The sequence below is a fragment of the Wenzhouxiangella sp. XN24 genome (assembly GCF_011064545.1).
Taxonomy (GTDB): domain Bacteria; phylum Pseudomonadota; class Gammaproteobacteria; order Steroidobacterales; family XN24; genus XN24.
In genome coordinates, this window is sequence record NZ_JAAMFG010000034.1 from 570,500 (window position 1) to 627,989 (window position 57,490).

54 protein-coding genes (1 of these 54 only partly in view) are annotated in these 57,490 nt (G+C 68.0%); 8 read left to right on the forward strand and 46 right to left on the reverse strand.

The features are described 5' to 3' along the window. The 3 genes from prfB to G6032_RS10385 form a co-directional block, all read right to left on the reverse strand. Positions 1–429, reverse strand: a protein-coding gene (gene prfB / locus G6032_RS10375; protein ID WP_165282044.1) for a peptide chain release factor 2 whose coding sequence is annotated in 2 segments (ribosomal slippage) — positions 1–356 and positions 358–429 — 1,095 coding nt in all; it reaches 667 nt to the left of the window's first position. Because the reading frame shifts where the segments join, the coding sequence is not laid out codon by codon here. A 90-nt stretch (positions 430–519) separates the two neighbouring features. Beyond that, the gene (gene recJ / locus G6032_RS10380) at positions 520–2,175 is read right to left on the reverse strand and encodes a single-stranded-DNA-specific exonuclease RecJ (protein ID WP_346763796.1); all 1,656 of its coding nucleotides are present in this window, start codon (positions 2,173–2,175) and stop codon (positions 520–522) included. A gap of 41 nt (positions 2,176–2,216) precedes the next feature. Continuing rightward, a complete protein-coding gene (locus tag G6032_RS10385; protein WP_165282045.1) occupies positions 2,217–3,326 on the reverse strand; it encodes a hypothetical protein in 1,110 nt (369 codons plus the stop codon). 50 nt (positions 3,327–3,376) lie between these two features. Here G6032_RS10385 and G6032_RS10390 point away from each other — a divergent pair, with 50 nt between their 5' ends. Beyond that, positions 3,377–3,748, forward strand: coding sequence for an MTH938/NDUFAF3 family protein (locus tag G6032_RS10390; protein WP_165282046.1), 372 nt, complete (start codon positions 3,377–3,379; stop codon positions 3,746–3,748). Positions 3,749–3,813: 65 nt separating this feature from the next. Here the strand turns inward: G6032_RS10390 and rpoS are convergent, their stop codons facing one another. From rpoS to surE, 5 genes are read right to left on the reverse strand one after another with little or no spacing between them, the layout of a single operon-like run. Then, positions 3,814–4,830 (reverse strand): RNA polymerase sigma factor RpoS, encoded by a 1,017-nt coding sequence (gene rpoS, locus G6032_RS10395; RefSeq protein ID WP_165282047.1) that lies wholly within the window; start codon positions 4,828–4,830, stop codon positions 3,814–3,816. A 49-nt stretch (positions 4,831–4,879) separates the two neighbouring features. Continuing rightward, positions 4,880–5,575 carry a peptidoglycan DD-metalloendopeptidase family protein gene (locus G6032_RS10400; protein ID WP_346763797.1) on the reverse strand — a complete coding sequence of 232 codons (696 nt, stop codon included), beginning with the start codon at positions 5,573–5,575 and terminating at the stop codon, positions 4,880–4,882. A gap of 17 nt (positions 5,576–5,592) precedes the next feature. Then, positions 5,593–6,171: a YqaA family protein gene (locus tag G6032_RS10405; RefSeq protein WP_165282048.1), complete on the reverse strand. Its 579-nt coding sequence runs from the start codon at positions 6,169–6,171 to the stop codon at positions 5,593–5,595. After that, on the reverse strand, positions 6,171–6,803 hold the full coding sequence (locus G6032_RS10410; protein ID WP_165282194.1) for a protein-L-isoaspartate(D-aspartate) O-methyltransferase: 633 nt from the start codon (positions 6,801–6,803) through the stop codon (positions 6,171–6,173). Before G6032_RS10410 ends, G6032_RS10405 begins: the two co-directional genes overlap by 1 nt. 29 nt (positions 6,804–6,832) lie before the next feature. Next, positions 6,833–7,585, reverse strand: a complete 753-nt coding sequence (gene surE, locus G6032_RS10415; RefSeq protein ID WP_165282049.1) for a 5'/3'-nucleotidase SurE — start codon at positions 7,583–7,585, stop codon at positions 6,833–6,835. A gap of 64 nt (positions 7,586–7,649) precedes the next feature. Between surE and G6032_RS10420 the strand changes: the two genes are divergently transcribed. Beyond that, positions 7,650–8,171: a Smr/MutS family protein gene (locus G6032_RS10420; RefSeq protein ID WP_165282050.1), complete on the forward strand. Its 522-nt coding sequence runs from the start codon at positions 7,650–7,652 to the stop codon at positions 8,169–8,171. Between the two features lie 8 nt (positions 8,172–8,179). Here G6032_RS10420 and G6032_RS10425 read toward each other — a convergent pair whose 3' ends face one another. The 26 genes from G6032_RS10425 to rpsB all read right to left on the reverse strand — a co-directional run bounded on the left by G6032_RS10425 (position 8,180) and on the right by rpsB (position 35,580). Further along, a complete protein-coding gene (locus tag G6032_RS10425) occupies positions 8,180–8,635 on the reverse strand; it encodes a PaaI family thioesterase (protein WP_165282051.1) in 456 nt (151 codons plus the stop codon). Positions 8,636–8,672: 37 nt separating this feature from the next. Beyond that, complete coding sequence (gene truD, locus G6032_RS10430; protein ID WP_240902113.1) at positions 8,673–9,707, reverse strand: tRNA pseudouridine(13) synthase TruD; 1,035 nt, start codon at positions 9,705–9,707, stop codon at positions 8,673–8,675. After that, complete coding sequence (gene ispF / locus G6032_RS10435) at positions 9,704–10,180, reverse strand: 2-C-methyl-D-erythritol 2,4-cyclodiphosphate synthase (protein ID WP_165282052.1); 477 nt, start codon at positions 10,178–10,180, stop codon at positions 9,704–9,706. The genes truD and ispF overlap by 4 nt, the downstream gene beginning before the upstream one ends. Further along, positions 10,171–10,878 (reverse strand): 2-C-methyl-D-erythritol 4-phosphate cytidylyltransferase, encoded by a 708-nt coding sequence (gene ispD, locus G6032_RS10440; protein ID WP_165282053.1) that lies wholly within the window; start codon positions 10,876–10,878, stop codon positions 10,171–10,173. The genes ispF and ispD overlap by 10 nt, the downstream gene beginning before the upstream one ends. Next, complete coding sequence (gene ftsB / locus G6032_RS10445) at positions 10,875–11,168, reverse strand: cell division protein FtsB (protein ID WP_165282054.1); 294 nt, start codon at positions 11,166–11,168, stop codon at positions 10,875–10,877. Before ftsB ends, ispD begins: the two co-directional genes overlap by 4 nt. Positions 11,169–11,187: 19 nt before the next feature. Next, on the reverse strand, positions 11,188–12,474 hold the full coding sequence (gene eno / locus G6032_RS10450) for a phosphopyruvate hydratase (RefSeq protein WP_165282055.1): 1,287 nt from the start codon (positions 12,472–12,474) through the stop codon (positions 11,188–11,190). 61 nt (positions 12,475–12,535) lie between these two features. Continuing rightward, positions 12,536–13,372 carry a 3-deoxy-8-phosphooctulonate synthase gene (kdsA, locus tag G6032_RS10455; RefSeq protein ID WP_165282056.1) on the reverse strand — a complete coding sequence of 279 codons (837 nt, stop codon included), beginning with the start codon at positions 13,370–13,372 and terminating at the stop codon, positions 12,536–12,538. Next, positions 13,369–15,018 (reverse strand): CTP synthase, encoded by a 1,650-nt coding sequence (locus G6032_RS10460; protein WP_165282057.1) that lies wholly within the window; start codon positions 15,016–15,018, stop codon positions 13,369–13,371. Before G6032_RS10460 ends, kdsA begins: the two co-directional genes overlap by 4 nt. A gap of 65 nt (positions 15,019–15,083) precedes the next feature. Beyond that, positions 15,084–16,475, reverse strand: coding sequence for a tRNA lysidine(34) synthetase TilS (tilS, locus tag G6032_RS10465; RefSeq protein WP_165282058.1), 1,392 nt, complete (start codon positions 16,473–16,475; stop codon positions 15,084–15,086). A gap of 57 nt (positions 16,476–16,532) precedes the next feature. After that, positions 16,533–17,057, reverse strand: coding sequence for a hypothetical protein (locus tag G6032_RS10470; protein WP_165282059.1), 525 nt, complete (start codon positions 17,055–17,057; stop codon positions 16,533–16,535). 107 nt (positions 17,058–17,164) lie between these two features. Then, positions 17,165–18,124: an acetyl-CoA carboxylase carboxyltransferase subunit alpha gene (locus G6032_RS10475; protein ID WP_165282060.1), complete on the reverse strand. Its 960-nt coding sequence runs from the start codon at positions 18,122–18,124 to the stop codon at positions 17,165–17,167. 34 nt (positions 18,125–18,158) lie between these two features. Further along, the gene (gene dnaE / locus G6032_RS10480) at positions 18,159–21,677 is read right to left on the reverse strand and encodes a DNA polymerase III subunit alpha (RefSeq protein ID WP_165282061.1); all 3,519 of its coding nucleotides are present in this window, start codon (positions 21,675–21,677) and stop codon (positions 18,159–18,161) included. After that, positions 21,674–22,897, reverse strand: a complete 1,224-nt coding sequence (gene lpxB, locus G6032_RS10485) for a lipid-A-disaccharide synthase (RefSeq protein WP_206211913.1) — start codon at positions 22,895–22,897, stop codon at positions 21,674–21,676. Before lpxB ends, dnaE begins: the two co-directional genes overlap by 4 nt. A gap of 11 nt (positions 22,898–22,908) precedes the next feature. After that, positions 22,909–23,679 carry an acyl-ACP--UDP-N-acetylglucosamine O-acyltransferase gene (gene lpxA / locus G6032_RS10490; RefSeq protein ID WP_165282062.1) on the reverse strand — a complete coding sequence of 257 codons (771 nt, stop codon included), beginning with the start codon at positions 23,677–23,679 and terminating at the stop codon, positions 22,909–22,911. After that, entirely contained in the window at positions 23,676–24,134 is a 459-nt protein-coding gene (fabZ, locus tag G6032_RS10495; protein WP_165282063.1) for a 3-hydroxyacyl-ACP dehydratase FabZ, read from the reverse strand. Before fabZ ends, lpxA begins: the two co-directional genes overlap by 4 nt. Next, positions 24,127–25,209: a UDP-3-O-(3-hydroxymyristoyl)glucosamine N-acyltransferase gene (lpxD, locus tag G6032_RS10500; protein ID WP_165282064.1), complete on the reverse strand. Its 1,083-nt coding sequence runs from the start codon at positions 25,207–25,209 to the stop codon at positions 24,127–24,129. The genes fabZ and lpxD overlap by 8 nt, the downstream gene beginning before the upstream one ends. A gap of 16 nt (positions 25,210–25,225) precedes the next feature. Next, a complete protein-coding gene (locus tag G6032_RS10505) occupies positions 25,226–25,747 on the reverse strand; it encodes an OmpH family outer membrane protein (protein ID WP_165282065.1) in 522 nt (173 codons plus the stop codon). Positions 25,748–25,792: 45 nt separating this feature from the next. Further along, positions 25,793–28,177 carry an outer membrane protein assembly factor BamA gene (bamA, locus tag G6032_RS10510; RefSeq protein WP_165282066.1) on the reverse strand — a complete coding sequence of 795 codons (2,385 nt, stop codon included), beginning with the start codon at positions 28,175–28,177 and terminating at the stop codon, positions 25,793–25,795. A 7-nt stretch (positions 28,178–28,184) separates the two neighbouring features. Next, complete coding sequence (gene rseP, locus G6032_RS10515) at positions 28,185–29,552, reverse strand: RIP metalloprotease RseP (protein ID WP_206211914.1); 1,368 nt, start codon at positions 29,550–29,552, stop codon at positions 28,185–28,187. A 51-nt stretch (positions 29,553–29,603) separates the two neighbouring features. Next, positions 29,604–30,782 (reverse strand): 1-deoxy-D-xylulose-5-phosphate reductoisomerase, encoded by a 1,179-nt coding sequence (ispC, locus tag G6032_RS10520; RefSeq protein WP_165282067.1) that lies wholly within the window; start codon positions 30,780–30,782, stop codon positions 29,604–29,606. After that, entirely contained in the window at positions 30,779–31,579 is an 801-nt protein-coding gene (locus G6032_RS10525; RefSeq protein WP_165282068.1) for a phosphatidate cytidylyltransferase, read from the reverse strand. Before G6032_RS10525 ends, ispC begins: the two co-directional genes overlap by 4 nt. After that, positions 31,573–32,319 (reverse strand): polyprenyl diphosphate synthase, encoded by a 747-nt coding sequence (gene uppS / locus G6032_RS10530; protein WP_346763798.1) that lies wholly within the window; start codon positions 32,317–32,319, stop codon positions 31,573–31,575. Before uppS ends, G6032_RS10525 begins: the two co-directional genes overlap by 7 nt. Before the next feature lie 25 nt (positions 32,320–32,344). After that, positions 32,345–32,902 carry a ribosome recycling factor gene (gene frr / locus G6032_RS10535; RefSeq protein WP_165282069.1) on the reverse strand — a complete coding sequence of 186 codons (558 nt, stop codon included), beginning with the start codon at positions 32,900–32,902 and terminating at the stop codon, positions 32,345–32,347. Positions 32,903–32,914: 12 nt separating this feature from the next. Further along, positions 32,915–33,655 carry a UMP kinase gene (gene pyrH / locus G6032_RS10540; RefSeq protein ID WP_165282070.1) on the reverse strand — a complete coding sequence of 247 codons (741 nt, stop codon included), beginning with the start codon at positions 33,653–33,655 and terminating at the stop codon, positions 32,915–32,917. A 137-nt stretch (positions 33,656–33,792) separates the two neighbouring features. Next, entirely contained in the window at positions 33,793–34,668 is an 876-nt protein-coding gene (gene tsf / locus G6032_RS10545; protein WP_165282071.1) for a translation elongation factor Ts, read from the reverse strand. A 15-nt stretch (positions 34,669–34,683) separates the two neighbouring features. Then, positions 34,684–35,580, reverse strand: coding sequence for a 30S ribosomal protein S2 (gene rpsB / locus G6032_RS10550; protein WP_165282072.1), 897 nt, complete (start codon positions 35,578–35,580; stop codon positions 34,684–34,686). A gap of 276 nt (positions 35,581–35,856) precedes the next feature. Between rpsB and map the strand changes: the two genes are divergently transcribed. The 5 genes from map to G6032_RS10575 are packed head-to-tail and all read left to right on the forward strand — an operon-like array spanning position 35,857 to position 42,303. Then, positions 35,857–36,627, forward strand: coding sequence for a type I methionyl aminopeptidase (gene map, locus G6032_RS10555; RefSeq protein ID WP_165282073.1), 771 nt, complete (start codon positions 35,857–35,859; stop codon positions 36,625–36,627). Further along, complete coding sequence (gene glnD, locus G6032_RS10560) at positions 36,624–39,305, forward strand: [protein-PII] uridylyltransferase (protein WP_165282074.1); 2,682 nt, start codon at positions 36,624–36,626, stop codon at positions 39,303–39,305. Before map ends, glnD begins: the two co-directional genes overlap by 4 nt. Positions 39,306–39,336: 31 nt before the next feature. Beyond that, positions 39,337–40,545: a succinyldiaminopimelate transaminase gene (gene dapC / locus G6032_RS10565; RefSeq protein WP_165282075.1), complete on the forward strand. Its 1,209-nt coding sequence runs from the start codon at positions 39,337–39,339 to the stop codon at positions 40,543–40,545. Between the two features lie 18 nt (positions 40,546–40,563). Next, positions 40,564–41,388, forward strand: coding sequence for a 2,3,4,5-tetrahydropyridine-2,6-dicarboxylate N-succinyltransferase (dapD, locus tag G6032_RS10570; protein ID WP_165282076.1), 825 nt, complete (start codon positions 40,564–40,566; stop codon positions 41,386–41,388). 45 nt (positions 41,389–41,433) lie between these two features. Then, the gene (locus G6032_RS10575) at positions 41,434–42,303 is read left to right on the forward strand and encodes an alpha/beta hydrolase (RefSeq protein WP_165282077.1); all 870 of its coding nucleotides are present in this window, start codon (positions 41,434–41,436) and stop codon (positions 42,301–42,303) included. Positions 42,304–42,358: 55 nt separating this feature from the next. On the opposite strand, the gene phoU is transcribed toward G6032_RS10575, so the two are convergent. The 8 genes from phoU to G6032_RS10615 all read right to left on the reverse strand — a co-directional run bounded on the left by phoU (position 42,359) and on the right by G6032_RS10615 (position 53,204). Beyond that, on the reverse strand, positions 42,359–43,099 hold the full coding sequence (gene phoU / locus G6032_RS10580; protein WP_165282078.1) for a phosphate signaling complex protein PhoU: 741 nt from the start codon (positions 43,097–43,099) through the stop codon (positions 42,359–42,361). 37 nt (positions 43,100–43,136) lie between these two features. Then, a complete protein-coding gene (locus G6032_RS10585; protein WP_165282079.1) occupies positions 43,137–43,973 on the reverse strand; it encodes an ATP-binding cassette domain-containing protein in 837 nt (278 codons plus the stop codon). Beyond that, on the reverse strand, positions 43,970–44,842 hold the full coding sequence (locus G6032_RS10590) for an ABC transporter permease subunit (RefSeq protein ID WP_165282080.1): 873 nt from the start codon (positions 44,840–44,842) through the stop codon (positions 43,970–43,972). The genes G6032_RS10585 and G6032_RS10590 overlap by 4 nt, the downstream gene beginning before the upstream one ends. After that, the gene (locus G6032_RS10595; RefSeq protein WP_165282081.1) at positions 44,817–46,913 is read right to left on the reverse strand and encodes a substrate-binding domain-containing protein; all 2,097 of its coding nucleotides are present in this window, start codon (positions 46,911–46,913) and stop codon (positions 44,817–44,819) included. Before G6032_RS10595 ends, G6032_RS10590 begins: the two co-directional genes overlap by 26 nt. After that, a complete protein-coding gene (gene pstB / locus G6032_RS10600; protein WP_165282082.1) occupies positions 46,885–47,721 on the reverse strand; it encodes a phosphate ABC transporter ATP-binding protein PstB in 837 nt (278 codons plus the stop codon). Before pstB ends, G6032_RS10595 begins: the two co-directional genes overlap by 29 nt. A 21-nt stretch (positions 47,722–47,742) precedes the next feature. Continuing rightward, positions 47,743–49,488, reverse strand: coding sequence for a phosphate ABC transporter permease PstA (gene pstA, locus G6032_RS10605; RefSeq protein WP_165282083.1), 1,746 nt, complete (start codon positions 49,486–49,488; stop codon positions 47,743–47,745). A gap of 17 nt (positions 49,489–49,505) precedes the next feature. Further along, complete coding sequence (locus G6032_RS10610; RefSeq protein WP_206211915.1) at positions 49,506–52,124, reverse strand: ABC transporter permease subunit; 2,619 nt, start codon at positions 52,122–52,124, stop codon at positions 49,506–49,508. Between the two features lie 108 nt (positions 52,125–52,232). Further along, complete coding sequence (locus G6032_RS10615; RefSeq protein WP_165282084.1) at positions 52,233–53,204, reverse strand: PstS family phosphate ABC transporter substrate-binding protein; 972 nt, start codon at positions 53,202–53,204, stop codon at positions 52,233–52,235. A 290-nt stretch (positions 53,205–53,494) separates the two neighbouring features. On the opposite strand from G6032_RS10615, the gene dapE reads away from it, so the two are divergent. Continuing rightward, positions 53,495–54,619 (forward strand): succinyl-diaminopimelate desuccinylase, encoded by a 1,125-nt coding sequence (gene dapE / locus G6032_RS10620; protein WP_165282085.1) that lies wholly within the window; start codon positions 53,495–53,497, stop codon positions 54,617–54,619. Between the two features lie 352 nt (positions 54,620–54,971). On the opposite strand, the gene G6032_RS10625 is transcribed toward dapE, so the two are convergent. The 4 genes from G6032_RS10625 to G6032_RS10640 all read right to left on the reverse strand — a co-directional run bounded on the left by G6032_RS10625 (position 54,972) and on the right by G6032_RS10640 (position 57,392). Beyond that, a complete protein-coding gene (locus G6032_RS10625) occupies positions 54,972–56,072 on the reverse strand; it encodes a HigA family addiction module antitoxin (protein ID WP_165282086.1) in 1,101 nt (366 codons plus the stop codon). Beyond that, a complete protein-coding gene (locus G6032_RS10630) occupies positions 56,062–56,364 on the reverse strand; it encodes a type II toxin-antitoxin system RelE/ParE family toxin (RefSeq protein ID WP_165282087.1) in 303 nt (100 codons plus the stop codon). The genes G6032_RS10625 and G6032_RS10630 overlap by 11 nt, the downstream gene beginning before the upstream one ends. Positions 56,365–56,847: 483 nt before the next feature. After that, a complete protein-coding gene (locus G6032_RS10635) occupies positions 56,848–57,147 on the reverse strand; it encodes a CcdB family protein (RefSeq protein WP_165282088.1) in 300 nt (99 codons plus the stop codon). Beyond that, positions 57,147–57,392, reverse strand: a complete 246-nt coding sequence (locus G6032_RS10640; protein WP_165282089.1) for a type II toxin-antitoxin system CcdA family antitoxin — start codon at positions 57,390–57,392, stop codon at positions 57,147–57,149. The genes G6032_RS10635 and G6032_RS10640 overlap by 1 nt, the downstream gene beginning before the upstream one ends. Positions 57,393–57,490: the final 98 nt, after the last annotated feature.

A 57,490-nucleotide genomic window follows, 5' to 3' on the forward strand; every position in this document is an offset into this window, starting at 1 on the left:
CAGTCCTGCGCCTCCGTGCCGCCCTGGCCCGCATTGATGTCGACGAAGGCGTTGCTGGCGTCCATCGGGCCGGAAAACATCCGCTGGAATTCCAGTTCCTCGATCTTCTTTTCCAGGCCGTCGGCATCCGCCGCGATACCTGCGGCCGTCGCCTCGTCGTCCTCCTCGGCGGCGAGGTCCAACAGTTCGGTCGCGTCTGTCAGCCCCTCGGCGAGCGCATCGAGCACGTCCACGACACCCTCGAGCCGGGCGCGTTCCCGGCCCAGCGCCTGGGCTTGCTCCGGCTGGCTCCAGATGGCCGGGTTTTCCAGCTCGCGCCGGACTTCCTCGAGCCTTTCGCGCTTGTTCGGGTAGTCAAAGATACCTCCTCAGGGCATCCGCCCTGGAGGAGAGATCGGCCAGTTGCTGGCGCAGGGGTGAGATTTCCATGTTCGACGGTCAATCGCGGCAGGTGATCCAGCCGGAAAGCTTAGCATGGGCGGCAGGCTCGCCGGCGCTTAGACGCCCGCAGCACGCCGGTCAGGCGGGCTCGAGGTAATCGATGACGAGCTGCGCGGAACGGACGCCGGCATAGTCGTTGACGCCGAGGCGATAGGCGAGGCGCACATGCGCCGGCCGGGCCGCGCCGAGACGCTCCGCCTGGCGGAACGCGATGCCGTCGAGCGTGCGTCGCCCGCCGGCGGTGCGCAGCCGCAGCTTGAGATGATCGAGACCCACCACCCGCGCCTCCAGCAATTCGAAGATCCCGTCGAACAGCGGCTCGGGGAAACCCTGGCCCCAGGGCGCCGCGTCGCGCAGCAGCTCGGCGGTCGCCAGGCCGAAAGCCTCTTCAGGCAACTCGCCGTCCGACAGGATGGCGCCGTCGAGGACGCCTGGCTCGAGCCGTGCCGTGACTTCGGCGGCCAGGGCGGCGCGGAAGGTTGCGAGACCCTCCGGCGCCATGCTCAGTCCCGCGGCCATCGCATGCCCGCCGAAACGCTCGATCAGTCCCGGATGACGCGCGTCGACATCGGCGAGGGCATCGCGAATATGCAATCCGGGCACGGAGCGCGCCGAGCCTTTCAGCAGCCCGCCCTCGTCCGCGGCGAACGCGACGGCCGGCCGGTGATAACGCTCCTTCAGGCGGGCGGCGACGAGCCCCACCACGCCGCTGTGCCAGCCCGGGCGATGCACGCACAACACCGGCGGCAGCGCGCCCGTCCCGGGCTCGAGCCCGGCAATGGCCTTGAGCGCCTCCTGTTGCATGCGCGCCTCGATTTCCTTGCGCTCCTCGTTCAGGCTCGACAACAGTTCGGCCAGTTCGCCGGCCCGCCCGGGGTCGTCGCTCAGCAGGCACTCGATCCCCACCGACATGTCGTCCAGCCGCCCCGCCGCATTCAGTCGCGGGCCGGCGGCGAAGGCGAGATCGGTGGTGACGGCCAGGCGCGGATCACGCTTGCCCGCCGTGAGCAGCGCCGTGATCCCCGGCCGGCAGGCGCCGGCGCGGATGCGCCGGAGGCCGTGCTCGACGAGGATGCGGTTGTTCCGGTCGAGCGGCACCAGGTCGGCCACGGTACCCAGCGCCACCAGGTCGAGCAGTCCCGGCACCAGGCCGCGATCCGCGCCCAGTTCTCTCCCCAGCGCGGCCGCCACGTAGAACGCGACGCCGACCCCCGCGAGGCAGCGGCTCGGGAAGCCCTGGCCGGGCAGCGCCGGATTGACGATCGCCGTAGCGTCCGGGAGGGAGGCGCCAGGGAGGTGATGATCGGTCACGAGCACGTCCATGCCCATTTGCCGTGCCAGTGCGACGCCGGCGTGACAGTTGATGCCGCTGTCCACCGTGACCAGCAGCGCGGGCTCGTGCGCCGCGGCATCACGCACGAGGTCCGGGCTGAGGCCGTAGCCGTGTACGAAGCGATCCGGCACGAGATAAGCCACGGTCCCGCCGAGCGCGCGCAGCACGCGCACCAGCAACGCCGTGCTGGTCGCGCCGTCGGCGTCGAAGTCGCCGACCACCAGGATCCTGTTCCCGGCGCCGAGGTGGCGCGCCAGCAACGCCACGGCCGCTTCGATGCCGTCGAGGCTGCCGATCGGCGCCAGGGCGGCCAGGCCGAGATCGAGCTCCGCCACGCTGCGGACGCCGCGGGCCGCGTAGAGCCGCGCCAGCACCCCGCCGGCTCCGCTCAAAGCCGTCACGGCCGCGGGATCCGCGGCCCGCCGGTGGATGGGGCGCCGGCTCAGCACAGCTCGTGCACCGGACGGGGCCGGCGCCAGAAACGCAGTGCGGCGAAGCGACTCGTCTCGTGGATGGCACGGCCCGTGACGAGGCGGATCCCGCTCACGCCGCCGCGCAGCAGCGCCGCCAGCAGGGGCGCCGCCCAGTCCGTTTCCACCGCCTCCCACGGCGCCGTGCCGACGGATTCCGCCGCAACGGGCCAGGCGAAACCACCGGGCGCGGCTCCGGACGTGTAGCGCGGGCCTTGCGCGCCCCCGATGACGCCGAGCCGGCCGAGACCGGCGAGATAAGGTTCTCCCGGCGTCGGCGCAGGCGCAGTCGCAGTCGCAGTCGCAAAGGACGACTCCGGCGCGACGCCGGAACGAACCGGGCTCGCTGCGCGGGCGTCGTTGTCGGCGTCGTTGTCGGCGTCGTTATCGGCGTCGTTATCGGCGTCGTTATAGGCATCGCTATCGGCTTCGGCTGCGGCTTCGGCTTCGGTTTCGGCGTCGCCACCGCCCACCAGGCCGCCGCCCCAGGGATGCAGGCCGGCGATCGTCGCCTCGCCCTGTGCGCGCCGCGCCTCGTTGACGGGATGCGCGTGGAACAGCATTTCGACTTCCGACAACAACAGCCGCAAAGCCGGCTCCGGTGGCGCCGGGCGCGCCTGTTCCGCCAGCGAACGGGCCGGGCCACCGAAGCCACGCCATTGCAGCGCGCTCCAGCGCGCCGCGTCGATGCACAGGTACCAGCGTTCGGGCGTGACAGCCTCGAGGCGCAGACCGTCCGCCGCGAACAGTTCGCCGAAAGCCGCGGCCAGCGCACCCGCTTCGTCCATGCTGATCCCGAGGGCGGCGGCCGGCAGGCGGAGCATGCCCTGTTGCTCCGCCTGCGCGCCCAGCGGCTCGACGCGCAGGCAGGCATGCGCCTTCGCAGGCAACTCGGCCAGTGCGCTCACCGGCCCGACCGGAAAGCGGCCCGGCGCGGCGCCGCCAAGACGGGCCAGGGCAGTCCATGGGTCATCGTCCAGCGGAAAACGTCGCCCCCGGGCGAGCAGGCGTTCCAGCGCCGGCAGGCGCGGCGCACCGGCGGGCCGGCCGGATTCGATACCGGGAACCAGGAGAGTAAACACGTTCCTCGCAAGCGCCTTGTCGTGCGTCCGAATTTGGTTATCGTAGCGGCATGAGATTCACACTCGACAATCATCCCACAGCCAACCTCGTCACGGGACTCACCCGGGACGGCATTCATGTCGGCGAGCGGTTTTTCGGCAGCAGCCTGATCCTGAGCGCGAGCGCGCTGTTTGCCGACTGGGCGGCGACGGACGTCGCGACCCTCGATCTCGAGGCGCTTGCACCCGCACTGCAGATGGATCCGGAGATCCTGATCCTCGGCACGGGCGCGCAGATTCGCTTCCCTGAATCCGCGCTGTACGCCGCCCTCGCCGCGCGCGACATCGGACTGGAAGTCATGGACACCGCCGCGGCCTGCCGGACGTACAACGTGCTGGTCACCGAGGAACGTCCGGTGGTCGCCGCGCTGATCCTCTCCTGACGATCAGCGCGGCGCCCGGCCGTTGCGGCGCGGTCGCCCCGCGTCTCCGCAGCGCGGGGCAGGCGCTAGTCCAGCAAGGCGTCCTGCGAGAGCCCCTGGTTCTCCATGAAGCTGCGCAAGCGCGACAGGGCGTCCATCTGGATCTGCCGGACCCGTTCGCGGGTGACGCCGATCTCCGCGCCCACCTGCTCCAGCGTCGCCCGCTGGTGACCGTGCAAGCCGAAACGGCGCTCGACGACGGCCCGCTGCTTGTCGCTCAGGCGGTCCAGCCAATGCTCCACCGCGTTATGGACGTCGTCCTCCTGGCAGACCTCGGCCGGCTCGGTGTCGTCCTCGTCCGGGATGAGATCGAACACGCTGCGTTCGCCGTCGTGGCTGAGCACGCTGCCGCTCATGACCTGTCGTTCATGCAGGCCCAGCATCCGATCGACGTCCGCCGGATCGCGACCGAGGTCGTCCGCGATCTCGTCGACGCTGGGTTGCCGATCGAGCTCCTGCGTCAGGCGCCTCGCCGTACGGAGATAGACGTTGATCTCCTTCACGACGTGGATCGGCAACCGGATGGTCCGGGTCTGGTTCATGATCGCCCGCTCGATGGTCTGGCGGATCCACCAGGTCGCATAGGTCGAGAAGCGGAAACCCTTTTCCGGATCGAATTTCGTGACCGCGTGCATCAGCCCGAGATTGCCTTCCTCGATGACGTCGAGCAGTGGCAGGCCGCGGTTGAGGTACCTGCGCGCGATCTTCACGACGAGCCGCAGGTTGCTCTCGATCATGCGCTTGCGCGCGGCTTCGTCGCCGCGGCGCGCCCGCCGGGCGAAATAGACTTCCTCTTCGGCGGTGAGCAGCGGAGAGAAGCCGATCTCCGAGAGATAAAGCCGGGTCGCATCGGGTGCGGCGCCTTCGCCCGCAGACATGCGCTCGTCATTGCGACCGGTTTTGCTTCTGGCGGTGCCTTGCGCGCGGGGCGCGCCGGTTTCGGTCTCTTCCGTGAGTTCCGGCGTGTCCGCCATGGTCGCCGTCGTAGATTGGCGCGCTGCGGCGCCGCGACGACCCGTATCCTTCTTGGTCGTGTTTCCCATTCTGGCCCTCCGTAAGGGTCTACGGAACGTGGCTTGATGGGGGCTCGCGTCACTGCGAAGGCAGGAATCGTACCGGATCTGCTGGTTTTCCCTCTACTCTGATCTCGAAATGCAGCAGCGGCACGTCGGCAGGTCCTCGACCCATCAGGGCAATCACCTGGCCCGACTTCACGCGCTCCCCCTCGGATACCTTGAGCGTCTCGTTGTAACCGTAGGCACTCAAAAATGTATCACTATGTTGGACAATAATAAGCTGACCATAGCCGATAAGTCCACTTCCACTATAGACCACCTCGCCGTCGGCTGCTGCCCGGACCTCGGCTCCCTCGGTGCCGCCGATGCCGATTCCCGTGGGATTCCGCCGACTTTCGCCGAAACGCCACAGCAACGGACCGCGCACCGGCCAGCCCCATGCCGGCGCCGGGCCGCGCGGGACGCTCGCCGCCGCTCCCGCGGGTCGGCGGGCTGTGGTGGCGGAGTTCGAAGCCGGCCGTGACGGCGCTGTCGCCGACCCCGCAGCGGGCCTGGAGGCCCGGGCGCCACCGGGCGGCGACAGGCGCAACTCCTGGCCGGGATAGATCCGGTGCGCATTGCCGAGCCCGTTCCACGCGGCCACGTCGCGCCAGTCCAGGCGGTGCTTGAAAGCGATCTGGAAAAGCGTGTCGCCACGCTGCACGACGTGCACGTCCGGAGGATCCCAGCGGGTCAATGCGGCGCAGCCGGCCAGGACCAGGGCCAGGCCCACGACGGCCGCCAGCCGGGTCAGGCCTGGACCAGGAACCACGCGATCAACAACAGCCCGACCAGCAGCCACCCGAGGAATTCCACGTGGCGCCGCAGCTGGGCTTGCATGGGCGCCCCGCCCCAGCGGATCAGCCCGGCGACGAGAAAAAACCGTCCGCCGCGGCCGACGAGGGAGGCCAGCACGAAAGCGGGCAGGAACATGCTGAGCGCACCGCCGGCCACGGTGAAGACCTTGTATGGGATCGGCGAGAACCCTGCGGCGAGGATGGCCCAGAAGCCCCAGGTCTCGAACCAGTCGCGCGCCTGGAGGTAGCCCTCCCAGTAGCCGGCGGAAACCAGCCAGGGCTCGATGAGCTCCAGGGCAAAATAACCGATCAGGTAGCCGAACATGCCGCCGGCCACCGAGGTGACCGTGGTCAGCAGCGCGAGGCGCCAGGCATCGACGGGACGCGCGAGCGTCATGGGCGCCAGCATGACGTCCGGCGGGATCGGGAAAAAACTGGACTCCGCGAAGCTCAGCGTGCCGAGGTACCAGCGCGCGTGCGGATGCCCCGCCCAGCGCAGCACGCGGTCATAGAGCGGGCCGAACAGGCGCATCAGGCGGTGCCGCCCAACAGGGGAACGAAACTGACCAGCCCCAGGCTGCGCCGCTCGAAGGTATCGCCGGTCCGCGTGATCTCCATCAGTTCCTGCCGGCCCCGCGGCCCGACCGGAACGATCAGGCGACCGCCTTCGCCCAGCTGCTCGAGCAGCACCGGGGGCACTTCTTCGGGCGCCGCCGTGACGAGGATGCCGCCGTACGGCGCGTGCTTGTTCCAGCCCTTGAAGCCGTCACCGTGTCGCAGGTGCACGTTGTAGAGGTCGAGCGATCCCATCAGGGGGCGCGCGCGGCGCAACAGCGGCGCCAGGCGCTCGATGCTGTAGACCTGCGACACGATCCCCGCCAGCACGGCCGTCTGGTAACCGCAGCCGGTGCCGATCTCCAGCACTTTTTCCGGGAGCGGCTCCGCCACCAGCGCCTCGGTCATGCGGGCGACGACATAGGGCTGGGAAATCGTCTGGCCGAGACCGATCGGCAGGGCCGTGTCCTCGTAGGCCCGGCTCGCCAGCGCCTCGTCCACGAACAGGTGGCGCGGCACGCTGCGGATGCGCTCGAGCACCCGCGGATCCGTGATGCCGCGCTCCTTGAGACGCGCCACCAGCCGGTCGCGCGTGCGTGCCGAGGTCATGCCGATGCCGTGCTGATCCAGCCGGTCGATCAACGGCGCGGACTCCCCAGCCACTTCTCGATGCGGCCGACGTCTTCGTGCTTCGTCAGGTCGACCTTGAGCGGCGTGACGGAGACCTGGCCCGATTCGATGGCGTGGAAATCCGTGCCCGGGCCGGCGTCCTGCCCCGCACCGGCGAAGCCCACCCAGAACAGCGGCCGTCCCCGCGGGTCCGTGCCGCGCACCACCGGTTCGGCCTTGTGCCGGTAGCCGAGCCGGGTCGCGGCAAAGCCTTCCAGCGCGTCGAAAGTACGGTCCGGCACGTTCACGTTGAGGATCGTGTTCGGCGGCAGCGGGTGCTCCTGCACGCGGCTCACCAGTTCCCGCGCCACGCGGCCGGCCGTCTCGAACAGCCGGCCTTCCCGGCACACCATGGAGATCGCGATGGTCGGCAGGCCCAGGAAGCGACCCTCCATGGCCGCGGCGACGGTGCCCGAGTAGATCACGTCGTCGCCGAGGTTCGCGCCGTCGTTGATCCCCGAGATCACCATGTCGGGTTCCTCGTCGAGCAACCCGGTCAACGCCAGGTGCACGCAATCCGTCGGCGTGCCGTTGACGAAGAAAGAGTCGGGGCCGACTTCGGTGAGGCGCAGCGGCTGCTCGAGCGTCAGCGAATTGCTGGCGCCGCTGCAATTGCGCTCCGGCGCCACGATGACGATGTCGGCCACGTCGCGCAGGTGCTCGGCGAGACACCGCAAACCCTCGGCCCGATAGCCGTCGTCATTTGAGAGCAGGATTTTCAAGGAGTGGACAACCGGTCCGGAGAGATGCAATTACTATACCGATGAGCCTCGGGAGGAACCAGCGATGACGCCAAGCGATGACGACCGCGAATTGTTCCGCAAGGCCGTGGAAGGCGTGCGCCCGTTGCCGCCACGCGAAGCGCCGGTGACGCCGCCTGCCCCGCTGCCGCGCGCGCGCTTCAGGCGCGCAGACGAGGCGCAGGTGCTCGCCGAGAGCATGGCGGTGGACCCGGAAGGCGTCGACGACACCGGGGAAGACCTGAGCTTTCGCCGCCCCTCGGTGGGGCTGCCCGTGTTTCGCAAGCTGCGGCGGGGCGAGTTCAGCGTGCGCGAGGAGATCGACCTGCACGGCCTCACCGCGGTCGAGGCGCGTGCCGCGCTGTACGAGTTCCTCGCCGAGGCGGGCTTTTCCGGCGCCCGCTGCGTTCGCGTGATCCACGGCAAGGGACGGCGCTCGGGCCACCGCGGCCCGGTCCTCAAGCGCAAGATCGGCAAGTGGCTGCAGGTCCGCGACGACGTGCTTGCCTACTGTTCGGCCCGCCCCGTGGACGGCGGCACGGGCGCGATCTACGTCCTGCTCTCCTGATCGCGGTGTCAGTCGGCGATCCCGGCACGACCTTCGACGGCCATCATGGTGCCCAGCATCGTGAACACGTGGCGCTCGTCGTCACCGCTGCACATGAAGCCCTCCCCGGCGACGATCGTCAGCGTACGACCGCTGCGCACGACCCGGCCCCGCGCCAGCAGCCGTTCGCCGGCCGCGGGCGCCATCAGGTTCACCTTGAATTCGACCGACATGACCGCGGCGCCCGGCGCCATCAGGCTCAGGGCGGCGTAGCCGCAGGCGCTGTCCACCACCGAGGTCAGTGTCCCGGCGTGCAGAAAGCCGTGCTGCTGCGTGAAGGCCGCGGCGAACGGCATCTCCATGTCGCACTCGCCGGGTGCCACGCGCAACAGGCGCACGCCGAGGGTCTGCATGAGCCGCTGGCGCGCGAAGCTGGTCCGTACGCGGGCGTCGAAATCGGGGTCCCTGGGGACGAACTGGGTCATGCGTGGTTCCTCTCGGGGTGCTCAGCCACTCGCTCTTTCAGTCGGTGTCCAGGATCTCGCGCAGCACCGCGGTCGCATAAGCCCCGGCGGGCAGCCCGAAGGACAATTCCAGTAGGTCTGGCGTGCGTCGCCACTCGAGTGCGCGGACCCGCAGCCGGAGCGCACGCCGTTCCTGCTCGAGGCCCGCCGCCGCAAGCCCGCCTGCATACACCGGGAAACGCCCGGCGACGGCCGCCTCCAGCTCGCTCCCCGGACCGTGGCCGGGCGGCATCCCGCGGCCCCACAGGGGGCCCGTCGGGTGCACGTCGAGCGCATCCAGGCGCGCGGCCAGCGCGGGGTCGTCGTCTGCCGCGATGAACCAGCTGCCGCTGCCGTCGAGTCCCACCGGATCGCCGGGCGCCGCACGATTCCAGGTTCCCGCAGCGATGCGTTCGGCCAGCACGGCGTTGAACAGCAGCGAGCGGGCTGCCGACAGGGCGAAGCCGCGTTCGGCGCGGCGCGGCTCGCGCCCGCCCGAGAACCACTCGGCCGCGAGACGCAGGTTGCCGCGTTCCCGGCCGAAACGCTGCGGCCCGAAGGCGTTGGGCACCCCCGCTCGCCCGACCTCGGCCAGCCGCGCCTCGAGCAATGCGGGATCCGCCTCGAGTCCGGTGACGCGCAGCCGAAAGCGGTTGCCCGTCAAGGCGCCGCGCTTGAGCTTGCGGTTGTGCGGCACGGCCGCCAGGCACTCCACGCCGGGAATCTCCAGCGCCTCGAGCGCCGGATGACGGCCGCCGGGGAAGCGCACGCTGAACCATTGCTCCGTGACGGCATGGCGATCCTTGAGCCCGGCATAGCCGACGTCGTTGCGGGGGCGCCCGCCCCAGCGCGCCAGCCGGCCGGCCACCCAGTCGGTGTTGCAGCCAGTCTGGCGCAACTTCAGGAACAGGTGCTCACCCTCGCCCGTCGGTGCGAAACCCAGTTCTTCCTCGACGATGAAGTCCTCGTCACGCGCCCGGATCCGTCCGCGGCCGACGACGCCCCCGAGGGCGGCCGGCAGGTCGCTCCAGGGATCGAATTCCGTCGTGCTCAAGCGGCTTCCTGCAGCAGCACGACCGCATGCGCCGCCAGGCCCTCGCCGCGGCCGATGTAACCCAGCCGCTCGGTGGTGGTGGCCTTGATATTCACCTGCCCTACGGAAACCCCGAGCACCGTGGCGATGCGGGTCCGCATCGACTCGAGATGAGGCGCGATCCGGGGCGCCTGGGCGATGACCGTGATGTCTGCGTTTCCGACGCGCAGGCCTGCCGTGCCCAGCCGGGTCACGACCTGGCGCAACAGCTCGAGGCTGTCCGCCCCGGCCCAGCGCGGATCCGTGTCGGGGAACATGCCGCCGATGTCGCCGAGCCCGGCAGCGCCCAGCAGCGCGTCGCACAGGGCGTGCAGGGCGACGTCACCGTCCGAGTGCGCCACGACGCCCCGCTCGTGCGCTATCCGCACCCCGCCGATCATGACGTGGTCGCCGGGCCCGAAAGCATGCACGTCGAAGCCATGGCCTATGCGCATCGTTCCTCCTCGCGGCCGCGCAACACCGCGGCGGCCAGCGCCAGGTCCTCGGGACCGGTGATCTTGATATTGGCGGCATGACCGGGCACGAGCGCCGGCCGATACCCGGCATGTTCCATCGCCGCCGCTTCGTCCGTCACGAGCACTCCGGCGGCGACGGCCGCTGCCAGCGCCTCGTGCAACAGGCCGAAGCGGAACATCTGCGGTGTCAGCGCACGCCACAGGCCCTCGCGCGGCAGCGTTTTCGCCACCCGGCCGGCCTCGTCCGCCGTCTTCAGGGTGTCGGCCAGCGGCGTCGCCAGGAGTCCGCCCACGGCATCGTCTTCCAGTGCATCGAAAAGCCGCCCGAGCTCTTCGCCCGACAGGCACGGCCGCGCCGCATCGTGCACCAGCACCCAGTCGTCCTCGGCGGCGCGGCCCACCAGCGCCTCCAGCCCCGCGAGCACGGAATGACATCGCTCGGCCCCGCCGGCGGCGACGATCATCCGCTCGCCCGGACTGACGATCCCCGCCCAGCGCTCATCACCGGGCGCCACCACGAGCACGACCGCGGCGATCCGCTCGCAGGCGGACAAAGGCGCCAGGGCATGCGCCAGCACCGGCCGGCCGCACAAGGGGAGATACTGCTTGGCCACTTCGGCGCCCATCCTGCGTCCGCTCCCCGCGGCCGGGACCACCGCCCAGGCGCGCGCCATCAATCGCGCTCCGCGGACGTGTCGGGCTCGACCACCTGGTAGAGCGTCTCGCCCTCGCGGATCATGCCGAGTTCGCTGCGCGCGATCTCCTCGACGGCGTCCAGCCCCGTCTTGAGATCGGCCACTTCGGCTTTCAGGGCGCGGTTCCGCTCCACGAGCATGGCGTTCTCGCGCGCCTGGGACGCGACCTGGTCCGAGAGGCGCCAGGCGGCGCGATAGCCGTCGTCGGCGATCCAGAGTCGGGCCTGCAACACTGCCAGCAACAGCAACAACAGGAGCAGCACGACCCGCACGCGTGGCCTCGCGTGCCGCTCAGCCCGAACTGAGCGGCAGGGCCGCGCGGCCGGGATAGCGCGCCGAGGCGCCGAGCTCTTCCTCGATCCTGAGCAGCTGGTTGTACTTCGCCACCCGGTCCGAACGCGACAGCGAGCCGGTCTTGATCTGCGTGGCCGTGGTCGCGACGGCGATGTCGGCGATCGTGCTGTCCTCGGTTTCGCCGGAGCGATGCGAGACGACGGCGCTGAAGCCGCCCTGCTCGGCCATGCGGATCGCCTCGAGTGTCTCCGTCAGCGTGCCGATCTGGTTCACCTTGATGAGGATGGAATTGGCGATGCCCTCCTCGATGCCGCGCGCGAGGATCTTCGTGTTGGTGACGAACAGGTCGTCGCCGACGAGTTGCACGCGCTTGCCGAGACGCTCCGTGAGCAGCTTCCAGCCGTCCCAGTCGTCCTCGGCCATGCCGTCCTCGATCGACACGATCGGGTAGCTCGCCACCAGCCCCTCGAGGTAGTCGCAGAACCCGGCCGCGGCGAACTCCCGGTTCTCGGAAGCGAGCCGGTAGACGCCGTCCGCATGAAACTCGGAGCTGGCCACGTCCAGCGCCAGCACGATGTCGGCGCCGGCCTTGAAGCCTGCCTGCTCGATGGCCTCCAGGATCGTCTCCAGCGCCGCCTCGTTGGACGGCAGGTTCGGCGCGAATCCGCCTTCGTCGCCGACCGACGTGGCCAGCCCCCGGCCATGCAGGACCGCCTTCAGTGCATGGAAGATCTCCGCCCCGTGACGCAGTGCCTCCGAGAAGCTCGGCGCGCCGACCGGCATGATCATGAATTCCTGGATGTCCACGTTGTTGTCGGCGTGCGAGCCGCCGTTGATGATGTTCATCATCGGTACGGGCATCGAGAAATCGCCGTCGTCGTGCAGGTAACGAAACAGCGATTGACCGCTGGCGATCGCCGAGGCGCGGGCGGCCGCCAGCGACACGGCCAGCAGCGCGTTGGCGCCGAGGCGGTGCTTGTTCTCGGTGCCGTCCAGCTCGATCAGCCGGTGGTCGAGGGCTACCTGGTCCGCAGCATCCATGCCCTGCACGGCCTCGCGGATCTCGACGTTGACGTTGGCCACCGCCTTGCGCACGCCCTTGCCGAGATAGCGTGACTTGTCGCCGTCGCGCAACTCCACCGCTTCGCGCACGCCGGTGGACGCACCCGAGGGCACGCCCGCGCGCCCCAGGTAGCCGCCCTCGAGCGTCACGTCGGCCTCCACGGTGGGATTGCCGCGGGAATCGAGGATCTCGCGGGCGCGTACTTCTGTGATTTTCGCCATGTCTTCCTTGTCTCCGGGGATGCGACGGGCGGCGGCCGGGAGGCCCGGCGCCGGCCGGCGTTCAGCTGATGTCGGTCTCGTCGAAGGGCCGCGATTTCACGGCCGCGTCCAGTTGTCGCAGCGTTTCGAGCAGGCCCTCGAGCCTGTCGAGCGGCCAGGCATTCGGGCCGTCGGACAAGGCGTGCGCCGGGTCCGGGTGCGTCTCCATGAACAGGCCGGCCACCCCCGCCGCCACCGCCGCACGCGCGAGCACGGGAACGAACTCGCGCTGCCCGCCGGAAGCCGAGCCCTTGCCGCCGGGCAGCTGCACCGAGTGCGTGGCGTCGAACACCACCGGCGCACCCGTGTCCCGCATCACGGCCAGCGCGCGCATGTCCGACACCAGGTTGTTGTAGCCGAAGGTGAAGCCGCGCTCGCAGACCATGATCTGCTCGTTGCCGGTGGAACGCGCCTTGTCCACCACGTTGCCCATTTCCCAGGGCGAGAGGAACTGGCCTTTCTTGATGTTGACGGGCCGGCCCTGCGAACACGCGGCGACGATGAAGTTAGTCTGCCGGCACAGGAAGGCGGGCGTCTGCAGGACGTCCACGACCGCCGCGACCTCCGCCAGCGGCGTGTCCTCATGCACGTCGGTCAATACCGGCACGCCCAGTTCGCGCTTCACCGCCTCGAGAATCTTCAGGCCCTCGGCCACGCCGGGGCCGCGGAAGCTGCCGATCGAGGAGCGGTTGGCCTTGTCGAAAGAGGACTTGTAGATGAACGGCACGCCGAGCCGCCCGGTGATCTCCTGCAGGCGCCCCGCGGTCTCCATCGCGAGCTCGCGGCTCTCGATCACGCAGGGTCCGGCAATGAGGAACAACGGTTGGTCTATCCCCGCCTCGAAGCCGCACAGCTTCATGCCCGGGCCACCTCGTAGCCGGTGTACTGGCGACGCGCATGCGCGGCCGCGATGAAGCCCGTGAACAGGGGATGCCCGTCGCGCGGGTTCGAGGTGAATTCCGGGTGGAACTGGCAGGCGATGAACCACGGATGGTCGGGGAGCTCGATCATCTCGCACAGCCCGTCGAGCGACCAGCCGGACATGACCAGGCCCGCCTCCTCCAGCGCGGCGCGGTAGTTGTTGTTGAACTCGTAGCGGTGACGATGGCGCTCGATGACCCTGCCTGCCCCGTAGGCCTCGGCGACGCGGCTGCCCGGCGCGAGCACGCATTCCTGGCCGCCGAGACGCATCGAGCCGCCGAGATCGGACGCCTCGTCGCGCTTCTCGACTTCGCCGCTGCGGTCCATCCATTCCGTGATCAGCGCGATCACCGGGTGCGGCGTGTCGCGGTGGAACTCGGTGCTGTGGGCGCCCTCGAGGCCGGCCACGTGGCGCGCATATTCGATCACGGCGATCTGCAGGCCGAGGCAGATGCCGAGATAGGGCACGCCGTGCTCGCGGGCGTAGCGGGCCGCCGCGATCTTGCCCTCGATGCCGCGATCGCCGAACCCCCCGGGCACCAGGATCGCGTCCATGCCCTCGAGACAGCGCGTGTCCCCGTCGCGCTCGATATGCTCGGCGTCGACGAAGTGGATCTTGACCTTAGTGCGGGTGTGAATGCCCGCGTGGATCAGCGCCTCGTTCAGCGACAGGTACGAGTCCTGGAAATCGACGTACTTGCCGACCATGGCGATGTCGACGTGGTGCAGCGGATCGGCCTTCGCATCGACCACCGCCTGCCACTCCGACAGGTCCGCCTCGGGCGCCTCGATGCGCAGCTTGTCACAGATGATCTGGTCGAGATGCTCGGCTTTCAGCAGCAACGGGATCTTGTAGATGTCGTCGGCATCCACCGCCGAGATGACGGCCTTCTCTTCGACGTTGGTGAACAGCGCGATCTTGCGGCGCTGGTCGGCCGGCAGGGGCCGGTCGGCGCGGCACAACAGCACGTCGGGCTGGATGCCGATGCTGCGCAGCTCCTTCACCGAGTGCTGGGTCGGCTTGGTCTTGATCTCGCCCGAAGTCGCGATGTAGGGCACGAGCGTCAGGTGCATGTAGGCGACCCGGTCGCGCCCGAGTTCCGAGCCCATCTGGCGGATCGCCTCGAGAAAGGGCAGCGATTCGATGTCGCCGACCGTGCCGCCGATCTCCACCATGCAGACGTCGGCGTCGCCGGCCCCGGCGCGCACGCTGCGCTTGATCTCGTCGGTGATGTGCGGGATGACCTGCACCGTCGCGCCGAGGTACTCGCCGCGGCGTTCCTTGGCGATGACGTTCTGGTAGATCCGTCCCGTCGTGTAGTTGCTGTGGCGCGACGTGGTGGTGCGCACGAAGCGCTCGTAATGGCCGAGATCGAGGTCGGTCTCGGTGCCGTCCTGGGTGACGAACACCTCGCCATGCTGGAACGGGCTCATGGTGCCGGGATCCACGTTGATGTAGGGATCCAGCTTGATCATGCTGACCTTGAGGCCACGCGCCTCGAGGATTGCGCCGAGGGACGCGGAGGCGATGCCTTTTCCAAGCGAGGAAACGACACCACCGGTGACGAAGACGTAACGGGTCATCAAAAATACCGCCGTTCAGGGAAGAATGGCGCGCCGTCGGCGCGTGGAAACGACGGGAAGTCAGACTAGCAGAAGCCCCGCCCGCCGACAACGAAAGTCTCGTGCCCGGGCAGAGCGGAACCGGTCCACTCGAGTCGCCAGGCGGGCTCGCCCGGCGGCGCCCAGAAAGCCGTGTCCACCCAGAGACCGCCCACTGCGGCGAGCTGCCCGCCGATTTCCAGCAGCGGCAGGCGCGCGCGGATCCACGGCGGCATGCCCTGTTGTTGCAGCAGTTTCTTCAGCGCGCGGTGTCCCGTCCGACCCGGCAGGGCCAGGCGCTCGCCGCCGCGCCGGGGCACCACCCGCCACGGCCCGGCAACCAGGGCCGCCTCCCCCAGCCCGCCCCGGTTGCTGGGTGCCAGCGCGAGATGCCCGAGGCCCGTACCGAGCGCCAGCGGCGCGCGCGGGTCCGGCCAGTCGATGTCTTTCGCGGGCGGCGGCAAGGACGAGGCCGGCGCAAGCCAGAGCAGGTCCGCGTGGCGCAGGGCGACGACCTCGCCCCACTCGACCTGCGGCCGGGCATCGGGTGCCGCCTCCAGCACCTGCTCCAGCAGGGTCGCCAGGCGGCTTTCGTCGGGCACCGCCAGGCCCAGCCGGCGCGCCTGCCAGCGCACCAGGTTGCGCCGCCGCGCCGGGGACAGGCCCCGCAGGGCCGACACGCGGATCGCCTCGCCCGCCACGCTCGTCGCCGCATCCAGCGCCGCGAGGTCCTCCAGCAGGCCGGCGGCCTCGGCACAGTGGCGCGCGCTGCGCCCGACTGCGGCCGCCGCCCCCGGCCAGTGCGCGCGCAACGCCGGCAGCACCTCGCTGCGCAGGTGATTCCGGGCGTAGCGCAGTTCCTCGTTGGCGGGATCACGGAGCCAGCCCGAGAGCCCTTCGCGCGCCGCCCACTCGACCAGCTCGGCCCGCGTGAAGCCGAGCAGCGGCCGCAGGTGCAAGCCAGGACCAAAGGCTGCGGCCGCCGGCATGGCGGCCAGGCCGGCCACCCCGGCGCCTCGCAACAGCTGGATCAGCACCGTCTCAAGCTGGTCGTCGGCATGGTGAGCCGTCAGCAGCGCCTCGCCCGGCGCGAGTGCTTCCGCGAGCGCGGCATAACGCACGTCGCGGGCCCTGGCCTCGGGGCTCTCGCCGCGCGCGGGCCGGGCATCCGCCCGCAGCACCGACAGCGTCACGCCCAGGCGAGCGCACAGCGCTTCGCAATGCCGCGTCCAGGCATCGGCGTCCGCATGCAGGCCGTGGTGCACGTGAATCGCCCGCAGGCCATCCGCCGGCAGCCGGTCACGGACCCGGCACAGCGCTTCGAGCAACACCGTCGAGTCGAGCCCCCCGCTCAGGGCGACGCACAGGGGCCGCGAGCCGGCCCGCGAGTCGGCGGCGGCCAGGGCGGACCAGAGGGATGCAGGATGAAGGTGCGACACCGCAGCCATTCTGCCACTGAAAAAGGGGCACGACGCCGAAGTGCGTACCCAGGGCGCTTACTCGCTGCGATCTGGGCCGGGAGCGAGGATGTCGAAATCGCGATAATCCTCGATCGCATCATCCATCGTCCATGCCTTGGCGGTAACGTCCACCCTGGACAACGCCAATCCGGCCAGCATGGTTGGCGATCCAGCCGGCGACTTGCCAAGGGATCCGGACCCATCAGCGATCGCATCCACGACCAGCCAGTAATTCACGGTTGCTGGCACATTGATCTTCAGGACAGCCCTCTCGGCGTCCCGCTTGTAGTCGATGTTCACCCTTGACGTGGCGTCGGAAAGCCGGCTGACCAGGGGGCTAAGCGCAGCCTCGTCCGATGCTGCGAACACAAAGACCGTGTCAGCTATTCCGTCCTCGGGTTGCCCGGGACCGACGAAGCCATCTAAAACGATCACGAGGTTGCCGTGCTCGTTGATCTCTGCCACCACCGAGCCGTGCACGACCTCGTCTGCAACCACGACCGAAGAAAACAACACGAGAAGAGACACAAACAACGTCGATCTGGAAATAAAGGTTCTCATCCTCTTTCTCCTCTACCAGTCGATCACGTCGAAAGGCGCTACTGAGAAGAATAGCGGACGTCGACGAGCATAGGTTCGGCGATGGCGAGGTTGCGCCCGAACCCCAATCAACCCTCGCGGAAATCCCCATAGCCGACCAGGCGCTCGTAGCGCTCCGCCAGCAGCTGCTCGCGCGGCAACTCGCCGAGCTTCGCGAGGTGCTGCACCAGCCGGCCGCGGAGCGATTCGGCCATGGCATCGAAATCGCGGTGCGCGCCGCCGAGCGGCTCGGGCACCACTTCGTCCACCAGGCCGAGCTCGTGCAATTTCTGCGCCGTGATGCCCATGGCCTCGGCCGCGTCGGCGGACTTCTCCGCGCTCTTCCACAGGATCGAGGCGCAGCCTTCGGGCGAGATCACGGAGTAGATGCTGTACTGGAGCATCAACACGCGGTCCGCCACGCCGATCGCCAGCGCCCCGCCGGACCCGCCCTCGCCGATGACCACGGCCACGATCGGCGTCTTGAGGCCGGACATCTCGAGCAGGTTGCGCGCGATCGCCTCGCTTTGGCCGCGCTCCTCGGCGCCGACGCCGGGATAGGCGCCGGGGGTGTCGATGAGCGTGATCACGGGCAGGCCGAACTTCTCCGCGAGGTGCATCAGCCGCAGCGCTTTACGGTATCCCTCGGGCCGCGGCATGCCGAAGTTGCGGTGCACTTTCGCCTTCGTGTCGCGGCCTTTCTGCTGGCCGATGATGACGATGGGCCGCCCCTCGAGGCGCGCGAGCCCGCCGACGACGGCCGGGTCGTCCGCATACGCGCGGTCGCCGTGCAGTTCCTGGAAATCGGTGCAGATCCGCTCGATGTAGTCGAGCGTGTAGGGGCGCTGCGGATGGCGCGCCACCTGCGCCACCTGCCAGGCGCTGAGACTGGAGAAAATGCTGCGCGTCAGCGTGTCGCTCTTCGACTTCAGTCGCTTGATCTCGGCCGACAGGTTCACCTGCGAGTCGTCGCCGACGAAGCGCAACTCGTCGATCTTCGCCTCGAGCTCGGCGATGGGTTGTTCGAAATCCAGGAAATTCAGGTTCATACGCTTCGGAAAGCAGCCGGCCAGGGCGCCAAAGCTAACATACTCCCGCCGAACCATCAGCGGGCAGCCCATACTCGAGTCGCACGTTCGCGCCCCCGACCAGCGCGCCGAGCTGGTGGACGAGTTCGAGGCTCGGCCGCACCCGCCAGGTCTCGCCGAGGTGCAGGCGCGCGGCGGCCTGCGACCCCGTGTAGACGACGATCACCGGGCAGCGCCCGCCACAAAACGGCTGCAGGACGTGCCGCAACTCGGCGACGAACTTCGCGCCGCCGAGTTTCTCGCAGCGCAACAGCAGGCGGCGGCCGCGTTCCTGCATGGCCGTATCGAGATCGACCACGCGCTTCGCGGTGAGGCGCCAGTCGTCGATGAAATCGTCGAAGCGCAGCTGGCCCTCGGCGATCACGATGGTGTCCTTGGCGATGACGTGCCGGCACTGCTGGTAGGTTTCCTCGAACATCGTCACTTCGAGCCGCCCGCTGCGATCGTCGAGCACCACCGTCACGCGGTTGCCGCGTCGCCGGATGTCGACGATCAAGCCGCCCACCACCGCTTCGCGCCGGCCCATGCCGTAGCCGCGCTCGCCGTCCGCCGGCCGATCCGCGGCGAGCTCGGCGATCCGCGCGCTGGTCAGGGCCTTGAGGTCGGTCTCGACCTCGTCGATCGGGTGGCCGGTCAGGAACAGGCCCAGTGTGTCGCGCTCGCCGGCCAGCCGTTCCGCGGAGCTCCATTCGGGCAACGGGTCCCCCTCGTCCGTCGGCGAGGCGGCCGCCGGGCCGGGTGTCGCCGCCATGCCGAACAGGTCGTCCTGTCCCGCGGCGGCGGCCCGGGCGCTCTGCTCGGCACGACCCAGCGCGCCCGGCAGGCGGTGGGCGAGGGTCGCGCGGTTGGGGCCGATGCTGTCCAGGGCGCCCGCACGGATGAGCGCCTCGATGGTGCGGCGATTGACGCGCTGCAGGTCGATACGCGAGCAGAACGCGGCGAGCGAATCGAAGCGCCCGCCGCGCTCGCGCTCGCTGATGATCGCCTGCACGGCGCCCTGGCCGACGCCCTTGATGGCGCCGAGACCGTAGCGCAGGCGACCTTTGCCGGCCACGTTGAACGCATGCTCGGACTCGTTGACGTCCGGCGGCTCGACGGCGAGCTCCATGTGCTGGCATTCGTCGATCAGGGTGACGATCTTGTCGGTGTGGTCCATGTCGGTGGACAGCACCGAGGCCATGAACGCCTCCGGGTAGTGCGCCTTCAACCAGGCCGTCTGGTAGGACAACATGGCGTAGGCGGCGGAATGGCTCTTGTTGAAGCCGTAGCCCGCGAACTTCTCCATGAGGTCGAAGATGTGGGTCGCCGTCCCCCGGTCCACGTCGCGCGCCACCGCCCCGTCCACGAAGATGGAGCGTTGCTTGGCCATCTCCTCGGGCTTTTTCTTGCCCATGGCCCGGCGCAGCAGGTCGGCGGCGCCGAGGCTGTAGCCGGCCAGCACCTGGGCGATCTGCATCACCTGCTCCTGGTACAGGATCACGCCGTAGGTCGGCTTGAGCACCGGCGCCAGCTCGGGATGGAAATAATCGATGGGGCCGTCCTGGCGACCGTGCTTGCGATTGATGTAGTCGTCCACCATGCCCGACTGCAGCGGGCCGGGGCGGAACAGCGCCACCAGGGCCACGATGTCGTCGAAGCTGTCCGGCTGCAGGCGCTTGACCAGGTCTTTCATGCCGCGGGACTCGAGCTGGAACACCGCCGTCGTGCGACAGGCCCGCAGCAGCTCGAAGGTCGCCACGTCGTCGAGCGGCACCGCGGCCATGTCCAGCGGCGCTTCGCCGGCCGCGCTGCGCAGCCGGTTCACTTTCTTGACGGCGCGATCGATGATCGTCAGCGTCCGCAGGCCGAGGAAATCGAACTTGACGAGCCCGGCGGCCTCCACGTCGTCCTTGTCGAACTGGGTGACCGGGGCCCCGCCGCCCTCTTCGCAGTACAGCGGGGTGAAGTCGGTCAGCACGGTGGGCGCGATCACGACCCCGCCGGCGTGGCGCCCGGCGTTGCGTGCGAGCCCCTCCAGGGACCTCGCCAGCTCGATCAGGCCGCGCACCTCGTCCTCGTTCTCGTAGAGCCGCTTCAGCTCGGGCTCCTGGCCGAGCGCCTTGTCGAGCGTCATCCCCACCTCGAAGGGAATCAGCTTGGCGATCCGGTCCGTGAATCCGTAGGGATGCCCGAGCACCCGGCCCACGTCGCGCACCACGGCCTTCGCCGCCATGCTGCCGTAGGTGATGATCTGCGCCACGCTGTCGCGACCGTAGCGCTGGGCCACGTAGTCGATCACGCGGTCGCGGCCGTTGATGCAGAAGTCGATGTCGAAATCCGGCATCGACACCCGCTCCGGATTGAGAAATCGCTCGAAGAGAAGGTCGTAACGTAATGGATCTAAATCAGTTATTCCAAGAACGAATGCGACCAACGAGCCGGCCCCGGAACCGCGACCCGGCCCCACGGGAATGTCGTTCTCCTTCGCCCAGCGAATGAAGTCCGCGACGATGAGGAAGTAGCCGGGAAAGCCCATGTCGCAGATGACGTCGAGTTCGCGCGCGAGACGCGCCGCGTAATCCTCCGCGGCATGACCGGGCGCGGCCGCGAGCAGCGTCGGCAGGCGCTCTGCGAGGGCGGCCCCGGCGAGCGCCCGCAGGTGGCTGGCCGCCGTCTCGCCGGCCGGGACCGGGAAGTCCGGCAGGAAGGTCTGGCCGAGTTCCAGTTCGAGATTGCAGCGGCGCGCGATCTCCACGCTGTTTTCCAGGGCTTCCGGCAGGTCGGAGAACAACGTCGCCATCTCCGCCGCGGGCTTGAGATATTGCGCCTCGCTGTAATCCCGGGGACGCCGCGGATCGCTCAGCATGTGGCCCTGGTGGATGCAGACACGCGCCTCGTGGGCATCGAAGTCGGTGCTGTCCAGGAAGCGCGCATCGTTGCTGGCGACCACCGGCGTGCCGCTCTCCGCCGCGAGGGCCACGGCCTCGGCGACGTGGAACTCGTCGCCCTCGCGCCCGGTGCGCTGGAGCTCGAGGTAGAAACTGTCGGGAAACCTCGCCCGCCAGAAGGCCAGGTACTCCGCCGCCGTGTCGCGCCGTCCCGACACGAGCGCGCGCCCGATGTCGCCCTCCCGCGCCGCGGACAGGGCGATTAGCCCGCCGCATGCTTCCGGCGTCAACCACTCCCGCGACAGCAGGACCTGCCCGAGGCGCCGGCCCTCGAGGTAGGCCCGCGTCAGCAGGCGGCAGAGGTTGCGGTAGCCCGCGTTGTCCCGGCACAGCACCGCGAGCCGGGTCGGATGCCGCGGGTCGCCCGGCTCGTCGATCCACAGGTCGGCGCCGACCAGCGGCTTGATGCCGCGCTTCAACGCCCCCCGATAGAACTTCACCATGGCGAACAGGTTGACCTGGTCGGTCACCGCCACGGCCGGCATGCCGAGTTCGGCCACGCGGTCCAGCAGCTGCGGGACCCGGATCACGCTGTCGGCCAGCGAATATTCCGTGTGCACGCGCAGGTGAATGAACTCGCCGCTCATGGACGCGCGCCCTCGAGGTCGGGCGGCCAGCGGTTCACGAGACGCAACACGACCTCTGCAGCGCGCCGGTCGGCGCCCTGGCGCAGGGTGTCGTGCAGCTCGGCGAATCGCGTGACGACGTGCGCGCGACGGGCGGCATCGCCGAGCAGCGCACTGAACTCGCGCGCGATCCGCTCGGGATTGGCCGCCTCCTGGAGCAGTTCGGGCACCAGGTCCTCGCCGGCCAGCACGTTGGGCAACGCGAAGCGCCGCGTCTTCATGAGTCGCAGCGCCCGGACCATCCAGGCGGTCAACGGCGCGACACGGTAGGCCATCACCATGGGTCGCTTCAGCAGGGCGGCTTCCAGCGTTGCGGTGCCTGAGGCCAGCAGCACGAGGTCGGACGCGGCCATCACCTCGCGGGAGCGCCCGTCCACCCGCTCAACCTGGAGCCCCGGCGCATGCTCGGCCAGCAAGGCCTCGAAACGAGCCCGGATCGCCGCCGAGGCCATCGGCGCGATGAAGCGCAGCCCGGGGTGGCGCGCGGCCAGCAGCGCCGCCGCCGCCGCGAATGCTCCGCCGAGCCGCTCCACCTCCCCCGTGCGGCTGCCCGGCAGCAGCGCAACCAGCTCACGCGCGCCGGCAGGATCGACGATACCGAGCGCCGCACGGCTGGCGGCCTGGTCCGGCTCGAGCGGAATCGTGTCGGCCATCGGATGGCCGATGAAGGTGGCGGGAATGCCTTTCTCCGCATACAGCGCGGGTTCGAACGGCAACAGGCAGAGGACGTGATCCGTCGCCCGGCCGATGGCATCGATGCGACTGGCACGCCAGGCCCAGATGGACGGACTCACGTAGTGCACCGTGCGAATGCCGGCGGCGCGCAACTGGCCCTCGACGCGCAGGTTGAAATCCGGCGAATCGATCCCGATGACGACGTCGGGTTGCAGCGCCTGGAAACCGCGTACCAGCCGCTTGCGGATCCGCAACAGCTCGGGCAGGTGGCGGATCACTTCCGCCAGGCCCATCACGGACAGGCGCTCCATCGGTACCCAGCTGTCTACGCCTTCCGCGATCATGGCGGGGCCGCCGATGCCATGGAATGTCGCATCGGGGTACCGGCGCCGGATCTCGTGCACGAGCCCCGCGCCCAGCAGGTCGCCGGAGGCCTCGCCGGCCATGATGCCGACGCGCAGGCCGCCCCGCCGTGAATCCAGGGAATGCTCGCTGCTGGCCGGCATCGCCCCCCCGGCTAGCGCACGATGCTGCGCGTGGCGTCCCGGATGGAGGCCGCGAAGATGTCCAGCTCGGGGTGGTCCGCGGCGAGCTTCTCGATCTCGGCGAGCGCCTCGGACAGCTTGAGCCCGCTGCGATAAAGCAGCTTGTAGCCGTGGCGGATGTTCGCGATCTGCGCGGCGCTGAAGCCGCGCCGTTTCAGGCCCTCGGAGTTGATGCCGTGGGGCCGCGGCGGGGAGCCGCCGACCATGACGTAGGCCGGCACGTCCTGGCTGACGCCGGCGTACTTGCCGAGAAAGGAATGCGCGCCGGCGCGGCAGAACTGGTGCAGGCCGGCGAAGCCGCCGAAGATCACCCAGTCGTCTACGCGGCAGTGACCGGCCAGCCCCACGTTGTTCGCCAGGATGACGTTGTTTCCCACCACGCAGTCGTGCGCGATGTGGGCATAGGCCATGATCCAGTTGTCGTTGCCGACGCGGGTGACGCCCTCGTCCTGCACGGTGCCGCGATTGATCGTCACGCACTCGCGAATCGTGTTGCGATCGCCGATTTCCAGGCGCGTCGGTTCGCCGGCGTATTTCTTGTCCTGCGGTTCGTCGCCGATCGAGGCGAACTGGAAAATCCGGTTGTCGCGGCCGATCACGGTCGGGCCCTGGATCACCACGTGGGGACCGATGGAGGTACCTGCACCGATCTCGACGCCCGGGCCGATGACGGAATAGGGCCCGATGGAAACTGTCTCGTCGATCCGCGCATCGGGCGCGATGATCGCGGTCTGGTGAATCACGCCTTGCCTCCTTCCGGCGCCACCATCATCACCGCGGAAGCGACCACTTTGCCGGCCACGCTCGCCTCGGTGCGAAAACGCCAGATCGTCCTGATGCGACGCTCGATCGTCGCCTTGAGGATGAGTTGATCGCCGGGCACGACGGGCGCGCGGAACCGCGCCTCGTCGATGCCGACGAAATAGAACGTCGAGTGCTCTGTCGGTTCGACGCCCGCCGTGCGGAACGCCAGCACGCCGGCGGCCTGGGCCATTGCCTCGATGATCAGCACGCCGGGCATGATCGGCCGGCCGGGGAAATGGCCCTGGAAAAAAGGCTCGTTGAAGGTCACGTTCTTGAGCGCCGTGATCTCCCCGCCGGGCGTGTGGGAAAGGATGCGGTCGATCAGGAGAAATGGGTAACGATGCGGCAGGTAGACCAGGATCTGCTGCAGGTCGAGCGTGCCGTCGTCAGCCATTACGTTCTCCGTCACCGTCGTTGCCGTCCTCGGCCGTTATGCCGTCGCGCCCCTGCCCTGCTTCGCCCTCCGCGCGCTCGAGTTGCGCCACGCGCTTCGCCAGCGTGTCGAGCTGGCGAAAACGCGCTGCATTGCGCCGCCAGCGGCTCGCATCGTCCACCGACAGGGCGCCCGAGTATACGCCCGGCTTACGGATCGAGCGGCTCACCATGCTCAGCCCCGTCACGACCGTGCCATCGGCGATCTGGAGATGCCCCGCGATGCCGACCGCGCCCGCGATCATGCAGTTGCGGCCGATGGTCGTGCTGCCGGAGATGCCGGCGCAACCGGCGACCACCGTATGGGCCCCGATGCGGACGTTGTGCGCCACCTGGATCTGGTTGTCCAGCTTGACGCCCGCCTCGATCACCGTGTCTTCGATCGCACCCCGGTCGATGGTAGTGTTGGCGCCGATCTCGACGTCGTCGCCGATCGTGACGCCACCGAGCTGGGGCACCTTGATCCAGCCCTCCGGCTCGCGCGCGAGCCCGAAACCGTCGGCGCCGATGACCGCCCCCGGATGCACCAGCACCCGCGCCCCGAGGCGCACGCCATGGCACAGGGTCACGTTGGCCACCAGGCGCGTGCCGGCGCCGATCTCGACCCCCGCGCCCACCACGCAATTCGGTCCGACATAGGCGCCCGCGCCGATGACGGCGCCGTCCTCGACCACCGCGCCAGGAGCGATGCATGCATCCGGCGCGACCCGGGCGCTGCCGTCGACGACCGCGCCCGCGCGGATGCCCGGCACCACGGCCGGCCCCGGGTGCAGTTCCGCGGCAATCCGCGCGTAGGACGCGTAAGGATTCGAGGACAACAACACCGCGACGGGGCACTCCGCCGCGAACTCGGGCGAGAGGATGACGACGCCCGCCTGCGTCCCGGCCAGCTGCTTGCGGTACTGCGGATTCGCGAGGAACGACACGGCATCCGGCCCCGCGTTCTGCAAGGTCCCCACGCGCGTGACACGCGTCTCCGGGTCACCGCGCAGCTCCAGGCCGTGGCGGATGGCGAGTTCGCCCAGGCTCAGCGCCATGCCGGGGCGGCCGGTCTCAACCGCCCTGGTGCCGGCGCTGCAATACCTGCAGCACCTGCCGGGTGATGTCGATCGTATCGCTGGCGTGAATAAAACCTTCCACCAGCACCAGGTCGTAGCCCTGGGCCTGGCCGTAGGCCTGGATCTCGGTGATGAACAGCCGCTGCAGTTCGCCGAGCCGCTCGTTGCGGCGCAGGTTCAGGTCTTCGACGAACTCGTTCTGGGCGCGCTGGAAATCCCGCTGGCCGTCGCGGAAGTTCTGCTCGAGACGGCGGCGCTCGTCGTCCGAGATGAAGTCCTGGCCCTCTTCGAGACGCTTCTCGATCGCCACCAGCTCCTCGCGCTTGGCACGGATCTCCCGCTCGCGGGGAGCGAATTCCTCGGTGAGGGAGCGCTGCAGCGCCATGGCCTGCGGCGCCTCCTCGAAGAGCAAGTTGAGCTTGACGACGCCGATGCGGGTTTCGGCCAGCGCGGCGGCGGGCGCCGCCGCCAGCGTGGCCAGCAGCAGGGCGGCGAGAGTTCGAGTCATTGCGTTCATACGTACGCTGTCCTCATCAAGAGTTTTGTAATTTGATCCCGGCCGTCAGAACGCCGAGCCGATGGAAAACTGGAACCGTTCCAGCCGGTCGCCGGGCTCGCTGTTCAACGGGAACCCGTAGCTGAATTTGAACAGGCCCAGCGGCGCCAGCCATTGGGCCGAGAAGCCCGCAGAATACCTGAGGTCCGAGGCAGAGAGCTCAAAGTTCTCCGGCTCTCCGGTCTCAGGATCGAAAAAGGGCGTCGTGTCACTGGAGAATATATTACCGGCGTCGACGAACAAACTGAAACGCGTCGTGCTCGCGACCGCCTCGGGGGACGGCAGCACGAGCTCCAGCTGGGAACTTGCGCGCACGTTGCCGCCATAGGGATTGTTGTTCGTGTCGCGCGGCCCCAGCCAGCCCTCGCGGTAACCGCGCACCGTCCCGGGGCCGCCGCCGAAGAAACGCTTGAACGGCGGGATTTCCGTGGTGTCGCCCACTGCGTCCGCGTAGGAGATGCCCGCATTCAACTCGAAGAACGTCGGCCCGATGAAAGGGAAATACCGCAGCAGCTCGTAAGTGGCCACGTAGTATTCCACGTCACTGCCGGGCACCGTGTAGTTGAGTGACACGCGGTGACGCGCGCCGCGGTTCGCAAACAGCACCCGGTTTCTCGAATCGAACACCCAGCCGAGCAGCAACTCGTAGGACTGGAACTGGCTCTCGACCAGCGTGGAGCCCGCCACGTCGAAGACCTCCGAGTCGCCGTTCAAGAGCACCCAGCGCGAGGACTGCAGCGGACTGAACTGGTTCGTGAGCAGCTTCGTGTCGAGCAGCTGCATGCCGAAGCGCAGGCGCGTGAACTCCGAGATGGGGTAGCTGTACTCCAGGCCGAGGGACGCCGTCTTGGCGCTGAACTCGGAGGCGCCCGAGACGAACTGCGTGACGTCGCGGTAACCGGCGGACACCGTGCGCGCCACGCCGTCGGGCGTCACGTACGGGTCCGTGTGCAGGAAACTGTAGACCGTGCTGAAGCGCCCGGTGTTGACGTCGGCCTCGATGCGGTTGCCCGTGCCGAGGAAATTCGTGTGCACGAAGTTGGCGTTCAGGAGTACGCCCTGCAGCCCCGAGTAGCCGATCCCTCCGCCGAAACTGCCCGGCAGGCCTTCCTTGACGCTCATCTCGATATCGACGAGATCGTCGCTGTCCACCACCGGGAGCGTCTCTTTCTTGACCTCCTCCACGAACGGCAGGCGACGGATGCGTTGCTCGGAGCGTTCCAGCGCGCGGTTCGACAGGTAGCCGCCCTCCATCTGGCGCATTTCCCGGCGCAGCACCTCGTCGTTGATGCCCGTCGTGCCGGCGAAATGAATGCGTCGCACGTAGGCGCGCTTGCCCGGATCGATGAAGAAGGTGACCGCCACGCTCTGGCCGTCCTCGGAGATTTCCGGCACCGGATCGACGCGCGCGAATGCGAAGCCCTCCTCGCCGAGGCGGAAGGTGATCAGTTCCGCCGACTGGGTCAGCTGCCGGCGCGAAAACGTCTCGCCGGGCTTGACCACCACGAGGCGGTTCAGCTGCTCCTCCGGCACCACCATGTTTCCGGCGAGGCGGATGTCGGAGATGCGGTAGGGCTCGCCCTCGTCAATGTTGACCGTGATGTAGATGCCCTGGCGGTCCGGCGAGATCTGCACCTGCGTCGAGACCACTTCGAAATTGGCGTAGCCGCGATCCATGTAGTAGGACTGCAGGGCCTCCAGGTCCCCGACGAGCGCCTCGCGCGAGTACCGGTCGTCCTGGCGATACCACGACAACCAGTTGCCGGTCGTGAGTTCGAACTCGGAGCGCAGCTCGTCGTCGTCGAAGACCTCGTTGCCGATCAGTGTGATCTGGCGGATCCTGGCGCGCTCTCCCTCGTTGATGACCACGCTGATGTCGACGGTGTTTTCCGCCTCGTTCTCCCTGACGTTCGCCTCGATCTTGACGCTGTACTTGCCGCGGGCATAGTACTGGTCGGTGAGGAACTGCTTCACGTCTTCGAGCACCGGCCGATCGAAGGTCCGGCCGCGGGTCAGGCCCACGCCGACCAGCGACTCCTCCAGGTCCTCCGTCTTGATGTCCTTGTTGCCGGTGAAAGTCAGCCGACGGATAGAGGGGCGCTCGCGCACGGCGATCACCAGCGTATCGTCGTCGCGGCGCAGCTCGACGTCGGAGAACAACCCGGTGCCGAACAGCACGCGGATCGCCTCCGCGATGCGCGTGGCGTCCAGCCGGTCGCCGAGGCTGACCGGCAGGTAGTTGAACACGGTGCCCTCGGCGATGCGCTGCAGGCCCTCCACACGCATGTCGCGCACCACGAAGTCGTCGCCCTGCTGGGCGAATGCCGGCGCGGTCGTGGTTGCCAGGGCGATGCACAGGATCGCCATCCCGATCGAGAGAAGCTGTTTCACTCGCACCTCAGCCAGTCGCCAGCCGGACGATGTCGTTGTAAAAGGCAAAGGTCATGAGCATCAACAGCATGACGATCCCGACCTGCTGGCCGACGATCTGCGCGCGCTCCGACACCGGGCTGCCCTTGGTGATCTCGACGACCTGGTAAACGATCTGCCCGCCGTCCAGCAACGGGATCGGCAGCAGGTTGATGATCCCGAGGCTGATACTGACGACCGCAAGAAAGGCGAGAAACGTGGTCAATCCCGCGGCGGCGGTGAATCCGGCGACCTGCGCGATGTTGATCGGCCCGCTGATGTTCTTCACCGAAACCTGGCCGAGCAGCATGCGCCCCATCATCGTCACGGTGAGTGCGGACATGCGCCAGGTCTCGCCGACGGCTTCGGTCGCCGCCCCCAGCGGACCGTAACGCTGCTCGGTGCGCGCCGGGTCCCACAGCTCGGGGGTGACCAGCGGTCCGGCGCCGATGCGCCCCACGAGCTCACCCTCGTCGTCGGCCGCGCCGATGAACAAGGGCATGACCTGGCGGCTGCCGTCCCGTTCCAGCGCCAGGTCCACCGTCTCGCCGGGATGCGCGCGGATGAAAGCGACCCATTCATCCCAGTTCTCCAGTGGCCGCCCGTCGGCGCTCACCAGGCGGTCGCCCTGCCGGAGTCCGGAACTGGCGGCGGTCCCTTCGGGCAGCACTTCCCCGATGACTGCGGGGAGCTCGGGGCGCCATTGCTGGATCCCGAGTTGCGGAAACATGACACCCGGCTCCGAGAGGTCATGGGTGTCGCCGTCGTAGCTGATCTGCACCGTCGCCCGGCTGCCGTCGGTCCGTTCCAGTTCGAGCGTGGCCCGGCCGCCCGGCACCATGGCCTGCAACATCTCCAGCTGCGCCGCCATCATGGTGTCCGTCCGGGCATCATCCACGGCCACGATGAGGTCTCCGGCGCGCAATCCCGCTTCCGCGGCCGGCGAATCCGGCTCGATGGCGCCGACCAGCGGCTTCATCGCCGGCACGCCGACGACGAACATGAGCCAGTAGGCGGCGATGGCGAACAGGAAATTGAACGCCGGCCCCGCGAACAGCACGGCGATGCGCCGCGACGGCGGCTGCCGGTTGAAACAGCGTTCCAGGTCCTCGGGAGCGACGTTGCCTTCGCGCTCGTCGAGCATTTTCACGTAGCCGCCCAGGGGGATGGCCGATACCCAGTACTCGGTGCCATCGGCGCCCGTCCGGCGCCACAGGGGCCGGCCGAACCCGATCGAGAACCGCAGGACCTTGATGCCAAGGCGCCGTGCGACCCAGAAATGCCCGAACTCGTGCACCGCCACCAGCACCGCGATGGCAACTACGAAAGCCAGGGCCGAGGTCAGTATTCCGCTCAAAATGTTCCTCAGGTCGCAAAGGTCTTCCGCCGGCAAGGCGCCGGCGAAGGGTTAGAGTGCCAGATCCCGTATTTTCTCCTCGGCCGACAGCCGGGATTCCGCATCCAGCGCCAGGATCGCCTCGAGGTCGGCCGGATCGGGACCCGCATATTGTGCCAGAACCGAGTCGATGACCGACGAAATCGAAGTGAAACCGATCGTGCCCGCGAGAAAAGCCGCGACCGCCGCCTCGTTTGCCGCGTTCAACACGACGGGGGCCCCGCCCCCCGCCTGCGCCGCCGCGATCGCCAGGCCCAGGCACGGGAAACGCTCCGGCTCGGCGGGCCTGAAACTCAGTTGCCCGAGCGCGACGAGATCCAGTGGCGTGGCGCCGGACAGCATCCGCTCGGGCCAGCCCAGTGCATGGGCGATCGGGGTGCGCATGTCCGGGTTGCCGAGTTGCGCCAGCACCGAGCCGTCCCGGTACTCGACCAGCGAGTGCACGATGCTCTCCGGGTGGATCACCACCCTGACGCGCTCCGGGCCGACCCCGAACAGCCAGCAGGCCTCGATGATCTCCAGGCCCTTGTTCATCATGGTCGCCGAATCCACCGAGATCTTGCGCCCCATTTCCCAGTTCGGGTGGCGACAGGCCGCGTCGGGCGTCACGCCCGCGAGCGCCTCCAGCGGGGTGTCCAGGAACGGCCCTCCCGATGCCGTGAGCAGGAGGCTGACCACGCCCGCCCCGTCGGGGTCGTTGCGGCCGTCCGGCAGGCACTGGAACAGCGCGTTGTGCTCGCTGTCGATTGGCACCAGCGTGCCGCCCGAGGCGGCCAGCGCCTCGTTGAGCAGCCGCCCGGCCATCACCACCGCTTCCTTGTTGGCCAGCAGCACGCGCTTGCCCGCGCGGGCCGCGGCGAGGGTCGGCAACAGCCCGGCCGCGCCGACGATCGCCGCCATCACGGCATCCACGTCCTCGCGCCGCGCCGCATCCTCGAGCGCCGCGGCGCCGGAGCGCACCTCCACGGCCAGGCCCTCCGCCGCCACCGCGGCCGCGAGCTCTGCCGCGGCGTCGTCGTCGGCGAGCACGGCGACCGACGGCGAGAACCGGCGGCACTGCTCCAGCAGCACGCGCCAGTTGCGACAGCCGGTCAGCGCGCGCACCGCGAAGCGTCCCGGGTTGCGCGCCACGACATCCAGCGTACTGACGCCCACGCTGCCGGTGGCGCCGAGAATGGCCAGGCCGATCAAGGCGACACCAGCCAGCGCAGTCCGATGACGTAGACCGGCAGCGCGGCGAGGAGGCTGTCGATGCGATCGAGCACGCCGCCGTGGCCCGGAAAGACCTGGCCCGTATCCTTCAGGCCGATGCTGCGCTTGAGCATGCTGATGCCGAGATCGCCGATCACGGAGACCGCCGCCACCGCCAGCGACAGCGCCGCGACGTGCGGCGCCGGGACGTCGAACCACCAGGCCGCGCCCAGGCTGACCAGCGCCACGAAGGCCAGGCCACCGAACAGCCCTTCCCAGGTCTTGCCCGGACTGACCTGCACGGCCAGCTTGATGCGCCCGAAGCGGCGCCCGACGAAATAGGCCCCCACGTCGGCGGCCGCCACGACGACGAACAGGTAGAGAGCCCACCAGGCGCCGAAAGCGTCGGTCTTGAGAACGTGGGCGAAAGTCAGCCAGGCCAGCGGCAGGATGACGAGCCCGGAGAGCGCCACGGCCGGGCGCGGAACAGCCACGGGGAAACGCGCCAGCAGCACGGCGGTTGCGACCCATACGAGCAGCTGGAGCCACAGGAACGGGGCCGGCATGTCGCCGGTGGGCGTCCACCACGCGAGCCAGCCGATCAGCAGCGCGGTCAGCAGGGTGTATGCCGCGCGGATCACGGGCCGCGCCGCCTGGGCGAGTCCGGCCCACTCCCAGGCCGCCACCAGCAACAGGAGGCCGAACAGCACGACACCGACGTCTTCCGAGGCGAAAAACAGCACGGTGAGCAGCGCAATCACCAGCAACAGCGCCGTGATGATCCGCTCCTTCAGCATGCATCGTCCTCCAGGGCGTCCTCGAGCTGCTCGGATATCCGGCCGTAGCGCCGTTCCACGCCGCGGAAACGGTCGAGCGCCTTGTCCAGGTCCTGTTCGTCGAAGTCCGGCCACAGGCGATCCGTGAACCAGCATTCCGCGTAGGCCAGGTTCCAGAGCAGGAAATTGCTGATGCGGTGGTCGCCGCCCGTGCGGATCAGCAGGTCCGGGTCCGGTAACCCGGCGAGGGCGAGCCGATCCGCGAACATCGCGTCGTCGATCGCCTCCGGATCCAGCCGGCCGGTCGCCACCTCGCGGGCGAGCGCCCGCGTCGCCGCGACGATGTCCCAGCGCCCGCCGTAGGCGAGCGCGATCACCAGCGTGAGCCGCGTGTTGTCCCGGGTGGTTTCTTCCGCCGCCGTCATCCGCGCCTGCAGCGTGTCCGACAAGCCGCTCCGGTCACCGATGAACATGAGCCGGACGCCGTTGCCGTGCAATTCGTCCACCTGGCGATCCAGCGCTTCGACGAACAGCCGCATCAGCGCACCCACCTCGCGGCTCGGCCGCCGCCAGTTCTCGCTGGAAAATGCGAACAGGGTGAGGACGCCGACGCCGCGTCGGGCGCAGGCCTCGACGATGCGGCGCGCCGTCTTGACGCCGGCGCGGTGCCCCGCCTGGCGAGGCAGGGTGCGCTGCTTCGCCCAGCGACCATTGCCGTCCATGATGACGGCGACGTGGGCAGGAATGTCTGGAACGTTCACCGGATGTGCGCCAGGCCCTGCGGGCTCAGACCTCCAGGAGTTCCTGTTCCTTCTCCTCGACGACCTTGTCCACGATCGCGATGTGCTTGTCGGTCAACTGCTGGATCTCCTCGTGCGCGCGGCGATCGTCGTCCTCGCTGATCTCCTTCTCCTTGAGGAGTTCCTTGACCGTATGCAGGGCATCGCGGCGGATGTTGCGGATCGCGACCTTGGCGTTCTCGCCCTCGTGGCGCACCACCTTGCCCATGTCGCGGCGCCGTTCTTCAGTCAGCGGCGGCAGCGGCACGCGGATGACGGTCCCCGCGGTGTTGGGGTTCAACCCGAGGTCCGAGGTCATGACCGCTTTCTCGACGGCCTGCACCATGGTGCGCTCCCAGGGCGTGATCGTCAGCGTGCGCGAATCCTCGACCCCGATGTTCGCCACCTGGCTAAGCGGCACGGGGCTCCCGTAGTACTCGACGGTGATGTGATCGAGCAGGCTCGTGTGGGCCCGGCCGGTGCGCAGTTTCTTGAGCTCGTTGCGCAAGGCGTCGATGCTCTTGACCATGCGTTCAGCGGCGTCTTTCTTGATGTCCTGCAACATGCTGGTCCCCTCTCACGCGTCCGCGGCGGAGTCGGCAGCCCGGGTCACCAGGGTGCCGATATCCTCGCCGTTGATGATCTTGAGCAAATCGCCCTTGGTGTGGACGTTGAACACGCGCAACGGCAGGTCGTTGTCCCGACACATCACCACGGCGGTGGCGTCCATGACCCCGAGCCGGGCATCGAGCACCTGGTCGTAGGTGAGACGCGTGTAGCGCTCGGCATCCGGGAACTTCGCCGGATCCGCCGAGAACACGCCGTTGACCTTGGTCGCTTTCAGCAGCAGGTCCGCGTTCATCTCGATCGCCCGGAGGCTCGCCGCGGTGTCCGTGGTGAAGAAGGGGTTGCCCGTGCCGGCGGCGAGGATCACCACGCGGCTCTTCTCGAGGTGCCGGATCGCGCGGCGCCGGATGTAGTCCTCGCAGACCTCGTTGATCTTGATGGCCGACATCACCCGCGCATGCACGCCGAGCTTCTCGAGGGCGTCCTGCAGCGCCAGCGAGTTGATCACCGTGCCCAGCATGCCCATGTGGTCGCCGGTGACGCGGTCCATGCCGCCCTGCGCCAGCCCCGCGCCGCGGAAGATGTTGCCGCCGCCGATCACGACCGCCACCTGGATCCCGAGTTCGCGCACGTCGCGCAACTCGCCGGCGATACGGTTGATCACTTCCGGATCGATGCCGTAGTCCACGCCCCCGAGGAGCGCCTCGCCGCTCAACTTGAGGAGGATTCGTTTCGGAATTTTCCGGGTCATCTCGCCCCCCGAGATCTGTGTCCTGGCAGAGCCTGCCGCAAAAAAGAACCCCGCTGTCCGCGGGGCCCCAAAGCTTACCTCATCTGCGGGCGCCGTGACCCATGGCCAGCGAGATAAAGCGTCGCAAGGGCCGCGGCTCAGCCGCCACGCACCTGCGCCATCACTTCCTCGACGAAGTTGTCGGCCTTCTTCTCGATCCCTTCGCCGACCTCGAAGCGCACGAAGCCCGCGACGGTCGCGTCGTGGCTGGACAGCAGCTTGCCCACGGTCGTGTCCGGATCCTTGACGAAGGGCTGGCCGACCAGTGTGATCTCGGCAAGCTGCTTGCGCAGCCGCCCTTCCACCATGCGGGCCACGATCTCGGCCGGCTTGCCCTCGCCTTTCGCCTGCTCGACGAGAATCTCGCGTTCCTTGTCCAGGAAGTCGCCGGGGATCTCGCTCTCGTCGATGTACTGCGGACGCGAGGCCGCGACATGCATCGCCAGGTCGCGGACCAGGGCCTCGTCGCCACCCTCGATGGCGACCAGCACGCCGATCCGCGTCCCGTGCAGGTAACTGCCGATCGTGCCGGTGGACTCCAGGATGGCGAAGCGGCGCACGCCGATGTTCTCGCCCAGCTTCGCGACCAGGCCGCGGCGCGTCTCCTCGACGGTGGAATCGCCGAGCGGCAGCGCCAGCAGCGCCTCCAGGTCCGCCGGGCGCTGCTCCAGCACCAGTTCGCCGACGGTATCCGCGAACCCCTTGAAGTCGTCCCCGCCCGCCACGAAGTCGGTTTCGCAGTTGATCTCGACCACGACACCGGTGTGCTGGTCGCTCGTCGTCTTGACGACCACCAGCCCCTCGGCGGCGATGCGGCCGGCCTTCTTGTCGGCCTTCGCGAGCCCCTGCTTGCGCATGTGCTCGATCGCGGCCTCGATGTCGCCGTCGGTCTCCACGAGCGCCCGCTTGCACTCCATCATGCCGGCGCCCGTGCGCTCGCGAAGTTCCTTGACCAGGCTTGCTGAAATACTCATATCCGGATACCTCGCTTACTCTGCGGCGGGCTTGGGCGCTTCGTCGGCGGCCGGGGCCGCAGCGTCCTCGCCTGCCTGCTGGAGTTCGGCGCCCTCGGTCTCGGCGACCTGGGGACCCGCGGTGGGCGGCGCCGGCTTCGCGGCGGGCCGGGGAGCGCCGTCCTTGCGCGCGGGGGGGGCACGGTCGTCGACCTCGACGAAGTCGTCCTCGCCCTGCGGCACCTGCGGCACGGAGGCCTTGCCTTCCAGCACGGCGTCCGCGATGCCCGCGGTGTAGAGGCGGATCGCGCGCATGGCGTCGTCGTTACCCGGGATGACGTAGTCGATGCCTTCCGGCGAGCAGTTGGTATCGACGATCGCGACGATCGGGATGCCCAGCTTGATGGCTTCCAGCACGGCGATCCGCTCGTGCTCGATATCGACGATGAACAGCACGTCGGGCAGCGAGCCCATGTTCTTGATGCCGCCCAGGCTGCGCTCGAGCTTTTCCATCTCGCGCTTCAGGCCGAGGACCTCTTTCTTGGTCAGGCTCTCGAAGGTGCCGTCCTCGGACATCTGCTCGAGCTCGAACAGGCGCTTGATCGACTGGCGCACCGTCTTGTAGTTCGTAAGCATGCCGCCGAGCCAGCGATAGCTGACGAAGGGCATGCCGCAACGCTCGGCTTCCTTCTGGATGGATTCGCGCGCGGAGCGCTTGGTGCCGACGAACAGCACGCTGCCGCCGTCGGTGGCGAGCTTGCGGACGAAGTCCTGCGCCTTGAGATAAAGCGGCAGGGTCTTCTCGAGGTTGATGATATGAATCTTGTTACGTTCGCCAAAGATGTAGGGTGACATCTTCGGGTTCCAGAAACGGGTCTGGTGGCCGAAATGAACGCCGGCCTCCAGCATCTGGCGCATGGAGATAGAAGCCATGTTGTACTCCTTCGGGTTGAGCCTCCACGCACCCCACCCGGCAACCCGCTTTCCCGAGGAAAAGAAGGCACCCAGCCGGGCGTGACGGTGCGTGTGTGGGATTTAATTGCGATTAAGGCGCGCGCTTTATACCATAGGCCGCCGCTCCGGACAATCTCCCCGGAGGCGCCGGGGCCACATAAGTGGTTGAACCGGGATGAAGTTCTCCCCCACGAACAGCACAATGCCAACGCGGGCGAATATCGAGAGGCCGCGGCTCGGGAGGCCGCAGACACCATGCCGGTAACGATCAAGAAAACGGCTGCGGAACGAGACGGCATGCGGGAAGCCGGGCGCCTTGCGGCGCAGGTCCTCGACATGATCGGCGAGCATGTCCAGCCAGGGGTTTCGACCGAGGAGCTGGACTCGATCTGTCACCGCTACATCACCAAGACCCTGGAGGCTGTCCCCGCGCCGCTGAACTACCGCGGTTTCCCCAAGTCGATCTGCACCTCGGTCAACCACGTCGTGTGCCACGGCATCCCCGGCGAGCGCAAGCTGAAGAAAGGCGACATCGTCAACATCGACATCACGGTGATCAAGGACGGCTGGCACGGGGACACCAGCCGGATGTTCTACGTGGGCGAGCCGACGGTCATCGGGCGGCGGGTCAGCGAGGTGGCGCACGAGGCAATGCGCATCGGCATCGACATGGTCGCGCCCGGCGTGCGGCTCGGCGACATCGGCCATGCGATCCAGGCCTGGGTCGAGGCGCAGAACTGCGCGGTCGTGCGGGAGTACTGCGGGCACGGCATCGGCCGGGAATTCCATGAAGACCCCCAGGTGCTGCACTACGGCAAGCCGGGCACCGGCCTCGAGCTGCTGCCCGGCATGACCTTCACCATCGAGCCCATGGTCAATGCCGGCAAGCGCCAGGTGCGCCTGTTGCCCGACAACTGGACGGTCGTGACCAAGGACCATTCGTTGTCCGCCCAGTGGGAACACACCATCCTGGTCACCGAGGACGGCCACGAGGTGCTCACGCTGGGCGCTTCGGGGCAGGTTTGAGCGCCTCCGTGGACGGCAGCGAACAAGTCGCCGCGGCGGACCGGCCGGACCTGCCGGCCGAAGACGGCGCGCCCGGGCCGGACACCGTGCGCCAGTTCCGCAGCGTCCTCGACGGCGGCGATGCGGAGTTGCGCCAGCGCTTCACGGCCGACGAGCCGGTCGAGCACCTGGTACGCGAGCGGGCGAGGCTCATCGACATCGTCCTGGTGCGCGCCTGGCGCCTGCACCTCGGCGAGGTCGCAAACCAGCTCGCCCTCGTCGCGGTGGGCGGCTACGGCCGCGGCGAACTGCACCCCTGTTCGGACATCGACATCATGGTGATCGTGCCGGACGGCGACACCGCGGCCTGGCGCGACCGGGTGTCGGGTTTCCTGACCTTTCTCTGGGACATCGGCCTCGAGGTCGGCCACAGCGTGCGCTCGATCGCCGACTGCGCGCGCGAGGCGGAAGCCGACGTCACGGTCGTCACCACGCTGATGGAGTCCCGCCTGCTGGACGGGACCGCGGGCCTGTTCGAAGCCATGCAGGACGTCACGGCGCCCGACAAGCTGTGGCCGCCCCAGGCCTTTTTCACGGCGAAGTGCGCCGAGCAGACCGCCCGCCATCATCGCTACCACGACACGGCGCACAACCTCGAACCGAACATCAAGGGCAGCCCGGGGGGACTGCGCGACATCCAGGTCGTCTGCTGGCTCGCGCGCCGCCACCTCGGCATCGGCAGCCTTCACCAGCTGGCGCAACACGGGTTCCTGACCGACTACGAGTATCGCCGCCTGCTCGCGGGGCAGAATTTCCTGTGGCGCATCCGCTGGGCGCTGCACACCGTGACGGGCCGGCGCGAGGACCGCCTCCTGTTCGACCACCAGGTGAAGCTCGCGCAGATGTTCGGCTACGAGGACGCCAGCTTCACCCTCGCGGTCGAACAGTTCATGCAGAAGTACTACCGCACGGTGCAGGAACTGGCGCGGCTCAACGAAATGCTGCTGCAGCTTTTCGAGGAAGCCATCCTGCTCGACCCGGCGGCGCCCCCGCGCCCGCTGAACGCGCGCTTCCAGGTACGCAACGATTTCCTCGAAGCCACCGACGAAGAAGTCTTCGAGCGCACGCCCGCGGCGCTGCTGGAAATCTTCCTGTTGCTGCAGCAGGAACCGGGCCTCAAGGGCGTCAGCGCCGGCACCATCCGCCGCGTGCGACGCGCATTGCCGCTGATCGACGAAGAGTTCCGGCAGAACCCGCGACACCATCGGTTGTTCATGGACATCATCCGCGCGCCGGAGGGCGTCACGCACGAGCTCAGGCGCATGAATCGCTACGGGGTGCTCGGCCGCTACATCCCCGCCTTCGGGCGCGTCACCGGGCGCATGCAGTTCGACCTGTTCCACGCGTACACGGTGGATGCGCACACGCTGTTCGTCGTCTCGAACCTGCGGCGCTTCGCGCTGGCGCGTTTCGACCACGAAATGCCGATGTGCAGCCGCATCATGCAGTCGCTGCCGAAGCAGGAACTGGCCTACCTGGCCGGACTGTTTCACGACATCGCCAAGGGGCGCGGCGGCGACCACTCGGAGCTCGGCGCAGTGGACGCCGAAGCGTTCTGTCTCGAACACGGCCTTTCGCCCTACGATGCGCGGCTCGTGGCCTGGCTGGTGCGCAACCATCTCGTGTTCTCCATCACCGCGCAGAAAAAAGACATCCACGATCCCGCGGTGGTCGCAGAGTTCGCCCGCCGGGTCGGCGACGAGGCGCATCTCGATTACCTGTACGTGCTGACCGTGGCGGATGTTCGCGGCACCAGCCCGAAACTCTGGAACGCGTGGAAGGCCTCGCTGTTCGAAGAGTTCTACGACAGCGTCAAGCGCGCCCTGCGGGCGGGACTGGAGTCGCCGATCGATTCCGAACAGCTGATCGCGGAAACCCAGGCCGAGGCGCTGGCCCTGCTCGCCGCCCGCGGGATCCGCGAGGCGCGCGCCCGGGAAGTCTGGGGCGGATTCGCCGGCGAGTATTTCCTGCGCCATACGCCGGAGGAGATCGCCTGGCACATCCGCGTGCTGGCGGGACTCGAGGACCGGGGCGAGCAATCCGCGGTCTCCGTCGAGGAGCAGACGGGACGCGGCGGCACCGCCATCATGGTCTGCACGATGACCGGCCAGCACAGCTTCGCGCGCGCCACGGGGGCGCTGGACGAGCTCGGCCTGAACATTCTCGATGCGCGCGTCGTGCCGGTGGGCGACGGCCGCAACGTCCACACCTACGTGGTGCTGGAGAACGACGGCTCGCCGATCGGCGACGCGGAACGGCTGCAGCAGATCGAGGCCGCCGTGCGCAAGGCCACGCTGGAGCACGGCGGGGGAATGCCGACCGTGCAGCGCCAGCCGCCCCGCCAGGTGCGGCTCTTCTCGACCCCCACCCGGATCGCCTTTTCCGAGGACCTCGACGGCCGGCGCACGGTGATGGAGCTGGTCGCCGCCGACCGGCCGGGGCTGCTGTGCGAAGTCGGCAAGGCCTTCGTGGAAATCAACGCGTCCCTGCGCGCAGCGAAGATCATGACCATCGGCGAGCGCGCCGAAGACGTGTTTTACATCACGACGCTGGAAGGCGACACGCTGGACGCCGGGCAGCGCGAGGCGCTGGGACACCAGCTCAGGGCGCGGCTGGACGAGGCGGCCGCGACACGTTGAAGACCCCGCAGCACGACAGGCAGGCAAACGCATGAATCCGCTGCTCGACAGGCTTCATCCCTATCCTTTCGAGCGGCTCGCCGCACTCACGGACGGCGTCGCGCCGCCCCCGGACCGGCCGCACATCGCGCTGTCCATCGGCGAACCCCGGCATGCGCCCCCGGCGTTCATCGGCGCCGCCTTGAGCGCGGCGCTCGACCGTCTCGCCGTGTATCCCAAGGCCGCGGGGCTGCCCGAGCTGCGCGCGGCCTGCGCCGCCTGGCTGGAGCGCCGCTACGCCCTGCCGGCCGACGCCGTCGATCCCGCCACCATGGTGATCCCCGTCAACGGCACGCGCGAAGGCCTTTTCTCTTTCGTCCAGGCGGTGCTCGATCCCGCAGCGGGCGGCCTCGTGCTGATGCCGAACCCCTTCTACCAGATCTACGAGGGCGCTGCGCTGCTCGGCGGGGCGACGCCCTGCTACCTCGACACGACGGCGTCGACCGGCTTCCTGCCGGACCTGGACGCGGTTTCCGAGGAGACCTGGGAGCAATGCCGCATCCTGTTCATCTGCAGTCCCGGCAATCCCACCGGCGCGGTCATGGACGAGGCCTACCTGCTGCGTGTGCTCGAGCTGGCGGAACGCTACGACTTCGTCGTCGCCGCGGACGAGTGTTACGCGGACATCTATCTCGACGAAGGCGCGCCGCCCCCCGGACTGCTCGGCGCCTGCCTGCGCGCCGGCAACACGAGTTTCACGCGCTGCGCCGTGTTCCACAGCCTGTCGAAGCGCTCCAGCGTTCCCGGGCTGCGCTCCGGCTTCGTCGCCGGCGACCCGGCGATCATGGAGCGCTTCAGGCTGTACCGCACTTACCACGGCTGCGCCGTGCCGGAGATGGTGCAGTTGGCCAGCGTCCCGGCCTGGGCCGACGACGCCCATGCCCGGAGCAACCGGCAGCTTTACCAGCAGAAGTTCGATGCCGTCGTGCCGATTCTCGCCGCAGTCATGCCCGTCGAGCGGCCTGCGGCGGCCTTCTATCTGTGGCTGGCCGTCCCCGGCGACGACGAGGCCTGGACGCGCGACCTGTACGCTGCGGAGAATGTCACGGTCCTGCCCGGCCGCTACCTGTCGCGCGACCACGCCGGCGGCAATCCCGGGCACGGCCGGGTGCGCATCTCGCTGGTCGCCGAACCGGAGACCTGCATCGAAGCGGCGCAACGCATCGCGCGCTTCGCGTCCGCACGCCACCCAACCGCCTGAGATCGATCGGAGAAGCTCATGAGCACGCTGCAGGAAACGATAGAAGGCGCCTTCGAGGAACGGCAGCGTTTCTCGCCGGACGACACGCCCGCCGCGGTCCGCCAGGCGGTGGCCGAAGCCATCGATGCGCTCGACGACGGGCGCGAGCGCGTGGCGGAAAAAGTGGATGGCGCCTGGGTCGTCAACGAGTGGCTCAAGAAAGCCGTCTTGCTGTCGTTCCGCATCGAGGCCAACCGGCTCGTCGAAATGGGCGCGCTGCGCGGCTGGGACAAGGTGCCCCTGAAATACTCCGGCTATGACGCGGCGGCCTTCGGGGCGGCGGGCGCACGGATCGTGCCGCCCGCGATCGTGCGACGCGGAGCCTACATCTCCGCAGACGCCGTGCTCATGCCCAGTTACGTGAATATCGGCGCCTGGATCGGGCCGGGCACGATGGTGGACACCTGGGCCACGGTCGGCTCCTGCGCGCAGATCGGCGCGCATGTGCACCTGTCGGGCGGCGCGGGGATCGGCGGGGTGCTCGAGCCGCTGCAGTCCAACCCGACCATCATCGAGGACCACTGTTTCATCGGCGCCCGCTCCGAAGTCGTCGAGGGCGTCATCGTCGAGGAAGGCGCGGTAATCTCGATGGGCGTGTTTCTCGGCCAGAGCACCCGCATCTATGACCGGGAACGCGACGAAGTCACGTACGGGCGCGTGCCGGCCGGCGCGGTCGTCGTGCCCGGCTCATTGCCGTCGAGTGACGGCCGCTGCCACCTGGCCTGCGCGGTCATCGTCAAGCGCGTGGACGCCGCGACGCGCGCGAAAGTCGGCATCAACGAACTGCTGCGCGCGGCGCGCTAGCGAACACCGCGGGGCCGCGCCGGATCCCCGCAACACGAAGGTCGCATGAAAGTGGACTTCCGATTCCCGGCCTGTTGCCGGTCAGTCCTGCTGCTGCTCGGCGCCGTGCTCTGCTCGGGCTGCGGCGCGCTGACCGTGGTGAATGCACTGAGCCCGTCCGAACATTACGTCGCCGAAACCGGCCAGGCCTACGGCGACGCGCCGCGCCAGCGGCTGGACGTCTACCGTCCCGACGCCGCCGCGCCGGACGCGCCGGTGGTGGTGTTCTTCTACGGCAACGGCTGGAGAGAGGCATCGCGCAGCGACTTCGAGTTCGTCGCTGCGGCGCTGACCGAAGTGGGTTACATCGTCGTGATCCCCGACTACCGGGGCCATCCCGACGCCACGTTCCCGCGCTTCGTGGAAGATGGCGCCGCCGCCGTCGCCTGGACCGCAGGACACGTCGACGGGGTCCGGGACGGCCGTCGCAGGCTGTTCCTGGCGGGGCACTCCGCGGGGGCGCACATCGCCGCCATGCTCGCGTTCGATCGGCGTTATCTCGATGCACTGGAGGACCCGCCACCGGTCGCGGGTTTCATCGGGCTCTCCGGGCCCTACGACTTCCTCCCGCTCGAGGAGGGCTACCTGCAGGAAGTCTTCCCGGAGTCCTTGCGCGAGCGGAGCCAGCCCATCAATTTCGTGTCCGCCGATGCGCCGCCGACACTGTTGATCCATGGCGCGGACGACACGCGGGTCCTGCCCGGGAACAGCGTCCACCTGCTGCAGGCGTTGCGCACCCACGATGTGCCGGCGACGCTCGAGATCTATCCCGACACGGGCCATGCCCGGGTGGTCGCGGCGCTGGCGCCGCCCCTCGGATTCCTCGGGGACACGCTCGGCGACATCGTCGAATTCATCGCGGACACGCCACGCTGAACCGCGGAGCGCCGGCCAGCCCCGATCCGCCGAAGCGCGCGGCCGGGGCCGTGGATCAGCCTGCGTCGTCCTCCTCGTCGGTCTTGCCGAGCGCCTCGGCGAGCCGCTTGCTCTTGACGTGTCGCACGTCGCGGCCGGCGACCTGGTAGACCACCAGTTTCGCCATGTTCTTCGCATGATCGCCGATGCGCTCGATGGCCTTGATGATCAGCACGGACTCGGCGGCCACCGGCAGCAGCGAGGGCGTGGACACGAGGCCCTCGTGGATGGCGCGCAGCGCATCCTTGTATTCGATATCGAGCAGCTTGTCGCGTTCGGCCACCTGGATCGCGAGGTTCTCGTCCTGCTCACGGATCGCGCGCAGGACTTCGACCAGCGAATGCTCGGCCGCAATCGCCATCCGCTTGACGGAATCGCGATAGGCGTCGATGGGATCCTGTTCGTCCACGATCATGCGGCGCGCGATCTTGGCGATCTTCTTGGCCTCGTCGCCGACGCGTTCCAGTTCGGTGAAGCTCTTGAGCATCACGATCACCGAGCGCAGGTCCACCCCCATCGGCTGGCGCCTGGCGATCACCTGGATCGCCATTTCCTCGCCCTGGGTGTCGTAGGCGTTGATTTGTTTCTCGCGGGCCACGACCTCCTGGGCCAGTTCGTCATCCCGCTCGAACAGCGATCGCGTTCCGTCCCGCACCTGGGCTATGGCGAGGTCGCCCATGTCCAGCAGTACGCCCGAGAGGCGCTTCAATTCCTCGTCGAAACTCTGCACCGTGTGTCCGCCGTGCCCGTCGCTCATGATCTTCTTCTCCTCGTGGACCCAGGATGGCCGCCGCCTACGCGACACGGCCCGTGACATACGCTTCGGTCAAACGGTGCCGGGGCGTCGTCAGCAATTCGTCAGCCGCGTTCACCTCGATGAGGCGTCCGGCATGCAGAAAGGCGATACGCCGGGCGACCCGCCCCGCCATCTGCATGGACTGCACGGTCAGGATAACGCTGCAACGGGTCGCAAGACCATGCACCAGGTCTTCAATGCGCGCCGCCGCCGTGGGATCGAGACCCTGGCAGGGATTCTCGAACAATAGCACCTGCGGCTCGAGCGCCAGCGCGCGGGCGATGCACAGGCGATGCAGCTGCTCCGGCCGCAGCCCCTCGGGTGACGCACGCAGGCGTTCGCGGACGTCATCGAACAGGCCCGCCAGCTGCAGGCTGTCGCGGACGCGGCGTTCCAGTTCGGTGCGATCCGGCGCCAGGCCGTGGATGCGCGCGCCGTAGGCCACGTTGTCGAACACCGACATGCGGAAGGCCGTCGGCTGGGCAGGCAAGAGCACGACCCGTGCGCGCAAGGCGAGGACATCGACACCGGGCGCACGCAGGTCTTCGCCGTCGAGCAGCACGCGACCCACCGTGCGATAGATCGAATCGAGATCCATCATGCGATTGAGCGAGCGCAGCAGGGCCGTCTTGCCCGCGCCCAGCGCGCCGACGATGGCCGTGACCTCGTGGCGGCCGAAACTCAGGTCCACGCCGGTCACGAGGGGTTCCTGCCCGCGGAATACGCTCAGCCCCTGGCACTCCAGGACCGGATCAGGATGCCCTGGCGAGCCGGCCGGGCGGACCCTTGCCACACCCTCCGCGGCCGGCGCGCCCGACTCCGGATGCGCGCTCATGCCGCGCGCCCGCGCCGCTCGAGCAGCCAGCCCAGCAGGCCCAGCAGCAACACCACCGCGAGCAGCGTCAGCGCGGCTGCGGCGGCCTTCGCGGCAAACAGCTGGCCCGGCAGTTCGGCCCAACGAAATACCAGCACCGGCAACGGAATGCCGGGTTCGGCCGGCGATGCGGGCAACCCGGCGGCGAACGCCGCGAATCCGACCAGCAGCAGCGGGGCGGCCTCGCCGAGCGCCCGCGCCAGCACGGTGAACGCGCCGCCGAGCATGGCGGGCGCCGCACGCGGCAGGACATGCCCGGCCACGACCTGCAGCGGCGCGGCCCCCATTGCGTAGCCCGCCTCCCGACCCGCGGCCGGCACCCGTCTCAGCGCCGCCTGCCCCACCATCACGATCCTGGGCAGCATCACGAGGCCCAGCACGGCGCCGGCGAGCAGCGGCGTCCCGACCGGCAGGCCGAGCACGACGACCAGGCCGCCGAAACCCAGCAATCCGTAGATGACGGGCGGCAGCATCGCCAGGTGGTGCAGGCTGCGGTTCACCAGGGCCGCACCGCGCCCCCGCCGGGCGATTTCTTCGAGGTAGACCGCCACGCCGAGGCCGAGCGGGATCGCCACCAGCAGCACCGGCAGCAAGGCCAGCCCGGAGGCGATCACGGCGCCGGCGATACCGGCGGTCTCGGCATCGATCGAATCCGGCTGCAGGAAAGTGATCGCACCGAGGCCGGGCCCCGCATGGCGCAACAGGTCGAGCAGGGGCAGCGCGAGGAGCGCCACGAGCAGCCACGCCCCGGCACGGGCGAGTGCGCGCATCGCACGCTCGCGGCGCTGCCGGCCGGCAGCGATTTCAGAAGATCGGCGAAGGGGCGACATCGGATCTCCGTAACAGGCGCAGCGCCCAGGCGTTGAGCGGCAGCACGATGATGACGAGAAACAGTCCCAGTACGAAGGGTAGCTGAGTTCTGACGTTGTCGAGGGCATGGGTGCCCGACATGAGCGCGACCATCTGGGCGGTCAGCGTCGTCGTGGCCCCCAGCGGATCCACGCTCCAGGTGGCCACCAGGCCGGCGGCCATCAGCACGATCACCGTCTCGCCGAGCGCGCGCGATACGGCGAGCAGCACCGCCGCACCGATGCCGGGACGTGCCTGGGGCAACACGATATCCCGCAGCGTCTCCCAGCGGGTCGCACCGAGGCCGAGGGCCGCCTCCGCCGCGCCCCTGGGCACCCGGTCGAGCGCCTCTTCGAGACGCACCGTCAACACCGGCAGCAACATGATGCCGACGGCCACGCCGGCCGCGAGCGTGCTCTGGGTCGCCGCGGCCATCCCCAGGCTCGCAGCCGCGGCCGCCACCAGGGGGCCGAGCGTGAGCACGGCGAACAGGCCGTAGACGACGGCCGGCACGAGGGCGGCCAGGCGCATCGCCACGCGCCAGCGTGCGCGCCGCCTCGCGCCGGTCCAGGCATAGCTGTGCAGCGCGGTCGCCAGCGCCAGCGGCAGGGCGACGAGCAAGGCGATCAGCGCGACCATGACGCTGCCGAGCAATACGGGAAGCACCCCGAAGGCGCCCTCGCCGACCGCCTGCGCGGCGCGAATGGCGCTCTCCGGACTCCAGTGAGTGCCGCCGAGAAATGCCAGCGGCGACACCTGCAGGAAGAAATTCATCGTGGGCACGAGCAGGGTCACCCAGACCAGCGCCAGCACGCCTGCCGCCAGGCCCGTACTCCCCCACAGGGCCAGGCCGACCGAGCGTTGCAGCATGCGTCCCACGGGCGCAGCACGGCGCAGCAACGCCAGGCCGACAAGGAGGGCCAGCAGCACGCCGAGCAAGGCCAGGGCCAGCACCATGGAGCCGACCTTCGGGCCCAGCGAGAAACTCGCCGGCTGGCCCCGCGTCAGCGCGGGCTCGGGCGAAGCACCCGCTACCGGCACCAGGCCGAGCGCCAGCAACCAGCCGCCCGGACCGATGGCCCCCGGCGAAAAGAAGCCCGCGACGAATTCGTCGAGCCCCGGCACGAAGTCGCGGTGCGCCCTCTTGACGTAGAGGTAGAGCGCGCGCGCCAGCGGATAATCGCCCGCCGCGATGCTCGACATATCCGGGCACACGCCATCGATGCAGACGGCCGCCACGCGTCCGGCGTTGCGCACCAGCGTGCCGAAACCGAACACCCCCACGGCCACCGGGTCGGCCTGGAGCCTCGCCACCAGTCCGTCGTCGTTCTCGCCCGCATCCACCCAGGCGCCGTCGCGCCGCAGCTCACCGCAGCGGGCGGGATCGAATCCCGACTCCGGATTCGTCCGCAGCGCGGCGCGGCAGGCGGGTTCGATGGCGAGCCGGGCGAAGCTGTCGCGCGTGCCCGAGGTCGCCGGGGGGCCCAGGACGCGAATCGGCATGGCCGGCAGACCGGCGCCGATCTCGTTCCAGTGCGTGTAGGGGTTCGCGATCCAGCGCGAGCCCCCTGCGGGATCCGGCACCCGCTGCGCGAGCGCGAGCCAGAGCTGGGTGCGGGTGAGGCTGCGCAGGCCGGCATCCGGATGGGCCCCGATCACGATCCCGTCGCGCCCCACCTCGAACTCGCTCATCGGCACCGCGCCCGCCACGCGGCAGGCACTGGCCTCCTCGGGCGTCATCGCCCGTGATGCGATCGCCACGTCGGGCGTGGCCGGCCCGAGGCCTTCGCAGAACCACGCAATGCCGGCCCCGGTGCCCATCGGCAGCACGAGTGCACCACGGCCGACCTCGCGCTGCGCCACGGCCACCGCGAAGGGGTACATCGTGGAAGAGCCCGCCACCAGGGGATGATCACGAACGCCGGCGGCCGTATCGCGCGTTCCTTCGGCGGCGGCAGCGGCAACCGCAGGCGCCGGCCAGGCAAGCAGCGCCGCCAGCAGCAGGACGATGGACGGCCCGCGCCTAACCGAAGCGTCCCGTGACGTAGTCACTGGTGCGCTTCGCTTTCGGATTCGTGAACACCGTCTCGGTGTTGCCGTACTCGATGAGGCGGCCGAGATACATGAATGCGGTGTTGTCGGAAACACGCGCCGCCTGCTGCATGTTGTGGGTCACGATCACGATCGTGTAATGGCCCTTCAACTCGTCGATCAGCTCCTCGATCTTGGCGGTGGCGATCGGGTCGAGCGCCGAGCAGGGCTCGTCCATCAGCAGGATCTCGGGATCGGAGGCGATCGCCCGCGCGATGCACAGGCGCTGCTGCTGCCCGCCCGAGAGCCCCAGCGCCGATTCCGTCAGCCGGTCCTTGGCCTCGTTCCACAGCGCCGCGCCGCGCAAGGCCCGCTCGCAGGTCTCGTCCAGCACCTTGCGGTTCCTGACGCCGTCGACGCGCAGCGGGTACACGACGTTCTCGTAGATCGACATGGCGAAGGGGTTCGGCTTCTGGAAGACCATGCCCATCCGCTTGCGCAGTGCGATGACGTCGATCGCCGGCTTACAGATGTTCTCGTCGTTGACGATGATCTCCCCGGAGATTTTCAGGTTGTCCACCAGGTCGTTCATCCGGTTGAGCGAGCGAAGCAGCGTGGACTTGCCGCAACCGGAGGGTCCGATCAGTGCCGTCACGAGACCTTTCTGGATCTCCATGTCGATGTCGTACAGCGCCTGCGCCTCGCCGTACCACAGGTTGTAGCTGCGCACGTCGAGGGCCGGCCCGTCCGGTGCCTTGGTGAAATGGTAATTCGTGGGCTCGATGGCGCCGGACGTGACGCCGGACGCTTGCTGGGCAACCGAATTCATCGGCAGGCCTCCATTGGTTGATCAGAACTGGCCGACCGCGAACTTTCGCTTCAGCCGGTTACGAATGTAGATCGCCGACGCGTTCATCGTCACGATCAGGAACAGCAGCAACAGCGTGGTCACGAAGACCATCGGCTTGCCCGCCTCCGAGTTGCGCGACTGGAAGCCGACGTCGAAGATGTGGAAGCCGAGATGCATGAAGCTGCGCTCGAGGTGCAGGTACGGGTAGAAGGAATCCACCGGCAGCATCGGCGCCAGCTTCACCACCCCGACCAGCATCAGCGGCGCGACCTCGCCGGCGCCGCGCGCCATCGCGAGGATCAGCCCGGTCATGATGCCGGGCATGGCGCGCGGCAGGACCACCCGCCGGATGGTCTGCCATTTCGACGCGCCGCAGGCGAGCGATCCTTCGCGCATCGAGCGCGGCACCGCTGCGAGCGCTTCTTCCGAGGCGACGATGACCACCGGGACGGTCAGCAGGGCCAGCGTCAGCGCCGCCCACAGGATGCCGCCGGTGCCGAAGGTCGGACTGGGCAGGCGCTCGGCGTAGAACAACTGGTCCACTGTCGTGCCGAGCGTGTAGGCGAAGAAGCCGAGGCCGAACACGCCGAACACGATCGACGGCACCCCGGCCAGGTTGTTCACCGAGACGCGCACGATGGAGACGATCCGCCCCTGCTTCGCGTATTCGCGCAGGTACAGCGCCGTGATCACGCCGAACGGCGCGACGATGACCACCATGATGAGCGTCATGGCCACCGTGCCGAAAATCGCGGGGAGGACGCCGCCCTCGGTGTTCGCCTCCCGCGGCTCCGAGGTCAAAAACTCCTTCCAGCGCGAGAAATAGACCCCGAGCCGCTCCATCGGGCCCAGGTCGTTGGCCGGATACAGGCGGACGATGTCCGAGAGCAGTTCCTCCTTGGTCCGCCCGCCGATCTCCTCGAGGATGATCCGGTCCTGCCGGTCCTCGACGCGGATCTCGCTGATGCGGGCCTGGTGCCGCGCGAACTCCGCCTCGAGCTCCGCGATGCGCGCCCGGGCCTCGGCCTGGCGCTCCCGATACGCCTCGGAATCCCTGCCCTCGCGCAACTCGACCTTGCGCAACGCGAGCCGCTCGCGCTCCATTTCGTAGTTGACCCGGCCGATGTCCTTTTGCTCGATTTCGCGGATGCGGTGGAAGCGCTCGCGGGCGTCGTCCTGGGCCTCGCGAAGCTGCGCATAGCTCACCTTCGCCATGTCGCGGGGTTCGCCGCCCACGACGAGGCCGGCGATGCGGCCGACGAACGGCCCCCATTCCTGCCGCTCCACGAGGAACATGTCGGCCGGACGCGTGACGTCGGCGACCTCGTAGTCGGAGACCCAGCGGAAATCATCGCCGTAGAGGTCGTAGTTGGCCGAGCGATACAACACCCGGCGGGCATAACCGTCGTTTTCGTCCAGCGCCGCAAGGACGTCCGGAGGGAGGGTTTCGCGGACGTTCTCGCCGACACGGTAGATGCCCGAGCGGGTCGGCTCGCCCGCGATGACCGAACCGTCCGTAAGCGTCACCACCTCGATGGGCTTCGGCCAGAAGGTCGTCGCACCGTTCCAGAACACCATCGCCAGGAAGCCGGCCACCAGGATGATGCCGAGCGCCAGGGCGCCGCCCAGCGCCCACAGCCACGGTTCGCCGACGGCCGACAGGTCGGCGGAATACTTGCGCACGCTGTAGCGTTGCAGGGGTGCCGGATCGGCAGGCAGTCGCGCGGACCCCGGGGCCTCCTTCATCGCTCAGATCCTCCCGTTCACAGCTGGAACGCCCGCTTGCGGAAGCGCTGGCGCACGAGCTCGGCAAGCGTGTTGATGACGAAGGTCATGACGAACAACGTCAGCGCGGCAAGAAACAGCGTGCGGTACAGGGTGCTGTCCTTGACCGCTTCCGGCAGTTCGACCGCGATGTTCGCCGACAGGGTCCGCAGCCCGGAAAAGATGTTCCAGTCGAGTATCGGCGTATTGCCGGCCGCCATGACCACGATCATCGTTTCGCCGACCGCACGCCCCATGCCGATCATGACGGCCGAGAACACGCCGGAGGCCGCCACCGGCAGGATCACCCACATCGCGGTCTGCCAGGGGGTCGCGCCCGCGGCCAGGGACGCGGCGCGCAGGTGGGACGGCACCGAGTTCAGCGCGTCCTCCGCGAGGGTGTAGATGTTCGGAATGACCGCGAAACCCATGACGAAACCGACCACCAGCGCATTGCGTTGCGAATAGGTGTCGATGACGCCGCCGCGTGGATCGTAGCCCAGCGCGGTCAGCAGCGCCGACAACCCCAGGGAGAGCCCGGACGCCGCGAGGAGGAACACGATCCAGCGAGCGAAATCGAGCCGCCCGGCCTGCTCGCGGCGCCGCTCGCGCAGCATCAGGCGCCAGTGGTGGCCCCAGCCACGACCGAATCCCCAGGCCACGAGCATGAAACTCAGCGGGAAACCGACCAGGAAAAGGAACGGCATCCCGGTGCCCACGTCGCCGTTCACCCAGGCCTTGAAGTCGCCGTAGAAGAACAGTCGCTCGAAAGCGGGCCCGAGGCGGTAAGCGACGTAGCCGAAGACGAAGATCGACAGGATCATGAAGAAGAACTTGGGCACCCCGCCGAGCCTGAGCCCCACCTTCGGCGGCAGCATCTGCCAGGTGAAGGCGCCCAGCATCAGCCCCATCGGGATCGAGACGAAGGCGAGCAACACGGCCGCGATCCACTCCTCGACGATCGGCGCCAGCACCAGCGCCGCCACGAATCCCAGCACCACCGTGGGCAGCGACTCCATCATTTCCATGACCGGCTTGACGGTGGCGCGCACCCTGCGATGCAGGAACTCCGAGGTATAGATCGCCCCCAGCAGCGCGATCGGCACGGCGAACAGCAAGGCATAGACCGTCGCCTTGAGCGTGCCGAAAATCAGCGGCACTAGCGAGTACTTCGGTTCGAACACGTCGGTGCCGGAGGACGACTGCCAGGTGTAGGTCGGCTCGGGATAGCCCTCGTACCACAGCTTGCCGAACAGGGCGCGCAGGGTGGTCTCGGGATGCGGGAAATAAAAACGCCAGGCGTCCACGGCGCCGGTGTCGTCCGCCAACAGCAGGCCGTCCATGCGCGGCATGAGCATCAGGTTCGCATCCACGTCGGGATCGCTGTCGCGCTGCAGCTTGAACAGCGTGCGCTCGGCGGTCGAGTAGCGCACCCAGACGCTGCCGTCCGCCCCGAGCGTGGCCATGGCCTTCTTGCGCTGCGCCACCGAAATTTCGGTGACCGGGGTGCCCTGGTTCTCGTGCACCCGGGCGCGCACCATCTCGTAGCCGTCGGTGGTGCCCGCATCCGGCGCCTCCAGGCGGAAGAACACGTCCACCGCGCCGTTCGAACCGCCGACCACCAGCGCGTGCTCCGCGTTGAGGAAGTCCATCGCGGTGATGGCCACGCTCTCGTCGAAAGCGCGGGTGGTCTCGGCCAGCACCGGGTTGTTGAAGTCCCGCAGGTCGTAGCGATAAAGTGTCCCCACGGCCGTGGCGATGATCACCCGATCCGCGGCGCTGTTCATCAGGACGCGGGTGACCTCCGTGTCCTCCGGCAGCGTCGGCAGTGTGGTGGACGTCAGCCGGACGGTCTCCGCGCCGGTCATGAGGTTGCGCTGGACCACCGCGCGCGAGACACGCGCCACGCCGACGGCATCCACCGTGACGAACGAGCGCGTCGGTCGTTCATTCGTGCCGCCCACGCGGTAGTCGATGGCGACGATCGCGTGTTCGGACACCTGCTCCGGCGGGTTCACCCACCAGTTCGGCGACACGGCGCGGTAGTCCCCCGTGTTCAGCAGCCGGTAGACCGTGCCTGCCACCAGGCTGTCCGTCTCGTTCAAGGGTTCGCGCTGTGCGGGAAGGTCTTCCGCCAGGCGCACCGCGACATCGAAACCCACCCCGCCGAAACGCACGCTGCCGTCCGCGAAGCCGAACGCCACCTGGTCACGGGTGACGATCCCGCCGACGGCCGTGGCCCGCGTAGCGAAATCGAACTCGGTCGCCGCGACGGCGGCGCCGGTGGGCAGGTGGAACGCGCTGGCCGTGCCGTCCGCCGTCACGCGGATCCCCATCGTGTTGTACTCGTCCGCGTTCAGCCAGGCGACGCGCTTCGCCGTATCGAGGGTGTAGACGCGATGCTGTTCGACGTTGCCGCCGGAAGCGAGCGGCAAGGCCACCGAGACGAGGAACACCATGATAGTGATGACGGCGACGATCACCAGCAGTCCGCCGATGGTGATCGTCCAGTTGGCGACCCGGTCCCCGACCAGGACGGATTTTTTCGTGCTCTTTTCGCGGCGATGCACCGCGAAGGCATGGGCGTCACCGCTGTTTTCGCCTGAGCGCTTGTCCATCTTCAAGATGTCCCTGGGCCTCGACCTGGTGCCACCGCGAGGGCCCTTAAACCATGCAGCGGTGCGGGACGGGCCCGCACCGCTGCATGCCAGGGTCCTGTAGAACGCTTATTTCAAGCCGAAGATCGCGAGATCCTGGTCGGCGAGCGGCTTCAGCACCGGAAAATAACCGTCACGAACCACGGCCTCCTGGCCCTGCTTCGAGTACACGTAACGAATGAACTCGCCGCGCAACGGGTCGAGCGGCCGGTTCGGGTTCTTGTTGACATAAATGTAGAGGAAGCGGGCGATCGGATAATCGCCGGATACCGCGTACTCCGCCACGGCGTCGTAGCATGCGCCGTCGGCATCCGTTTGCAGCGGCACCGAGCGCACGTCGGCGGTCTTGTACCCCACGCCGGAGTAACCGATCCCGCCGATGTCCGAGGCCACGCCCTGCACCACCGTGGAGGAACCGGGCTGTTCCTTGACCTCGTCCTTGTAGTCGCCGTTGAACAGCGCGACTTCCTTGAAGTAGCCGTAGGTGCCCGAAGCCGAGTTGCGCCCGTAGATCGAGATCGGCCGGTCGGCCCACTCGCCCGTCAGGCCGACGTCGCCCCAGGTCGTGATGTTGTCCGGATACCCGCCATTCCGGGTCTTGGAGAAGATTGCGTCCACCTGCTGCAGCGACAGGCACTGGATCGGATTGTCCTTGTGCACGTACACCGCCAGCGCATCCACGGCGCTGCGGACCGGCGTCGGCGGGTAGCCGTAGCGCTTCTCGAACTCCTGGATCTCCGCGGACTTCATCGGCCGCGACATGGGGGCGAACTGCGCGTTGCCGCCGATCAGCGCCGGCGGGGCCGTGCCCGAACCCTTGCCCTCGATCTCGATCTGGACGTTCGGGTACACCGAGCGGAACCCCTCCGCCCAGAGCGCCATGAGATTGTTCAGCGTGTCGGAGCCGATCGACTTCATGCTGCCGGAGACGCCCGAGACCGGCTCGTAGGTCGGCAATTCCGGATCAACGGTGAGCGCCTGGCCGAACGCCGAAGCGGAAAGGACCAGGCCGGCGCCCAGCGCGAGAAGCTTGCGGGTCATTCGTTGACTCCTTGGGAAATACATGGGGGGGTGTCCTGCCGAATCCGGCATAGATAAGAGACCCGCACACACTAAGGCCCATATGTTACAGAACTATTACAGGGATGACAGTGTTACAAGGAGCCATCAGGCGCCATAATCGGCAAGCCCCCACGGGCCGCGACCGGACCGGGACCGGACCGCGCGAGCCGGCCATCGCCTCGCCGCGAAAAAAGAACGAGGCCGCAGATCCAGCACCCGTGCACGAGCCTGTCCGGGGCCGACGTTGACCGTGAAGAAGGATGAATTAGTTGTCACAAGTTGTTGAATTAACAAAGGAGCTGGTCGCCAGGGCCTCGGTGACGCCGGACGATGCCGGCTGCCAGGAGCTGATGATCGCACGGCTCGAAGCGGTGGGTTTCAGCGTAGAGAGGATGCGTTTCGGCGAGGTGGACAACTTCTGGGCGCGCCGCGGCACGACGGGTCCGCTGCTGTGTTTCGCCGGCCACACGGACGTCGTGCCGTCCGGCCCCGAGACCGCCTGGACCTCTCCGCCCTTCGCCCCCACCGAGCGGGACGGCTGCCTTTGGGGCCGGGGCACGGCCGACATGAAAGCCAGCCTCGCGGCGATGGTCGTGGCCTGCGAGGAGTTCCTCGCCGCGCACCCCGACCCGGCAGGCTCGATCGCCTTTTTGATCACCAGCGATGAAGAAGGCCCGGCGCAGGACGGCACCCGCGCCGTCATCGAGACGCTCGAGGCGCGCGGCGAGAAGATCGACTGGTGCCTCGTCGGCGAGCCCTCCAGCAAAGAGCGGCTCGGCGACATGCTGCGGACCGGGCGGCGCGGCTCCCTGTCCGGCGACCTGGTCGTCACCGGCATACAGGGCCACGTCGCTTATCCCGAGACGGCCGTGAACCCGCTGCACAAGCTCGCGCCCGTGCTCGCCGAGCTGGTTTCCCTCGAGTGGGACGCCGGCAACGACGCGTTCCCCCCCACCAGTTTCCAGCTCACCAACCTGCATGCCGGCACCGGCTTTCGCAACGTCACGCCCGGCTCCGCCGAGCTGAAATTCAATATCCGCTACTCCACCGAGCAGACTTTCGAAGGCCTGCAGGCGCGGATCCACGAAGTGCTGGACCGCCACGGCCTGGATTACCGGGTCCAGTGGCGCGATGCCGGGCGGCCTTTCCTGACCCGGCCGGGCGTGTTCCTCGATGCGGTTCGTGCGGTCGTCCGCGAGGTGACCGGCATCGACCCCGAGCTGTCGACGGGCGGCGGCACCTCGGACGGGCGGTTCATCGCCCCCACGGGCGCCGCCGTCGTGGAACTCGGGCCGGTCAATGCGAGCATCCACAAGATCGACGAGCATGTGCGGATTGCGGACCTCGAGCCGCTGAAGGACCTTTACCTGGCGCTGCTCCGGAAGCTGCTCTAGCGGCGGTTCGCCGGGCCCTGCCGGCTCGCGTGTCTGCCGGCCTGGCGGTCCGCTGGGCCAACTGGTCGACCGCAGGCGCGCGGCGCCACAGGCCGGCCTGCGCTCAGACAAGGAAAAACTCGCTCGGCCGGCCTGTGACACCCCCCGCCCGCTGCCCGGATCGCCAGGGAGACGCCGACGGTCGCCCAGCCGACGCCGTAGCGGAACCGGGGCGTCATGGGCGCACTGCGCGAGCTCAGATTTCGCCGAGCGAAGGGCGCCCGTGATGACCCGGATCCGCGGTCGACCGGAACGAAGGCGCTAAGTGACGACCCGGATCCGCGGTCGAACCGAAACGAAGGCGGATCGAACGTCAGCTGCAGCGATTTGCTAGCTCAAATCTATACCGCACTCGACCATGATGGATTGTGTAAGGAAGCAACCCTTCATGGTGAAGCCTTCCCGTAACAATGCCCGGGCCGATATCAAGGTTTGCAGCAAATCGCATAATGGCGTCACGCGAAAAGTCGCCGGCAAGAACGAATTTCTGGAACTCTGCAGGAGGGATAAGAGTGACCTGTGCAAACTTGTCAGCTTCTTCTTCTTGCTTGCGTCTGCCTGGATGGTGACTTCCGTCTTCCAAAAACGTCGATCGCTTGTCATGCAACAAAATATGTCCAAGCTCGTGGAATAGACTGAACCAGAAAATATCCGCCCAACTTCCTCGAAGAGACATCATAACTACGGCTCTATCCTTCCCGGACCAAAAGGTGGCGCCGTTCGTATAAGTCTTCGGAAAGTGAGGGATGACGATCAAGGACACCCCGCACTCGCATAGAAGCGATCTAAGCTCGCTGAAGAACTCACTCGGGTCGTTGCGCTTTGTCAGCTTTCTAATTTCTGGCAGCGCCTGCTCGAGTCGCTTCTTCGAATACTCTGCACAGCCATCCCGCTTTGAGAGCACCGTACCAGCACGCAACCAAGCCGCTAATGCTTCATGGTTGAGCCCGTCCTTCGAACCCTGCCGAAAGGCCGGACTGTAATCTCTAGTACCTTGGAGGTTGAAAAGAGAAGAAACTCCGAAAAACGAACGGAGATTTTCCACCCGCTCGATCTTTGAATTGGTTTTTTCAACAAGGCCCAGCTTGGCAAGAAGAGCGTAAGGAAATTTCGGAACCAGAACTTCTTCCTTTTTCGCCTCCTTCCTGTCATTCAAGTTCGCTTGAATCAGGCGAAAATCCGCTTCAAGGCGAGACCAGATGTGCGCCGGAACTCCTACAACTTTCTCGAGCTGTATAGACGTTTCAGGCGTAATGGCCTTCTCCCCACGAATGATTTCGTTAATGGCCTGCGCGGGCCTTCCCATACGACGCGCCAGCTCGGCCTGATTCAGCTCTAAATCTGCAAGCACCTCCTCGAGGTACTCACCAGGAGGAATGGCCAAGTCAGACATGAAATGCGTTTCAGTCATCATAGTGTTTGCTCACTTCCTCAATCATGACGATGTTCATCATGTCGCCTTCGAGAGTAAAAATAAGGCGATAAAAACCAGTCAAATTTACGGCGTACTGACCACGTCTCTTGCCCTTCAGCTCATGGCATCGAAGTCCCGGTAGGCACTCAACCTCTTCAAAGGTGTTAGCTGCTTTGATCAGGTTGATCCGCTGGATGTACTTTCGAGCGACATCCTTCCCGAAGGCCTTAACCGCGTGCTTTGACTCTACAAAGCACTTCGCGAGTTTCTTGGTTCGAAACCTGATCTCCACCGTCTTTGATCCGGTCCTGCATGCTGTCCGCCGGAATATTCACCCCATGGGTGAAGACTTTAGCACAAAGGCGCTCCGAAGTTAGGACAACATTCGGGATTGGAGCGCTAACGCGCTCATCGACCGCACTCAACTGCACTCAACCGCAACGGAGACGCGAATCGACCACGGCCGCGCGCCGCCACAGGCCGGCCTGCGCTCAGACAAGGAAAAACTCGCTCGGCCGGCCTGTGACACCCCCCGCCCGCTGCCGGGATCGCCAGGGACATGCCGACGGTCGCCCTGTCGATGCCGCAGCGGAGCCGGGGCGTCATGGGCGCACTGAGCGAGCTCAGATTTCGCCGAGCGAAGGGCGCCCGTGACGACCCGGAGCCGCGGTCCATCGGAACCAAGGCGCTAAGTGATGACCCGGATCCGCGGTCGAACCGAAACGAAGGCGGATCGACCGCGGCGTCACGGCGCTGAAAAATCCGAATCCTTGGATCAAAAGCCCAGAAACAACATATCCAGCGCCGTGGAGATTTCGTCCTGCTTCTCAGCAAGGCTGCCAACTCGAGAGCGCAATTCGCCTGCGGGAACAGCAGCCATGTACTGCGTTGCCATTACCAGCTCCTGACCCTCGATGCGAAATACAGGATTCAGCCGCTGGGCAGGGGACGGCGCGGAAGATTGGGGCAACAAGGGCACGACAACTCGCGTATTCAAGCCGCTGAGAAGGTCTGACTGAACGTCCAGCAGATAGCCGGCCTCATCCTCGTTTTTGAAGATGTCAAAACGGGCCATCAGAATTGACGGTGGCGAGCCAGGGGCAAGCCATTCGCTTCAACGTACGAGTTAGAGCTTGCCAGTGCTGTGGCATTCTCCTTGAGCCACCTCTCCTGCTTGTGCAGTCTCACGGCCTCGGCGATACCCGCCTCCGCGGCCCGCGACACATTGATTCCAAGGGCTTTCGCCTCTTTGAGAAGCGCACTATCCAGCGACAGGTTGGTCGGCTTTCGGGTGGATTTGTCAGCTTCAGTAGCCCGCATGGTCTAGTCCTTGCTCACCATCATGCGCCTATCCTATGCCCACATGAAATGCCCATCAAGCATGCATGGCGAGCTCATGCCTCACGCAGGCGAATGCT

Coding starts and splice junctions, on each gene's coding strand:
- G6032_RS10460 (WP_165282057.1), bottom strand. CDS start 15,018: ATGACCCGTTACGTCTTCGTCACCGGTGGTGTCGTTTCCTCGCTTGGA.
- G6032_RS10405 (WP_165282048.1), bottom strand. CDS start 6,171: ATGCGCCTGTTCGGCCCGCTCTATGACCGCGTGCTGCGCTGGGCGGGG.
- G6032_RS10470 (WP_165282059.1), bottom strand. CDS start 17,057: ATGAGAACCTTTATTTCCAGATCGACGTTGTTTGTGTCTCTTCTCGTG.
- G6032_RS10635 (WP_165282088.1), bottom strand. CDS start 57,147: ATGGCCCGTTTTGACATCTTCAAAAACGAGGATGAGGCCGGCTATCTG.
- pyrH (WP_165282070.1), bottom strand. CDS start 33,655: ATGACCCGGAAAATTCCGAAACGAATCCTCCTCAAGTTGAGCGGCGAG.
- G6032_RS10615 (WP_165282084.1), bottom strand. CDS start 53,204: ATGACCCGCAAGCTTCTCGCGCTGGGCGCCGGCCTGGTCCTTTCCGCT.
- rpsB (WP_165282072.1), bottom strand. CDS start 35,580: ATGGCTTCTATCTCCATGCGCCAGATGCTGGAGGCCGGCGTTCATTTC.
- G6032_RS10425 (WP_165282051.1), bottom strand. CDS start 8,635: ATGACCCAGTTCGTCCCCAGGGACCCCGATTTCGACGCCCGCGTACGG.
- rpoS (WP_165282047.1), bottom strand. CDS start 4,830: ATGGGAAACACGACCAAGAAGGATACGGGTCGTCGCGGCGCCGCAGCG.
- G6032_RS10390 (WP_165282046.1), top strand. CDS start 3,377: ATGAGATTCACACTCGACAATCATCCCACAGCCAACCTCGTCACGGGA.
- frr (WP_165282069.1), bottom strand. CDS start 32,902: ATGTTGCAGGACATCAAGAAAGACGCCGCTGAACGCATGGTCAAGAGC.
- dapD (WP_165282076.1), top strand. CDS start 40,564: ATGAGCACGCTGCAGGAAACGATAGAAGGCGCCTTCGAGGAACGGCAG.
- G6032_RS10585 (WP_165282079.1), bottom strand. CDS start 43,973: ATGAGCGCGCATCCGGAGTCGGGCGCGCCGGCCGCGGAGGGTGTGGCA.
- G6032_RS10410 (WP_165282194.1), bottom strand. CDS start 6,803: ATGACCTCGGCACGCACGCGCGACCGGCTGGTGGCGCGTCTCAAGGAG.
- dapC (WP_165282075.1), top strand. CDS start 39,337: ATGAATCCGCTGCTCGACAGGCTTCATCCCTATCCTTTCGAGCGGCTC.
- ispF (WP_165282052.1), bottom strand. CDS start 10,180: ATGCGCATAGGCCATGGCTTCGACGTGCATGCTTTCGGGCCCGGCGAC.
- G6032_RS10640 (WP_165282089.1), bottom strand. CDS start 57,392: ATGCGGGCTACTGAAGCTGACAAATCCACCCGAAAGCCGACCAACCTG.
- G6032_RS10575 (WP_165282077.1), top strand. CDS start 41,434: ATGAAAGTGGACTTCCGATTCCCGGCCTGTTGCCGGTCAGTCCTGCTG.
- G6032_RS10590 (WP_165282080.1), bottom strand. CDS start 44,842: ATGTCGCCCCTTCGCCGATCTTCTGAAATCGCTGCCGGCCGGCAGCGC.
- lpxD (WP_165282064.1), bottom strand. CDS start 25,209: ATGGCGCTGAGCCTGGGCGAACTCGCCATCCGCCACGGCCTGGAGCTG.
- G6032_RS10505 (WP_165282065.1), bottom strand. CDS start 25,747: ATGAACGCAATGACTCGAACTCTCGCCGCCCTGCTGCTGGCCACGCTG.
- G6032_RS10625 (WP_165282086.1), bottom strand. CDS start 56,072: ATGATGACTGAAACGCATTTCATGTCTGACTTGGCCATTCCTCCTGGT.
- lpxB (WP_206211913.1), bottom strand. CDS start 22,897: ATGCCGGCCAGCAGCGAGCATTCCCTGGATTCACGGCGGGGCGGCCTG.
- G6032_RS10525 (WP_165282068.1), bottom strand. CDS start 31,579: ATGCTGAAGGAGCGGATCATCACGGCGCTGTTGCTGGTGATTGCGCTG.
- map (WP_165282073.1), top strand. CDS start 35,857: ATGCCGGTAACGATCAAGAAAACGGCTGCGGAACGAGACGGCATGCGG.
- kdsA (WP_165282056.1), bottom strand. CDS start 13,372: ATGAAGCTGTGCGGCTTCGAGGCGGGGATAGACCAACCGTTGTTCCTC.
- G6032_RS10475 (WP_165282060.1), bottom strand. CDS start 18,124: ATGAACCTGAATTTCCTGGATTTCGAACAACCCATCGCCGAGCTCGAG.
- tsf (WP_165282071.1), bottom strand. CDS start 34,668: ATGAGTATTTCAGCAAGCCTGGTCAAGGAACTTCGCGAGCGCACGGGC.
- pstB (WP_165282082.1), bottom strand. CDS start 47,721: ATGAATTCGGTTGCCCAGCAAGCGTCCGGCGTCACGTCCGGCGCCATC.
- eno (WP_165282055.1), bottom strand. CDS start 12,474: ATGGCGAAAATCACAGAAGTACGCGCCCGCGAGATCCTCGATTCCCGC.
- phoU (WP_165282078.1), bottom strand. CDS start 43,099: ATGAGCGACGGGCACGGCGGACACACGGTGCAGAGTTTCGACGAGGAA.
- dnaE (WP_165282061.1), bottom strand. CDS start 21,677: ATGAGCGGCGAGTTCATTCACCTGCGCGTGCACACGGAATATTCGCTG.
- G6032_RS10610 (WP_206211915.1), bottom strand. CDS start 52,124: ATGGACAAGCGCTCAGGCGAAAACAGCGGTGACGCCCATGCCTTCGCG.
- G6032_RS10420 (WP_165282050.1), top strand. CDS start 7,650: ATGACGCCAAGCGATGACGACCGCGAATTGTTCCGCAAGGCCGTGGAA.
- pstA (WP_165282083.1), bottom strand. CDS start 49,488: ATGAAGGAGGCCCCGGGGTCCGCGCGACTGCCTGCCGATCCGGCACCC.
- fabZ (WP_165282063.1), bottom strand. CDS start 24,134: ATGGCTGACGACGGCACGCTCGACCTGCAGCAGATCCTGGTCTACCTG.